The sequence below is a fragment of the Streptomyces sp. NPDC006332 genome (genome assembly GCF_040612855.1).
Classification (GTDB): domain Bacteria; phylum Actinomycetota; class Actinomycetes; order Streptomycetales; family Streptomycetaceae; genus Streptomyces.
This window is the reverse complement of the sequence record NZ_JBEXRA010000066.1, coordinates 1-45,662: the sequence shown is the minus strand read 5'-3', so window position 1 is coordinate 45,662 and position 45,662 is coordinate 1. Positions and strand designations below refer to the sequence as shown.

General features: G+C 69.6%; 37 protein-coding genes. 17 read left to right on the top strand and 20 right to left on the bottom strand.

Annotated elements, in window-relative coordinates:
- Positions 1 to 94: 94 nt before the first annotated feature.
- From ABZ027_RS37670 to ABZ027_RS37660, 3 genes are all read right to left on the bottom strand, one after another.
- Entirely contained in the window at positions 95 to 469 is a 375-nt protein-coding gene (locus ABZ027_RS37670; protein WP_356776565.1) for a hypothetical protein, read from the bottom strand.
- A complete protein-coding gene (ctaD, locus tag ABZ027_RS37665; protein WP_356776563.1) occupies positions 466 to 2,178 on the bottom strand; it encodes a cytochrome c oxidase subunit I in 1,713 nt (570 codons plus the stop codon). Before ctaD ends, ABZ027_RS37670 begins: the two co-directional genes overlap by 4 nt.
- Positions 2,179 to 2,515: 337 nt before the next feature.
- Positions 2,516 to 2,722, bottom strand: a complete 207-nt coding sequence (locus ABZ027_RS37660) for a hypothetical protein (RefSeq protein WP_356776561.1) — start codon at positions 2,720 to 2,722, stop codon at positions 2,516 to 2,518.
- Positions 2,723 to 3,025: 303 nt separating this feature from the next.
- Here ABZ027_RS37660 and ABZ027_RS37655 point away from each other — a divergent pair, with 303 nt between their 5' ends.
- The 5 genes from ABZ027_RS37655 to ABZ027_RS37635 all read left to right on the top strand — a co-directional run bounded on the left by ABZ027_RS37655 (position 3,026) and on the right by ABZ027_RS37635 (position 8,813).
- Positions 3,026 to 4,378 (top strand): ATP-grasp domain-containing protein, encoded by a 1,353-nt coding sequence (locus ABZ027_RS37655; RefSeq protein WP_356776559.1) that lies wholly within the window; start codon positions 3,026 to 3,028, stop codon positions 4,376 to 4,378.
- A 16-nt stretch (positions 4,379 to 4,394) separates the two neighbouring features.
- Positions 4,395 to 6,434, top strand: a complete 2,040-nt coding sequence (locus tag ABZ027_RS37650; RefSeq protein WP_356776557.1) for a CocE/NonD family hydrolase — start codon at positions 4,395 to 4,397, stop codon at positions 6,432 to 6,434.
- Between the two features lie 153 nt (positions 6,435 to 6,587).
- Entirely contained in the window at positions 6,588 to 7,319 is a 732-nt protein-coding gene (locus ABZ027_RS37645) for a hypothetical protein (protein WP_356776555.1), read from the top strand.
- A gap of 189 nt (positions 7,320 to 7,508) precedes the next feature.
- A complete protein-coding gene (locus ABZ027_RS37640) occupies positions 7,509 to 8,093 on the top strand; it encodes a hypothetical protein (protein ID WP_356776553.1) in 585 nt (194 codons plus the stop codon).
- A 54-nt stretch (positions 8,094 to 8,147) separates the two neighbouring features.
- The gene (locus ABZ027_RS37635; protein WP_356776551.1) at positions 8,148 to 8,813 is read left to right on the top strand and encodes a DUF4389 domain-containing protein; all 666 of its coding nucleotides are present in this window, start codon (positions 8,148 to 8,150) and stop codon (positions 8,811 to 8,813) included.
- Positions 8,814 to 8,868: 55 nt separating this feature from the next.
- Here the strand turns inward: ABZ027_RS37635 and ABZ027_RS37630 are convergent, their stop codons facing one another.
- Together ABZ027_RS37630 and ABZ027_RS37625 are read right to left on the bottom strand one after the other, a co-directional pair.
- The gene (locus ABZ027_RS37630) at positions 8,869 to 10,332 is read right to left on the bottom strand and encodes a HAMP domain-containing sensor histidine kinase (protein WP_356776567.1); all 1,464 of its coding nucleotides are present in this window, start codon (positions 10,330 to 10,332) and stop codon (positions 8,869 to 8,871) included.
- A 59-nt stretch (positions 10,333 to 10,391) separates the two neighbouring features.
- Entirely contained in the window at positions 10,392 to 11,150 is a 759-nt protein-coding gene (locus ABZ027_RS37625; protein WP_356776548.1) for a response regulator transcription factor, read from the bottom strand.
- 230 nt (positions 11,151 to 11,380) lie between these two features.
- Here ABZ027_RS37625 and ABZ027_RS37620 point away from each other — a divergent pair, with 230 nt between their 5' ends.
- Entirely contained in the window at positions 11,381 to 12,733 is a 1,353-nt protein-coding gene (locus tag ABZ027_RS37620; RefSeq protein WP_356776546.1) for a ferric reductase-like transmembrane domain-containing protein, read from the top strand.
- A 7-nt stretch (positions 12,734 to 12,740) separates the two neighbouring features.
- On the top strand, positions 12,741 to 13,223 hold the full coding sequence (locus ABZ027_RS37615; RefSeq protein ID WP_356776544.1) for an FMN-binding protein: 483 nt from the start codon (positions 12,741 to 12,743) through the stop codon (positions 13,221 to 13,223).
- A gap of 299 nt (positions 13,224 to 13,522) precedes the next feature.
- Here ABZ027_RS37615 and ABZ027_RS37610 read toward each other — a convergent pair whose 3' ends face one another.
- The 5 genes from ABZ027_RS37610 to ABZ027_RS37590 form a co-directional block, all read right to left on the bottom strand.
- A complete protein-coding gene (locus ABZ027_RS37610; protein ID WP_356776542.1) occupies positions 13,523 to 14,581 on the bottom strand; it encodes a substrate-binding domain-containing protein in 1,059 nt (352 codons plus the stop codon).
- Positions 14,582 to 14,598: 17 nt separating this feature from the next.
- Positions 14,599 to 15,618, bottom strand: a complete 1,020-nt coding sequence (locus tag ABZ027_RS37605) for an ABC transporter permease (protein ID WP_356776540.1) — start codon at positions 15,616 to 15,618, stop codon at positions 14,599 to 14,601.
- Positions 15,615 to 17,132 carry a sugar ABC transporter ATP-binding protein gene (locus ABZ027_RS37600; protein WP_356776539.1) on the bottom strand — a complete coding sequence of 506 codons (1,518 nt, stop codon included), beginning with the start codon at positions 17,130 to 17,132 and terminating at the stop codon, positions 15,615 to 15,617. Before ABZ027_RS37600 ends, ABZ027_RS37605 begins: the two co-directional genes overlap by 4 nt.
- Before the next feature lie 134 nt (positions 17,133 to 17,266).
- Entirely contained in the window at positions 17,267 to 18,448 is a 1,182-nt protein-coding gene (locus ABZ027_RS37595; protein ID WP_356776537.1) for an ROK family transcriptional regulator, read from the bottom strand.
- Between the two features lie 202 nt (positions 18,449 to 18,650).
- A complete protein-coding gene (locus ABZ027_RS37590) occupies positions 18,651 to 19,328 on the bottom strand; it encodes a fumarylacetoacetate hydrolase family protein (RefSeq protein ID WP_356776535.1) in 678 nt (225 codons plus the stop codon).
- Between the two features lie 565 nt (positions 19,329 to 19,893).
- On the opposite strand from ABZ027_RS37590, the gene ABZ027_RS37585 reads away from it, so the two are divergent.
- Positions 19,894 to 20,853, top strand: coding sequence for a hypothetical protein (locus ABZ027_RS37585; protein WP_356776533.1), 960 nt, complete (start codon positions 19,894 to 19,896; stop codon positions 20,851 to 20,853).
- Here the strand turns inward: ABZ027_RS37585 and ABZ027_RS37580 are convergent.
- The 4 genes from ABZ027_RS37580 to ABZ027_RS37565 form a co-directional block, all read right to left on the bottom strand.
- Positions 20,841 to 21,518: a GntR family transcriptional regulator gene (locus tag ABZ027_RS37580; RefSeq protein ID WP_356776531.1), complete on the bottom strand. Its 678-nt coding sequence runs from the start codon at positions 21,516 to 21,518 to the stop codon at positions 20,841 to 20,843. The two genes, ABZ027_RS37585 and ABZ027_RS37580, sit on opposite strands and share 13 nt — an antisense overlap.
- Before the next feature lie 153 nt (positions 21,519 to 21,671).
- Positions 21,672 to 22,619 carry a beta-ketoacyl-ACP synthase III gene (locus ABZ027_RS37575; RefSeq protein WP_356776529.1) on the bottom strand — a complete coding sequence of 316 codons (948 nt, stop codon included), beginning with the start codon at positions 22,617 to 22,619 and terminating at the stop codon, positions 21,672 to 21,674.
- Positions 22,620 to 22,766: 147 nt separating this feature from the next.
- The gene (locus tag ABZ027_RS37570) at positions 22,767 to 22,901 is read right to left on the bottom strand and encodes a hypothetical protein (protein ID WP_356776527.1); all 135 of its coding nucleotides are present in this window, start codon (positions 22,899 to 22,901) and stop codon (positions 22,767 to 22,769) included.
- Positions 22,870 to 24,204 (bottom strand): OFA family MFS transporter, encoded by a 1,335-nt coding sequence (locus ABZ027_RS37565; RefSeq protein ID WP_356776525.1) that lies wholly within the window; start codon positions 24,202 to 24,204, stop codon positions 22,870 to 22,872. Before ABZ027_RS37565 ends, ABZ027_RS37570 begins: the two co-directional genes overlap by 32 nt.
- A gap of 232 nt (positions 24,205 to 24,436) precedes the next feature.
- On the opposite strand from ABZ027_RS37565, the gene ABZ027_RS37560 reads away from it, so the two are divergent.
- Genes ABZ027_RS37560 through fdhD form a run of 5 tightly spaced genes read left to right on the top strand, consistent with a single transcriptional unit; the run spans position 24,437 to position 30,942 of the window.
- Positions 24,437 to 25,408 carry a 2-dehydropantoate 2-reductase gene (locus ABZ027_RS37560; RefSeq protein WP_356776523.1) on the top strand — a complete coding sequence of 324 codons (972 nt, stop codon included), beginning with the start codon at positions 24,437 to 24,439 and terminating at the stop codon, positions 25,406 to 25,408.
- Positions 25,409 to 25,430: 22 nt separating this feature from the next.
- A complete protein-coding gene (locus tag ABZ027_RS37555; RefSeq protein WP_356776521.1) occupies positions 25,431 to 27,356 on the top strand; it encodes a molybdopterin-dependent oxidoreductase in 1,926 nt (641 codons plus the stop codon).
- Between the two features lie 4 nt (positions 27,357 to 27,360).
- Positions 27,361 to 29,193: an NADH-ubiquinone oxidoreductase-F iron-sulfur binding region domain-containing protein gene (locus tag ABZ027_RS37550; protein WP_356776519.1), complete on the top strand. Its 1,833-nt coding sequence runs from the start codon at positions 27,361 to 27,363 to the stop codon at positions 29,191 to 29,193.
- Complete coding sequence (locus ABZ027_RS37545) at positions 29,190 to 30,050, top strand: 2Fe-2S iron-sulfur cluster-binding protein (RefSeq protein ID WP_356776517.1); 861 nt, start codon at positions 29,190 to 29,192, stop codon at positions 30,048 to 30,050. The genes ABZ027_RS37550 and ABZ027_RS37545 overlap by 4 nt, the downstream gene beginning before the upstream one ends.
- 7 nt (positions 30,051 to 30,057) lie before the next feature.
- On the top strand, positions 30,058 to 30,942 hold the full coding sequence (gene fdhD / locus ABZ027_RS37540; RefSeq protein ID WP_356776514.1) for a formate dehydrogenase accessory sulfurtransferase FdhD: 885 nt from the start codon (positions 30,058 to 30,060) through the stop codon (positions 30,940 to 30,942).
- Between the two features lie 145 nt (positions 30,943 to 31,087).
- On the opposite strand, the gene ABZ027_RS37535 is transcribed toward fdhD, so the two are convergent.
- Positions 31,088 to 32,095, bottom strand: a complete 1,008-nt coding sequence (locus tag ABZ027_RS37535; RefSeq protein ID WP_356776512.1) for a bile acid:sodium symporter family protein — start codon at positions 32,093 to 32,095, stop codon at positions 31,088 to 31,090.
- A 161-nt stretch (positions 32,096 to 32,256) separates the two neighbouring features.
- Between ABZ027_RS37535 and ABZ027_RS37530 the strand changes: the two genes are divergently transcribed.
- The 3 genes from ABZ027_RS37530 to ABZ027_RS37520 all read left to right on the top strand — a co-directional run bounded on the left by ABZ027_RS37530 (position 32,257) and on the right by ABZ027_RS37520 (position 35,985).
- Entirely contained in the window at positions 32,257 to 33,126 is an 870-nt protein-coding gene (locus ABZ027_RS37530) for a LysR substrate-binding domain-containing protein (protein ID WP_356776510.1), read from the top strand.
- Between the two features lie 339 nt (positions 33,127 to 33,465).
- Positions 33,466 to 35,292, top strand: a complete 1,827-nt coding sequence (locus tag ABZ027_RS37525; RefSeq protein WP_356776508.1) for an AMP-dependent synthetase/ligase — start codon at positions 33,466 to 33,468, stop codon at positions 35,290 to 35,292.
- Positions 35,293 to 35,379: 87 nt separating this feature from the next.
- Positions 35,380 to 35,985, top strand: a complete 606-nt coding sequence (locus ABZ027_RS37520; RefSeq protein ID WP_356776506.1) for a dihydrofolate reductase family protein — start codon at positions 35,380 to 35,382, stop codon at positions 35,983 to 35,985.
- A 104-nt stretch (positions 35,986 to 36,089) separates the two neighbouring features.
- Here ABZ027_RS37520 and ABZ027_RS37515 read toward each other — a convergent pair whose 3' ends face one another.
- From ABZ027_RS37515 to ABZ027_RS37495, 5 genes are read right to left on the bottom strand one after another with little or no spacing between them, the layout of a single operon-like run.
- On the bottom strand, positions 36,090 to 38,123 hold the full coding sequence (locus tag ABZ027_RS37515; protein WP_356776504.1) for a PQQ-dependent sugar dehydrogenase: 2,034 nt from the start codon (positions 38,121 to 38,123) through the stop codon (positions 36,090 to 36,092).
- 13 nt (positions 38,124 to 38,136) lie between these two features.
- The gene (locus ABZ027_RS37510; protein ID WP_356776502.1) at positions 38,137 to 40,404 is read right to left on the bottom strand and encodes an alpha-galactosidase; all 2,268 of its coding nucleotides are present in this window, start codon (positions 40,402 to 40,404) and stop codon (positions 38,137 to 38,139) included.
- Positions 40,401 to 42,305 carry a discoidin domain-containing protein gene (locus tag ABZ027_RS37505; RefSeq protein ID WP_356776500.1) on the bottom strand — a complete coding sequence of 635 codons (1,905 nt, stop codon included), beginning with the start codon at positions 42,303 to 42,305 and terminating at the stop codon, positions 40,401 to 40,403. The genes ABZ027_RS37510 and ABZ027_RS37505 overlap by 4 nt, the downstream gene beginning before the upstream one ends.
- A gap of 14 nt (positions 42,306 to 42,319) precedes the next feature.
- Positions 42,320 to 43,108, bottom strand: a complete 789-nt coding sequence (locus ABZ027_RS37500) for a Tat pathway signal sequence domain protein (protein WP_356776498.1) — start codon at positions 43,106 to 43,108, stop codon at positions 42,320 to 42,322.
- A 4-nt stretch (positions 43,109 to 43,112) separates the two neighbouring features.
- A complete protein-coding gene (locus tag ABZ027_RS37495; protein ID WP_356776496.1) occupies positions 43,113 to 44,306 on the bottom strand; it encodes a glycoside hydrolase family 88 protein in 1,194 nt (397 codons plus the stop codon).
- Between the two features lie 458 nt (positions 44,307 to 44,764).
- Here ABZ027_RS37495 and ABZ027_RS37490 point away from each other — a divergent pair, with 458 nt between their 5' ends.
- On the top strand, positions 44,765 to 45,601 hold the full coding sequence (locus ABZ027_RS37490) for an aldo/keto reductase (protein ID WP_356776494.1): 837 nt from the start codon (positions 44,765 to 44,767) through the stop codon (positions 45,599 to 45,601).
- Positions 45,602 to 45,662 lie beyond the last annotated feature (61 nt).

Genomic DNA, 45,662 nt, shown 5'->3' with positions numbered 1-45,662 from the left:
CGAGAGTGGGGGAGGAGCTACTAGGGGCTTTCGGCAACGCGGCGAGCGTGCGTGCCAGACGCCGCGAGCCGGGCTGCACTTTTGTTCGGAGCTCTTAGCGGGCGAGCAGACACGCCGCGGTGCACACCGCGCCGGTGCAGGCGAGGAGGGCTGAAGCGCAGGCCGCGTGACGTCTGAGCAGAGCGCGCCGAAGCTCGACGTAGCGGCACTCGTATTCCTGCCGGAGCTCGGCGGCGCGCTCGGTCGTGCTCAGCAACATCTGGCGGGTGAGCTCGATGCGCTGGTGGACGAAATGGCGTGTGACGTCCTCGGCCTGGGCGGTGGACAGCCACGGCAGCCGGGCGCAGAGACGCTCGGCTTCCCGGCGCGCCTGGTCGTGGTGGGTGCGTGCGAGGAGATAGCCCTCGACCGTGTCGGCCAGCAGGTTGCCGCGCCCGGCGTCCGGTGCCTCGTGTCTGCCGCGCTTCACCGGGGTTCCCCCTTGTGGCTGTCGGCGTCCACCGCGTCGCGCCTGCCGAGATTCTCCCGCTGTTCGAGCTCCGCCAGGTCCGGGTGGTGCAGGTCGAAGGCAGGGGATTCGGAGCGGATGCGCGGCAGGGTGACGAAGTTGTGGCGGGGCGGCGGGCAGGAGGTGGCCCACTCCAGGGAGCGGCCGTAGCCCCACGGGTCGTCGACCTCGACCCGCTCGCCGTACTTGGCGGTCTTCCACACGTTGTAGAGGAACGGGAAGGTGGACAGTCCGAGGAGGAAGGCGCCGATGGAGGAGACGGTGTTGAGGGCGGTGAAGCCGTCGGCGGCCAGGTAGTCGGCGTACCGGCGGGGCATGCCTTGCGCGCCGAGCCAGTGCTGGACCAGGAAGGTGGTGTGGAAGCCCACGAAGAGGGTCCAGAAGTGGATCTTCTCCAGTCGGTGGTCGAGCATGGTCCCGGTCATCTTCGGCCACCAGAAGCTGAAGCCGCCGAACATGGCGAAAACGATCGTGCCGAACAGAACGTAGTGGAAGTGGGCGACCACGAAGTAACTGTCGGTGACGTGGAAGTCCAGCGGCGGGGAGGCGAGCAGAACCCCGGTCAGCCCGCCGAAGAGGAATGTGACCAGGAAGCCGGCCGCCCACAGCATCGGCGGCTCGAAGGAGATCGAGCCCTTCCACATCGTGCCGATCCAGTTGAAGAACTTCACGCCCGTGGGGACGGCGATCAGGAAGCTCATGAAGGAGAAGAACGGCAGCAGCACCGCCTGCGTGGCGAACATGTGGTGTGCCCACACCGTCGCGGACAGGCCGGTGATGGCGATGGTGGCGCCGACGAGACCCATGTAGCCGAAGATCGGTTTCCGGGAGAAGACGGGGAGGATCTCGGTGATCACGCCGAAGAAGGGCAGGGCGAGGATGTAGACCTCGGGGTGGCCGAAGAACCAGAACAGGTGCTGCCACAGGATCGCCCCGCCGTTCTCCGGGTCGAAGATCTGCGCCCCGAACTTCCGGTCCGCCTCCAGCGCGAGCAGGGCGCCCGCCAGAACCGGGAAGGCGAGCAGGACGAGCACCGAGGTGAGCAGCACGTTCCAGGTGAAGATCGGCATCCTGAACATGGTCATGCCGGGCGCGCGCATGCAGATGATGGTGGTGATGAAGTTGACCCCGCCGAGAATGGTGCCGAAGCCGGCCAGCGCCAACCCCATGATCCACAGGTCGCCGCCGACAAAGGCGGTGTGCTCACCACCGCTCAGGGGTGTGTAGGCGGTCCAGCCGAAGTCGGCGGCGCCCTGCGGGGTGAGGAAGCTGGAGAGGACGATCAGACCGCCGAAGGCGAACAGCCAGTACGAGAACATGTTCAGCCGCGGAAAGGCGACGTCCGGGGAGCCGATCTGCAGCGGCATGATCGCGTTGGCGAACCCGGCGAACGTCGGCGTCGCGAACAGCAGCAGCATGATGGTGCCGTGCATCGTGAACGCCTGGTTGTACTGCTCGCTGGAGAGGATCTGAAGTCCCGGCCGGGCCAGTTCGGCCCTGATGGCCATCGCCAGCGCTCCACCGATCAGGAAGAACCCGAACGACGTGATCAGGTAGAGGTGGCCGATCTTCTTGTGATCGGTCGTGGTCAGCCAGGCGACGATCACCTGACCCCGGCTGCGGCGCTCGGCCGCCGGAACCGGAGAAACCGGTTCGGTATGGGTCGCCATCAGTCTCCTCAACGGGCGGCAGCGCATGACGGTGAAGAGGGCGGCTGCACACATGGCCGCCTTCTCCGCCGGTCATGGTGTCGGGCGGTGCGTGACCGGCCCGCCGGAAACTAGTCCTGCCGCTGCGCAGGCGCGATCGGAAACCGATGTTCTTAGGCTCAGTGGACGCATGGTCCATCCGGTCGAGTGGTGTCCGCTGGATGCATGGCCGGCGCCCAGCGTGGACCAGCCGGCCGGCGGACATTGGCTTCGGCCATGCCGACCGGCCACCAGCGGGGCGGTTTCCAGCGTCGCCGACCGGCGGCCGGGGCGTCAGCGGGCGGCTCTGCGCCCGGAGTCAGGGACCGGACCAGCCGCTCTCCCACTGATCCGTCTTCTCCTTGGCCTCATCCTCCCCGGTGTCCGCGTGCCCGGCGTCCTCGCCCTCTGCCTGAGAGGGGGTCGTCCGCTGCACGTCGCGACGCTCGGTCTCCTCCGCCCCGTTGTCCGGTGTGGCCTCCTGCTGCCGTTCACCCTCCGCCCGGGACGGGGTCTGCTCACTCATGGTCGGCCTTCCTTTCGGTGTTCCGGTTCCGCGGTTGGTCGTGCGTCGCGGGCTCCGGAACTCTTCTCCTGCTCATCGGGCCTCCCTTCGTAGGGCCGACCGAGTACCCCCCGCCTGGTGCCCTCACTCCGGGCCGAGATCGACCGCCCCGCAGCAGCTGATCGCTCCGCGGCCCGCGCCTGGAGGTCGGCGGGCACCCGCGGGCAGAAGGTTGGCCGTGCACCTCGCGGGTACTCCGACGATCTTCCGAAGTAAGTGAAGTGAGTACTGAAGTGAGTGAAGTAAGCAGTGGAGAGTGGGAAGATGCCGGAGCCGGACAAGAACGTGAATGAGAAGAACATCTTTGTCATCGGCCTCGACGAGGCCAATGTGCCCACGCTCCGTGCGGCGCCGGCTGCGAAGTCAGTGCTCTTTCACCCCTTGATGTCGCCCGAGGAACTGCAGGGCGGCGAGGTGTCGGTGCCGGAGCTCCTCGACAAGGCCCAGCGGACTCTGGATGCCTTCGACGGAACCATCGACGCGATCGTCGGCTACTGGGACTTCCCGGTCAGCACCCTCGTGCCCATCCTCAGCGAGCGCTACAAGACCCGCAGCACGAGCCTGGAGGCGGTGGTCAAGTGCGAGCACAAGTACTGGAGTCGGCTCGAACAGCAGAAGGCCACTGACCGGATCCCGCGGTTCGGCAAGGTCGATCTGGAAGCGGCCGACCCACGCCCTCCCGAGGGCGTGCGGTTCCCCATGTGGGTCAAACCGGCGCTCTCCTACTCATCCGAACTGGCCTTCGGCGTCAAGGACTTGGACGAGTTCCGGGCCGCGGTCGCCGAGATCCGCGAGGGCATCGCCCGGGTCGGCCGACCCTTCGAGTACATCCTCGACCGCATCGAGCTGCCGCCCGAGATGGACGGCGTCGGAGGTCAGGTCTGCCTCGCGGAAGAAGCGATGTCAGGCATCCAGGTGGCCGTCGAAGGCTACGTCCATCAGGGCGAAGTGACCGTCTACGGCGTGCTGGACTCCATCAACTATCCCGACACGTCGTCCTTCCTGCGCCACCAGTACCCCTCGACGCTGCCGCCGCCGGTGATCGGGCAGCTCCACGACGTCACCGAGCGGGTGATGCGCCAGATCGGTTTCGACTCGGCCACCTTCAGCGTGGAGTACTTCTACGACCCGCAGACCCAGGAGATCAACCTCCTGGAGATCAACCCGCGGCACTCCCAGTCCCACGCCGAACTGTTCCAGTACGTCGACGGCGTACCCAACCACCACTGCATGGTCAGTCTCGCCCTCGGTGACGACCCGCGCATGCCGCACCGCGAGGGCCCCTACGCGATGTCCGCGAAGTGGTACTACCGCTGGTTCACGGACGGCGTGGTGGGTCATGTGCCGTCGCCCGAGGACCTCGCCCGCATCGAGCGTGAGACCGACGGTGTGCGCGTCGACGTCACACTCGAGGAGGGGCAACGGCTGTCGGAACTGTCCCAACAGGACAGCTACAGCTTCGAGTTGGCCCATGTCTTCACCGGAGGCAACGACGAGGAGGACCTGCGGGAGAAGTACGACCACTGCGTGGCCGCACTGGGACTCACCTTCGACGAGAGCCCACAGGCCGAAAGCCCGCGGTCGGACAACCCGCGGGTCGAGAGCCCGAAAGAGTAAGGAGCACGCCGGCCTCATGCGTTACGTGACCAACCTGCCGTACGCCACCAAGGAAGAGGAGCACGTCAGCGTCCCCATGCCCGACGGCACCCGGCTGTCGGCGCGCGTCTGGCGTCCCACGTCCTCGGACAACGAGCCCGTGCCCGCGGTGCTGGAGTACATCCCCTACCGCAAACGCGACCTCACCTCCGTACGGGACTCCATGCACCACCCGTACATCGCCGGGCACGGTTACGCCTGCGTCCGTGTCGACGTGCGCGGTACCGGTGACTCCGAGGGGGTGCTGAAGGACGAGTACCTGGAACAGGAACAGGCCGACGCGGAAGCGGTTTTGGCCTGGCTGGCCGAGCAGCCCTGGTGCGACGGCAACACCGGCATGATGGGCATCTCCTGGGGGGCCTTCGCCGCTCTGCAGGTCGCCGCCCGGCAGCCACAGAGCCTGCGCGCCATCGTCATCGCGTCCTTCACCGACGACCGGCACGCCGACGACATGCACTACATGGGCGGGGCCATGCTCTCCGACAACCTCGCCGAGGCGGGCACCATGTTCGCCTACGGCACCTGCCCCCCCGACCCGGCCGTGGTCGGTGACCGCTGGCGTGACATGTGGCAGGAGCGCCTGGAGAACACCAGCCCCTGGGTCCTCGAGTGGCTGCGCCACCAACGCCGCGACGACTACTGGCGGCACGCGTCGGTCTCCGAGAACTACCAGGACGTACGGTGTCCCGTCCTGGCCTCCAGCGGCTGGGCGGACGGTTACTCCAACGCCGTCACCCGCCTGCTCGGCAACCTGGACGTGCCCCGCAAGGGACTGATCGGCCCCTGGTCGCACAAGTTCCCCCACCTCGGCGAACCGGGACCCGCCATCGGGTACCTCCAGGAAGTGGTGCGGTGGTGGGACCACTGGCTCAAGGGCGTCGACAACGGCGTCATGGACGGCCCCATGCTGCACACCTGGATGCAGGACAGCGTGCCCCCGTCCACGTCGTACGAGGAGCGGCCTGGCCGTTGGGTCGCGGAACCCACGTGGCCCTCTCCGCACGTCCACCGGGTCACGCACCCACTGACCCGACACCGCATCGGCTCCCCCGGCGAGGACACGGCGGCCGGTGACGGGGACGGCACCGCGATGACGGTGCGCTCGCCGCTGTCCGTCGGCCAGTTCGCGGGCAAGTGGGCCTCGTACAACGCGCCCCCGGACCTGCCCTACGACCAGCGCGAGGAGGACGGCGGCTCCCTCGTCTTCGAGACCGAGCCGCTGACCGAACGGCTGGAGATCCTGGGGTCGCCGACCGTGGAACTCGACGTCTCGGCCGACGAGCCGGTCGCGATGGTGGCCGCGCGCCTGTCCGATGTGAGCCCCGACGGCGACGCCACCCGGGTCACGTACGGTCTGCTCAATCTCACCCGGCGCGAGAGCACCGAGGACCCCGAGCCGCTGGAGCCGGGGCGGCGCTACCGCGCGACCGTCCACCTCAACGGAGTGGCGCAGGCGTTCCCGCCCGGACACCGCATCCGCCTCTCCCTGTCCACGTCGTACTGGCCGCTGGCCTGGCCACCCCCGAGGCCGGCGTTGCTCAGCGTCCACGAGGGCTCCAGCACCCTCACGCTCCCGGTCCGCCCGACGGACGCACCCGACGAGGCGCCCTCGAACCCGTTCGAGGAGCCCGAGGGCACTCCGCCCCTGGCCGTGACCCGGCTGACGCCCCCTGAGCAGCGGTGGGACGTGAAGCGGGACCTGATCGGCTACAACGCCGAACTGGAGATCGTGAAGGACCAGGGCCTGATCCGTTTCGACGAGATCGACCTCGACGCGGGCCGCCGCGCCTACGAGCGCTACGCGACCGTCGCGGACGACTTCACGTCGGTCAGCGGCGAGTCCACCTGGACCATGCGCTTCCGGCGTGCGGACTGGGACGTCCGGGTGGTGACGCACACCCGGCTCAGCTGCGACGAGCAGGACTTCTTCGTGGACGCCACGCTGGACGGCTACGAGGGCGACCGCCGCGTGTTCTCCCGCACCTGGAACGAGACGGTGCCACGCGATCTGCTCTAGGGCGTGTTGCGGCCGGCCAGGTGGGTAGAGTCCGCACGTGCGTTGATCTTCCGGGCGGCGGCCGAGCGCCGTCGCAGACGGTACGGGTGGCCCCGGATCAGGTGGGGCCACCCGGTCGGTATACCCGTCCTCACCACCGCCGGAGATCACGTCATGAGTGCTCAGCAGCCCATCACCTACGACGCGTTCGTCGAACTCGCCGCCGCTGACCCCGCTGTCCTCGGCCTCGTCCTCAAGGGTTCCCGCGCCCACGAGGACATGACCACCCCGTACTCCGACCACGACCTGTACGTCGTTCTCGCCGACGGCGCGACGACGTCCCTCACCCGGTTCACGGGCCATCGCGCCCCAGATCTCGACCTCGTCGTGCTGTCCCTCGAGGAGTTCCGCGGCGCCGGCGGTTTCGAGCGGTACGCCCTCGCCCGTGCCCGGATCGTGCTCGACCGGCTCGAGGGAGGCATCACCCGGATCCTGGCAGGCATGGCCCGGCTCGACGCCGACGAGGCCTTCCGGCAGGCCGGCGGGTGGCTCGACGCCTACGCCAACTCCCTTTACCGCTCGGTCAAGAACGACCGCGACGGACATGCCCTCGCGGCCCGGCTGGACGCCGCCGACAGCATCCGGTTCCTGCTGGAGTTGCTCTTCGCTCTCGACCGTCGGCCCCGCCCTTACAACAAGTATCTGCGTTGGGAGCTTGACCGTTTCCCGCTGCCCGGCTGGGACACCGGCCTGCTGCTCGATGCCGTGGACCGCATCTCGTCGACGGGCGACGTGTCGGCACAGCATCGTCTGTTCGGCCAGGTCGAGGCGGTGGCACGCCGGGCCGGTCACGGCGCGGTGCTGGACGCATGGGGTGCGGACGTGGACCTGATGCGACCGCGGTAGGTGTCCGGCGGTTGCGCCGCCGTACTCGGTCCGGTGGTACCGGTCAGCGCTTGCGCGCCAGGGAGAACCGGCCAAGGCTGGATGTGAGGGGTGTACCGGACGGCCCCGTCAGGCCGCCCGTTCGGCCCCAGCCACCACTCGTTCCCGGGTGTCACCTTCCTCTCAGGGACGACGAGGAGGTGCAGTCCCATGCGTGAGGCCACGCGAACGACGCAGAGGTGGTGGCGGTGGCGGAGCAATCCGCTGCGTCGGCGCGCGGACATCGTCGAAGCCTGGATCGTCCTGGTGGTCTGGGCGGTCATCGTGGTGGGCGGCACCCTCGTCGGCCTGGTGGCGGGCCACGCGGCGCAGGAGTCCTTCGCCCAACTGCGGCGCGAGCGCCACCCGGTCGCGGCCGTCCTCGTGAAGAGCAGGGCCGAACCGGTACCGACGGGGGAGGCCGGAGCATCCGAGCGTGTCCGGGCGAAGGTCCGCTGGACGGCGTCGGACGGCTCTCCCCGTATCGGCTGGACGCTGGTGGATTCCGGGCACAAGCCCGGATCAGGGGTCGTGATATGGACGGACAGCCGGGGTCAGCTCACCGCGAAGCCGCCGACCGCGGGTGCGGCGGCCGCCGAGGCGGCACTGCTCGGCACGGGGGCCGCGCTCACCTTCGGAGGTCTGACGTTCGCTGCCGCACGCTTCGCGCGGTGGCGGCTCGACCAGGGGCGTTACGAGGAATGGAGCCGTGAGTGGGCCCAGGTGGGACCGCAGTGGGGGCGTAAGGCCACATGATGCGGGCCCGGTCGGCGGTCGCGCAGGACGACATTGGCGAAGGAGCTGGTGACCATGACGACTCCGGTGGGATTCCCGGACCGGCCGGTGCGGGTGTACGCGCGTATCGACTCGCCACTGTCCCGATGGCTGTGGCTCGTGAAGTGGATTCTCGCGATTCCGCACTATGTGGTGCTGTTCTTCCTCTGGATCGCCTTCACCGTGGTGACCGTGATCGCGTTCTTCGCCATCCTGTTCACCGAGCGCTATCCCCGCGCCCTGTTCGACTTCAACCTGGGTGTTCTGCGCTGGAGTTGGCGGGTCGCCTTTTACTCGTACGACGCCCTGGGAACCGACCGTTACCCGCCGTTCAGCCTGGGCGAGGAACCGGAGTACCCGGCACGGCTGGACATCGCCTACCCGCAGCGCCTGTCCCGCGGGCTGGTGCTGGTGAAGTGGTGGCTGCTGGCCATCCCGCAGTACATGGTCATCGGCTTCTTCCTCGGCGGCGCCCACCTCGGCTGGTGGTCCGGCGGGCTGATCACCCTGCTGACGGTCATCGCGGCGGTGATCCTGGCCTTCACCGAGAAGTATCCGAAGGATCTGTTCGCCCTGATCATCGGCCTCGACCGGTGGGTCCTGCGAGTCTGCGCCTACGTCACTCTGATGACCGACGCGTACCCACCGTTCCGGCTCGACCAGGGCGGCTCGGAGCCGACCGCCCTTCAGGAGCAGCCCTGAATCACCGCGCGACCGTGTTCCGCTCTCCGGAAGGACGACCCGACACGTCTCGCCGTCATCCGGGGCCGGTGGGGAGCCGTACCGTGAAGGTGGTCGATCCCGGGCGGCTCGCGAGGGTGACGTTTCCGGCGTGGGCCTCCGCCACCGCCGCCACGATCGACAGTCCGAGTCCGGTGCCGGCGCCTGCGCCCGCGTCCTCGCTGCGGCGGCGGTCCGCGCGGGTGAAGCGTTCGAAGACCCTGGGCCGCACGTCCGGCGCGACGCCCGGCCCGTCGTCGTGGATCTTCAGCACGGCCGTGTCGTCCTCGGACTCCAGCGAGATGGTCACCGTGCTGCCGAGGGGTGTGTGCAGGCGCGCGTTGGCCAGCAGGTTGGCCAGCACCTGATGGAGCCGGTGGGCGTCGCCCGGCACCGTCACCGGCTCCTCGGACAGTTCCAGCGTCCAGCGGTGTCCGGGGCCCGCGGCCTGCGCGTCGGTCACCGCGTCCAGGACCAGTCGGGTCAGGTCGACGGGTAGGCGCTCCAGGGGGCGGCCCGCGTCGAGGCGGGCGAGGAGCAGCAGGTCGTCGACCATCTCGCCCATGCGGGCCGCCTCGGCCTCGATCCGCTCCAGCGCCCGCACCACCTTCGCCGGCACCGGGCCGGGGTGCAGCAGCGCCAGTTCCGCGTGACCGCGCACCGATGCCACGGGCGTGCGCAGCTCGTGGCTGGCGTCGGCGGCGAAGCTGCGCAGCCGTTCCTCGCTCGCGTGCCGTTTGGTCAGCGCGTCCTCGACGTGGCCGAGCATCGCGTTGAAGGCGCCGGCGACGCGTCCGACCTCGCTGCGCGGGTCGCTCTCGGGCGCGCGCGGCGCGGGCGCCACCTCGCCGCTGGAGAGCGGTAGTTCACTTACCCGGGTGGCGGTCGCGGCCACTCTGCTGAGCGGTCGCAGCGACCAGCGCACCCACAGCGCTCCCGCGACGCCGGCCACGGCGAGCGCCGCGCCGAAGACGACCGCGGCGACGAGTTCCAGCCGGTGGACGGTGGCCTCCACGGGCTCCATGGGCAGCCCGGTGACCAGGACGTCACCGTCCCGGCCCTGGGCCGCCATCACCCGGTACTCGCCCAGGGAGGAGAGATGGGTCGTGCGCACCTCGCCGTCGGCCGGCAACCCCGCGAGTCTTCTTGTGTCCTCGGCGCCGAGAGAGACCGGCACGGTGCCCGTGCCGCTGCCGGACGCGACCACCGCGGAGTTGGTGACCGTGTCGCCGACCAGTCGCGCGCCGAAGGTGCCGACGGTCTGACGGCGGGTGTCCCCGTCGCCGTCCTCGTCGCCGTCATGGTCCGACGGCCGGTCCCCGCCGAGCTCCAGGCTGGCCGGGAACCGTGCGCCCGTCTCGCGCAGCTGCTGGTCGAGACGGCCGGTGAGGAAGCCGTTCAGCTCCACCACCGCCGCCACCCCGACGGCCGCGCAGCTGACCGCGAGCAGCACCACGAGCCCGGCGGTGAGCCGTGCCCGCAGCGTATGCGGCCAGCGCAGGCGCTTCGGCCACCGGCTCGCCCCGCGCCGGACGGGGTCGCGCGGCCGTGGCCCCGCCCTCACCGGGCCACCGGCTTGAGCACGTAACCGGCGCCGCGCACTGTGTGGATCATGGGCGGTCGGCCCGCGTCCACCTTCTTGCGCAGGTAGGAGATGTACAGCTCGACGACATGGGCCTGCCCGCCGAAGTCGTAGGACCAGACGCGGTCGAGGATCTGTGCCTTGCTGAGCACGCGTCGCGGGTTGCGCATGAGCAGGCGCAGCAGTTCGAACTCCGTCGGGGACAGCTCGATGAGTTCGCCGGCGCGGGTGACCTCACGGGCCTCCTCGTCCATGACGAGGTCGCCGACGGTCAGCCGCGGCCCGTCCTCCCCGTCTCCGGGCTGCCGGGCCATGCCGGCCCGGCGCAGCAGCCCGCGCAGGCGGGCCACGACCTCCTCCAGGCTGAACGGTTTCGTCACATAGTCGTCGCCGCCCGCCGTGATGCCCGCGATGCGGTCCTCGACGGCGTCCCGTGCGGTCAGGAAGAGCACGCACACGTCGGGGCGCACCGCGTGCAGCGAGCGCAGCACGGCGAAGCCGTCGGTGTCCGGGAGCATGACGTCGAGGACGACGGCGTCGGGCAGCAGCGCGCGTGCCTCGGCGAGGGCGGCGACGCCGTCCCCCGCCGTGCGTACCTCCCAGCCCTCGTAGCGCAGGGCACCGGAGAGGACCTCCGCGAGGTCGGGGTCGTCGTCGACGACGAGGACCCGGAGCGGGGCGCCGTCGGTCCGGGTCAGAGCGGGGCGGCCGGAGCCGCGGTGTCGGGGAGTGTTCATCTCACGTACCAGGATGCGGTCTCGCCGCGTCCCGGGCCGCTCCCCCGACCTCTGAGTTCGCTGTGAGTCCGGCACGCCGTCCGTCGGCTTCGATCGGCCCGGCGGCCCTTGTGACCTGCGATGCGGTCCGCGCCGCGGGTCTCGCGCTGAGAGCGGGCTCAGAGGTTGCGTCGGCACAGTGTCGTCCCGGACGGCCACAGGGACGTACGGACAGCCGAAGGGACATGCGGATGACGACGGCGTACGCGCGACGAAGGGTCGCCCCGGCGCCTCCCGCGCCACGGCACTCCCCCGTGGGCGCGGTACTCGGCGCCCTGTGGGGCGGGGCCGCGGCCGTGATCGCCCTGTGGTGGTACGACACGGGGTCGGTCGTGGGCACCGCGGGTTGGCTGACGGGGGCCGGGCGGATCGCGGGACTGCTGTGCGGGTACGCCTGCGCCGTCCTCGTCGGACTGATGGCCCGCGTCCCGCTGCTGGAGCGGCGGATCGGGTCGGACCGGGTGGCGCGCTGGCACGCGAGGGCCGGCCGCTACACGATCTGCCTGCTGGTGGCGCACGTCGTGCTCATCCTGCTCGGGTACGCCGTCCAGGACGGCTCCTCGGTCCTGGACGAGACGCTCACCGTGGTCCTGGACTACCCGGAGATGCTCAAGGGCACCGTCGGCGCCGTCATCCTGTTCGCGGTCGGGCTGGTCTCGGCGCGCGCGGTGCGACGCCGGGTCGGTCACGAGTTCTGGTACTACGTGCACCTGCTCACGTATGCCGCGGTCTTCCTCTCCTTCGGCCACCAGCTCGCCCTGGGGTCCGACTTCACCGGCGACCGGGCCGCTCAAGCCGCCTGGTACGCGCTGTACCTGGGAGTCGCGGCCCTGGTGGTGTGGTTCAGGATCCTCACCCCGGTGCGGCTGAACCTGCGTCACCGGCTGCGGGTCGACTCCGTGCACCGGGAGGCGCCGGGCGTGTACTCCGTCGTCTTTCGTGGCCGACGGCTGCACGAGCTGGACGCACGGCCGGGGCATTTCCTGCGCTGGCGCTTCCTCACCGAGGGCATGCGCTGGACCTCCACGCCGTACTCCCTGTCGGCGCCGCCGCGCCCGGAGCTGCTGCGCATCACCGTCAAGGCGCTCGGCGACCACAGTGCCGCCGTCGGCCTGCTGCGGCCGGGCACCCGGGTGTGGGCGGAGGGCCCCTACGGGGCGCTGACCGCGGACCGGCAGACCTCGCACAAGTCCCTGCTGGTCGCGGGCGGGGTCGGCGTCACCCCGCTGCGCGCCCTGTTCGAGACGCTGCCCGGCGACGTCACCCTGCTGTACCGCGCCCGCACGGCCGAGGACCTCGCCCTGGGCGGCGAGCTGGAGGCCGTCTCCCGGTGGCGCGGGGCGAAGGTGCTCTACGCGCTCAACGGGCCGCACGGCCGGCGCCCGGACCTCACGGCCTACTCCCTGCGGGCGGCCGTGCCGGACCTGGACGCCCACGACGTGTACCTGTGCGGCCCGCACGGGTTCGCGCAGGACCTGTACGAGGCGCTGCGCACCGCCGGGGTTCCGGAGCGCCGTATCCACCACGAGTCCTTCGAGCTGTGAGGCCGTCTTGCACACGTTGAGGAAGAACCGTCCGCTGCGGCGCGTCGTGCTGGCGAGCGCCGCGACCGTCTCCGGGATGGTGCTGCTGCTGTCGCTGAAGCCGCACACGACACCGTCCGTCGCCGGTCTGGCGGCGTCTCCCGCGCCGTCCAGTAGTTCGAGCTCCCCCGGGGAGACGACCGGGTCGGGTGGGTCGAGCGGCTCGGCCACGGGTACCCGGACCGTCACCGGGGAAGCGGTCCAGACCCGCTACGGCCCCGTCCAGGTCCGCGTGACCCTGACGAACGGGAAACTCACCGACGTCACCGCGGTCGCCTACCCGCAGGAGAACCCGAGGGATCAGCAGATCAACGCGTACGCGGTCCCGCAGCTGACCAGAGAGGCGCTCACCGCCCAGAGCGCCGACATCGACACGGTCTCCGGAGCGACGTACACCAGCGAGGGCTACCAGGCGTCACTCCAGTCGGCCCTGGACTCCGCGAGCCGGTGAGGCTGCCAGGGCAGGCGCTACGGCGCTGGGGGCGCTGCCCTGGGGCCTAGGGGGTGTCCGCAAAGTCGCGTCGTCCGCCCGAAGGGCGGGCCCTGCGACGTCATGGGGGTCCCCCCGCTCGAGCGAAGCCGAGAGTGGGGGAGCGTGCTCTGGGGGTCCCCCCGGCCGAAGGCTGGGGGAGTGCCGGGCGGACGCCCGCGTACTGGTTGTACTCGGGTGTTCGTCCGGTGCGGCGAGAGTGCGTGCCGGGCGTCGTGGGGCAGGCGGGACTTTGCGGACAACCCCTGGGGCGGGACGCCTCACTTGAAGCCGGTGGACATGTACTGGTCGACGTTGTCCTTGTCGACGACCGCCGAGTAGAGCGTGATCGACGAGGGGATCTCGTACTCGGCGAGGCCGCTCACGCCCTTGGCCTGGCCGAGGGCGCGGGCGAGGTCGATCGCGGAGGCGGCCATGGTCGGCGGGTAGAGGACGGTCGCCTTCAGCACGCCGTTGTCCTGCTTGATGGCCTGGAAAGCGGACAGGGCGCCCGCCCCGCCGACCATCAGGAAGTCGTCGCGTCCGGCCTGGTCGATGGCGCGCAGCGCGCCCACTCCCTGGTCGTCGTCGTGGTTCCACAGAGCGTCGAAGCTCGACTGCGCCTGCAGGAGCTGGGACATCTTGGCCTGGCCGGACTCTACGGTGAAGTCGGCGGCCTGGCGGGCCACCTTCTTGATGTTGGGGTAGTTCTTCAACGCGTCGTCGAAGCCCTTGGTGCGCTGCTTGGTCAGCTCCAGGTTGTCCAGGCCGGCCAGTTCGATGACCCGCGCGTTCGACTTCCCCTTGAGCTTTGCGCCGATGTAGTGGCCGGCGCTGAGGCCCATGCCGTAGTTGTCGCCGCCTATCCAGCAGCGGTACGCCTGCGGGGTGTTGAAGACCCGGTCCAGGTTGACGACCGGGATGCCCGCGCGCATCGCCTTGAGGCCGACCTGGGTGAGGGCCTTGCCGTCGGCGGGCAGGACCACCAGGACGTCGACCTTCTTGTTGATCAGGGTCTCGATCTGCCCGATCTGCTGGGCGGTGTCGTTGGAGCCCTCGGTGATCGACAGGGTGACGTCGGAGTACTTCTCGGCCCGCTTCTTGGCGTTGTCGTTGATGGCGTTGAGCCAGCCGTGGTCGGCCTGCGGGCCGGCGAAGCCGATGGTGACGGCCTTGCCGGGCTTGTCGTCGGCGGCCGGCCGGTCGTTCGCGGCGGGCTCGTCGTCCTTCGACTCGTTGCTGGTGCAACCGGTGAGGAGGGCACCGGCGGAGACCGCGGCGGTCCCGAAGAGCAGTCCTCTGCGACTGGTGAAGCGGCTCGTGAATGTCGGCTCTGACATGGCGGTGAACCCTTTCCTCAGGTCGTGCTCGCGGTACGGCGCTGGACCAGCACGGCGGCGACGATGATCGCTCCCTTGGCGATCTGCTGGACGTCGCTCTGCAGGTTGTTCAGGGCGAAGATGTTGGTGATCGTGGTGAAGATCAGGACGCCGAGAACCGAGCCGGTGATGGTGCCGCGTCCCCCGGTGAGCAGCGTGCCGCCGATGATCGCGGCCGCGATGGCGTCAAGTTCGTACAGGTTGCCGTTGGTGTTCTGGCCGGAGCCGGACAGGATGATCAGCAGGAAGGCGGCGATGCCGCAGCACAGCCCGGACAGCAGGTAGAGGTACAGCCGCTGGCGGCGGACATCGATGCCGGCCAGCCGGGCCGCCTCCGCGTTGCCGCCGACGGCGACGGTGCGGCGCCCGAAGGTGGTCCGGTTCAGCACGAGCCAGCCGATGATCGTCACGACCGCGAACACCATCACCAGCGGTGGTACGCCGAGCACGTAGGAGTCGCGCTCGCCGAGGTCGAGGATGTTCTCGACGGTGACGATCTGGGTGCGGCCGTCGGTGATCTGGAGGGCCAGGCCGCGTGCCGAGGCCAGCATGGCGAGGGTGGCGATGAACGGGACCATCCCGCCGTACGCGATCAGCAGGCCGTTGACCAGTCCGCATCCGACGCCGACGAGCACCGCGGTGAAGAGGATGCCCGCGAAGCCGTACTCCTGGGTGGCGACCGTGGTCGCCCACACCGAGGAGAGGGCGACGATCGCGCCGACCGACAGGTCGATGCCACCGGAGGTGATGACGAAGGTCATCCCGACGGTGACGACACCGATCACCGACGCCTGGGTGAGGACGAGTTGGAGGTTGCGGGTGTCGAGGAACGCGTCGGGCTTGGTGATGCCGCCGATGACGATCAGGGCCGCGAGCACACCGAGAAGGGAGAGGGTGCGCAGGTCGGCGCGGAACACGAGGGACCGCCAGGCCGGGGCTTCGTTCGTCGACGGCACCTTGTCGGTGCTGTCCCTGGGCGGGGAGACGGGCTGCGTCATGACGCGGGGCTTCCTTCCATGACGAGGTCGAGTACGCGGGGTTCGTCGAGGTCGCGGGCGGGCGCCGTATGGACGACGCGGCCCTCGCGCAGCACCAGGACACGGTCGGCGAGGCCGAGCACCTCGGGGACCTCGCTGGAGACCATCAGCACGGCGAGGCCTTCGTCAGCCAGTCGACGGACGACGGCGTACAGCTCGGCGCGGGCGCCGACGTCGACCCCGCGGGTCGGTTCGTCGAGCAGCAGCACCCGGCAGCCGCGCAGCAGCCAGCGGGCCAGGACGGCTTTTTGCTGGTTGCCGCCGGACAGCGTGCGCACCGGTACGGAGGGGTTGTCGGGCCGCAGCGACAGTTCACGGGTCGCGGCCCGGGCGGCCCGGTTCTCGGCGCCCCGGTCGATCCAACCGCCGCGCGCGAAGCGGGACATGGAGGAGACGGAGACGTTGCGGGTGACGGACTCCAGCATCAGCAGGGCCTGCGCCTTGCGTTCCTCCGGAGCGAGTCCGAGTCCGGCGCGGACGGCGGCGCGCACACTGCCGGGCCGCAGCGCGCGACCGTCGACGAGGACCCGGCCGGCGGTGGGCCGGCGGGCGCCGTAGATCGTCTCCAGGATCTCCGAGCGGCCCGAGCCGACGAGTCCGGCGAGACCGACGATCTCCCCGGGCCGCACCTGCAGGTCGAGGGGTTCGAACTCGCCCTCCCGGGCCAGCCCTTCGACCTCCAGGACCGCGGGGGCCTGCGAGGCGGACCCGGGCCGGTCGGGGAAGACGTACTCGACGTTGCGGCCGGTCATCAGCGCGACGACCTCGCGGGTCGGCGTCGACTTGGCGGGCAGTCCGCCGGCGACGGCACGCCCGTCCTTGAGCACGGTCACCCGGTCACCGATCCGCCGGATCTCCTCCAGCCGGTGGGAGATGTAGACGACGGCGACACCGTCGGCGGTGAGGTCGCCGACGATCCGGAACAGGTTGTCCACCTCGTCCGGGTCGAGCGCGGCGGACGGTTCGTCCATCACGATGAGCCGTACGTCGTGCGAGAGCGCCCGGGCCATGGAGACGATCTGCTGCTGCGCCGCCGACAACCGCCCCACCAGCCGGGTGGGATCGATCTCCGGGTGCCCGAGCCGCTTGAGCAGCGCCGCCGTCGACGATCGCGCCACCTTTCCCCGTACGACGAACCCGGCGGTCGTGGGTTCGTGGCCGAGGTGGACGTTCTCGGCCACGGACAGGTGCTCCACCAGGTCCAGTTCCTGGTAGATCGTGGCGATGCCCAGACGCATGGCGGCGATCGGCGAGCGGAGCGTGACGTCCTCGCCGCGCCAGCGGATGGTGCCGGTGTCCGGCTGGTGGGCGCCGGCCAGGACCTTGATGAGCGTGGACTTCCCGGCCCCGTTCTGGCCGAGCAGACAGTGCACCTCGCCGGCCTGGACGTCGAGGTCGACGCCGTCGAGGGCCCGGACTCCGGGGAACGACTTGGTGATGCCGGACATGCTGAGCAGCGATGGTGGTGAGGCCATGGGTGGTTCCCCTCGACTGGCGTGCGGGCCGGTTCAGGGCGCCTGCGGAGCAGGCGTTTTCAGGCAGGGCGAAGCATGGCTCGGTGATGGTGTGCCGTATGGGAGACGCTGGTGCGGCCGTACGTGGTCGGCGGCTATGCGGGTGAGAACAGGTGGTCGCTGATGAGGCGGGCCGCGCCGATCACTCCGGCGGTGGGGCCCAACTCCCCCAGCACGATGGGCAGATTGCCGGTGGCGAGTGGCAGTGACTGGCGGTAGACCTGGGTGCGGATCGCGGCGAGCAGGGTGTGGCCGAGGCCGGTCACCCCGCCGCCGATCACCACCAGGCCGGGGTTGAAGAAGCTGACCAGACCGGCGATGACCTGACCGACATGGTCGCCGCCCTGACGGATCAGGTCGAGCGAAGTGGCGTCACCCGCGGCGGCCGCGGCGGCGACGTCGACGGCGGTGAGGCCGCCGTTCGCCTCCAGTCGGGTCGCGAGTTCCGCCGAAAGTCCCTGCTGGGCCGCGTCCGTGGCGTCCCGGGCCAGGGCGGCCCCACTGAAGTAGGCCTCCAGGCATCCCCGGTTGCCGCAGGCGCAGGGGCGTCCGTCGGGCACGACCTGGATGTGCCCGATGTCGCCCGCGCTGCCCGTCGTGCCGCGGTGGACGTCACCGCCGGCGACGATGCCGCAGCCGATGCCGGTACCGATCTTGACGCAGAGGAAGTCGCCCACGGAGCGTGAGACGCCCGCGTGCATCTCCCCCATCGCCATCAGGTTCACGTCGTTGTCGACCATGACCGGGCAGCCGAGTTCCTGGCTGAGCGCCTCCCGCACGGGGAAGCCGTCCCAGCCCGGCATGATCGGCGGAGCCACCGGTACGCCCTCGGGGAAGCGGACCGGTCCCGGTACGCCGATTCCGGCGCCGTCGAAATGCTCCGCGAGCCCCGAGGCCCGCAGCTTGGCGGCCATGGACAGGACTTGCTCGAAGACCGCGACCGGGCCCTCGCGGACGTCCATGGGCTGGTTGAGATGACCGAGAATCTCCAGCTCGGCGTTGGTGACGGCGACGTCGATCGAGGTCGCGCCGATGTCCACGCCGAGGAATCGCAGGCTTGGAGCCAGCCGGATGTTGTGGGAACGGCGGCCGCCGCGCGAGGCGGCGAGTCCGTCGGCCACGACCAGGCCGGTCTCCAGCAGTCGGTCCACTTCCACGGCGAGCTTGGAACGCGAGAGGTCGACCTGGTCTCCCAGTTGTGCCCGGGAGTTGGGGCCGGCGTCGCGCAACAGCTTCAGCAGCCGGGCCTGATGGGTGTTCGCGGGTCGTGCCGTCATGCGTCTCACGAGCCCCTCCCCGCCTCAGTCGGCCGCCAGCTGTCGTGCTTTCGAGTGGAACGTAGCAGCGACTGCCCAACCTGGGAAGAAGATGTGCGCAAATTACTGCTGGCTTTCTCCACTCACAGGACAAAGCGCCGCGGGAGGGTCAGGTGACCTGGCGCCTCCTGGAGCGGCTCAGCAGGATGCGCCAGAGACGCCTCTACGCGGACACCACGTTGTTGCGCAGTCGGCCGATCCCTTCGACCTCGACCTCTACGACGTCACCCGGCCGCAGGTACCTGCCGGAGACCAAGCCCACGCCGGAAGGGGTACCGGTGAGGATCACGTCGCCGACCTCGAGAGGAGTGGAGGCGGAGACGGCCGCGATGATCTCGGGCACGGAGAACACCATGTTCTGGGTGTTGGCGTCCTGACGAAGTTCGCCGTTGACCCTGGTGGTGACGCCCAAGGAGAGCGACCGAGTGAAGTCCTCGATCGTGACCAGGGCGGGCCCCATGGGTTTGAAGGCGGGAAAGCTCTTGCTGCGCAGAATGCCCGAGGGATCGACGAGGACGCCGCCGGTCATCGCGGCGAGCTGCACGTCGCGGGCGGAGACGTCGTTGGCGCCGGTCAGTCCCGCGACGTGGCTCCACGCCCGTGAAGCGGGAATGTCCTTGCCCGGTTTGCCGATGACGACGGCGAGTTCGGCTTCGTAGTCGACATGGTCGGGTGCCTCGGTCGGCAGGATGATGCTGGAGTGCGGGCCGACCACCATGTCGCCGCCGATGGGCCCGTCGATGGAGCCGAACATCACCGAAGTCGGCAGTGCCAGCCCGGCCTCCTCCGCGTGGTCCCTGTAGTTCAGCCCTACGAGCACCACTTTCCCGGGGGCGCCCACGGGGGGGCAGTAGCCGGGTCTCCTCGTCCTCGAGGGCGAGCCTTCTGCGGACGGGCGCCGTCCGTGCCAGGCCGATGTCGTCCTTGAGCAGGGACCCGGCATCGGGGTGAGGAAGATCGAGTACGAGGAGCTCGTCGCCCTCACCCCGGGCCAGCCCGTACTGCGTACGGTAGAGACGCAAGGTCACGCACTTCCCGCGAGTATGGTCGTCGTCCGGCGCGACAGGCGCCACACCTGCTGCTCGTCGCGTACGAACCGGTCGGTCAGCCGAGATACCGCCCGGGGAGACGTCCCGTCCGTGCCGAGGTGGAACACTGCAGGAGCGTCTCCGTCTTGGCCACGTCGGGGGTCAGAAGCCGGAACAGTGGCTCCCCGGGCAGGTGCAGACGCCTGATGCCGTCGGTCTCCCGCTGGGCCAGGGCGGCGCGCAGCGCGTCGCCGGAGATGACGGTGTCGCCGAGGACGAGTTCCCCGTCGTCGGTGAACAGTTCCAGCGCCTGGCCTGGCCACCGGCGGCGGCATCGGCTGGCTCGCGCGAAGCTACGGGCTCACCATCGACCATGTCGTGGGCGCCGACGTCATCACGACGGACGGCCGCCGCCTGCGGGCGGCCCCGGACGGCGACACCGACCTCTACTGGGCTCTGCGCGGCGCCGGCGCGGGCATCGGCGCCGTCACCTCCTTCGACATCGAGGCGGTCGAGCTCGGTGACGTGGCGATCGCGCAACTCGCGTTCGCTGTCGACGCGGACGGCCGCGCGCTCGCCGACTGGGCATCGGCACTGGCGGCCTCACCCCGTGAAATCACCGCCATCGCCACCCTGATGGGACACGGGGGTGACCTGGTGCTCAGCGTCACGGCCGTGGTAGCCACCGACGACGAGTCCGCCGTCCGCGACGCGCTCGCCCCGATGCTCGCCGTGCGGCCACTGCAAGCAACTGCCCAACTGGCGCCGTACACGGCGCTGGTCTCCTCCGCCCAGCAGCACCGCAACGTCGGCCAGCAGCAGGTGACCTCCACGACCGCCATGCTGCGGGACGTCGACGACGCCACCGCGCATGCGCTGGCGCAGGTGGCCCGGGATCCGCACCACCCCATCCTGCAGTTCAGGTCTCTGGGCGGTGCCGTGGGCGACATCGAGCCCGGCACCACAGCGTTCGCGCACCGCGCCCACCAGTTCCTCGTGGTCGGCGCCGTTCCCGGACGCGACCAGGCAAAGTTGGCCAAGGCATGGGATCCCTTGCTCCCGCATTCCGACGGGCGTACATGGGCTTCGAGACGCGGACCGACAGCGAGATCTTCGATCGCGTCTACCCAGGCACCACCGGCCCCCGGGTGCGCGACCTCTGGCGCACCTACGACAGCGACGGCATCCTCCGCCCCCTGCGAATCGACAACAACACCGACGGAGCCCACTCGCGCAGGTCCTCTCAGGCGGCGGGTTCGCCCCTGGGACGGAATCGTCCGTGTCGGTGATCTCGGAGAACGCCGGGAGGCCGACTCCTGTAGGGCCTACGCCCCTTGACGCGCGTGGTACGAGCGGCGGGTGTGCTCCGTGTGCTCCCGCATCAGCTCGGTGGCGCGCTGCCCGTCACGTTCGGCGATCGCGGCGATCAGGTTACGGTGTTCGATCCAGGACTCCCTGCCGCGCTGCCTCGCGACCGGCGTGTAGTACCAGCGCACCCGCCGGTCGACCTGCGCGGCGAGCTCGGCGAGGACCGCGTTGCCGGCGAGTTCCATGATCGTGGCGTGGAAGCGGGCGTTCATGGCGACCGCGCCGTCCACGTCATCGGCGGCGACCGCCCGCTCGCCCTGGGCGCACAGGTCCTCCAGGGCGGCGACGCCGGCACTGCCCGCGTTCGCGGCCGCGAGTCGGGCCGCCTCCGCCTCCAACAGCGTGCGCACGGTGAGAAGTTGGTCGGCTTCGTTCTCGGTGGGTTCGTGCACGAAGGCGCCCTGGGCGGGCCGCAGATCGACCCAGCCCTCGGTGTTCAGCCGCTGCAGCGCCTCCCGCACCGGCTGTCGGGAGACCCCGAGGTGTCCGGCGAGTTCGCTCTCGACGAGATGCTGGCCGGGCTGCAGCGCACGGGTGGTGATGAGTTCGAGCAGCGCCTCGTAGACACGGTCGCGCAGCGGGCCGGGTCGTTCGAGCTTGGGCACTGCACCCTGCGGCAGTCCTGTCGACAGCATCGCGGTCCCCCTCCTCGGCGGGCCGTGCACCACAGCTGTGAAGCCGGTGTCATCGGACACCCAGTATCGATTGTCTTTCGTCTACAGTCTACGGCTCACGGAAGCCAGGGAAACGGGGGGTCGTTCTCGTCACACCTCGACGTTCCGCGGCACTCAGGGGCAGTGGACGACCTGCCCGGCGTACGACAGGTTCCCGCCGAAGCCGAAGAGCAGCACCGGGTCCCCCGCGGCGACCGCGCCCTGCTCGACCAGCTTGGAGAACGCGAGCGGGATGCTCGCGGCCGACGTGTTCCCGGATTCGGTGACATCGCGGGCGACCACGGCGTTCACGGCGCCGATCTTCTCCGCGAGGGGTTCGATGATGCGCAGGTTTGCCTGGTGGAGGACGACCGCGGCGAGGTCGGCGGGGGCGAGTCCGGCCCGCTCGCAGGCCTGGCGGGCGATGGACGGCAGCCGGGTGGTGGCCCACCGGTAGACGCTCTGCCCCTCCTGCGCGAACCGTGCGGGCTGCCCCTCGATCCGCACCGCGTTCCCCATCTCGGGTACCGAGCCCCACAGCACGGGCCCGATCCCGGGCTCCGTCCCCGGTGCGGCCGCCTCCACGACGGCGGCACCCGCTCCGTCGCCGACGAGCACACAGGTGGTGCGGTCGGTCCAGTCGGCCACGTCGGACATCTTGTCGGCGCCGATGACCAGTGCGCGGGTCGCCGCTCCCGCGCGGACGGTGTGGTCGGCGGTGGCCAGCGCGTGGGTGAACCCGGCACAGACGACGTTGATGTCCATCGCGGCGGGCGAGGGGATGCCGAGCCGGGCGGCGACCCGGGCGGCCATGTTCGGGGAGCGGTCGATGGCCGTGGAGGTGGCGACGAGGACCAGGTCGATGTCACCGGGGGTGAGGCCCGCCGTCGCCAGTGCCTTGGCGGCGGCGTGGGCGGCCAGCTCGTCGACGGGTTCGTCGGGGCCGGCGATGCGGCGTGTGCGGATGCCGACCCGGCTTGTGATCCACTCGTCACTGGTGTCGACCATGCCCGCCAGGTCCTCGTTGGTGAGCACCCTGGCGGGCTGGTAGTGACCGACGGCGGTGATGCGTGAGCCGTTCATGGGTGGATCCCCTCGTTGCCTCAGGTAGCGGGATCCACCAGTCTGATCAATGACCCACGGGTACGACGGCAAGTGATGCCACAGGAATCGGGCGCCCGAGTTGTCACTTCCGTCATCCCCCCGGACGCCCGACCACCGTCCGAACGGTTACCCGGTGAACAGCTGGGTCGCCTTCTGTACGAGCTCGTAGACGCCGTAGGCGAGCGGCGCGCCCACCCACAGCCAGGCGAGGGCGATCAGCCCTCGCCGGTCAGGCGGACTCTGACTGCTGTCGCTGGACATCGACGGCCTCCTGCCTCGGCGCGGGAATGTGGTGACGGGCGTTGACGGGCCGTACGAGTTCGTTGGCGACGAAGCCGACGACGAGCAGACCGATCATGATGACGAAGGACAGACCGTACAGCGCCGAGCCGTGTTTGCCGGCGTCCTCCTGCCGGTCGGCGATCCAGTTCACGATCAGCGGTCCGAGGACTCCGGCGGTGGACCAGGCGGTGAGCAGCCGGCCGTGGATCGCGCCGACCTGGTAGGTCCCGAAGAGGTCCTTCAGATAGGCGGGGACGGTGGCGAACCCACCGCCGTAGAAGGACAGAATGACCAGCGCGCACAGGATGAACAGCGGTTTCGACGAGTCGCCGAACAGCGCGATCAGCGCGTACATCACGGCGCCCACGCCCAGGTAGACGCGGTAGATGTTCTTGCGGCCGATCAGGTCGGAGGTGGACGACCAGCCGATCCGGCCGGCCATGTTGGCCGCCGACAGCAGGGCGACGAAGCCGGCCGCGGCCGACACCGACACCGGGGTCGAGGTGCCCTCGAAGAAGTCCGTGATCATCGGCGCGGCCTTCTCCAGAATGCCGATGCCTGCGGTGACGTTCATGCAGAGCACGACCCACAGGCACCAGAACTGCGGGGTGCGCACGGCGCTGCGAGCCGAGACCTGCGGGCCCGCGAGGGCACTGGGCGCCCCCTCGACGGGCTTCTCGGTGCGCGGTACCCGCACCAGCAGCACGCCCAGGGTCATGAAGACGGCGTACGTGAGGCCGTGGACGAGGAACGCGAGCGCGATGCCCGAGCTGTCACTGCCGAAGGACTCCAGCATCTGGGCCGACCAGGGCGAGGCGATGAGCGCGCCGCCGCCGAAGCCCATGATGGCGATGCCGGTGGCCATGCCGGGCCGGTCGGGGAACCACTTGATCAGCGTGGAGACCGGCGAGATGTAGCCGATGCCCAGGCCGATGCCGCCGACGAACCCGTAGCCGAGGACGATCAGCCAGTACTGCTCGGTGGCGGCGCCGAGGGCGGACAGCAGGAATCCTGACGAGAAACAGATCAGCGCCACGGTCATCGCCCAGCGTGGTCCGTTGCGCTCAACGAGCGTGCCGCCGAACGCGGCCGACAGGCCCAGCATGACGATGCCGAGTTGGAAGGGCAGTGCGCTCTGCGTGCCGCTGAGGCCGAGGGCGGATTCGAGGGGCGGTTTGAACACGCTCCAGGCGTAGGCCTGACCGATGGAGAGGTGGACCGAGAGGGCGGCGGGTGGAACCAACCACCGGCTCCACCCGGGGGGTGCGACTGGGGGACTCATGATCCCCAACGGTAGGAAGGAAGCACGGGAATTGAGAAGTCGGCGCGTCGACGACTTGCGATGAACGGTATCCAGAACGCGCCGAACGGTCGGACCGACCGGTTTTCTCGTCCGTCCCGTCCTGCCGGTCCTGCGCGAACCCTTGCTGCCCCAACTTCCATACTGTAGACAATATTTCGTCGACATGGTTCGACAGTTCCTCGGTACCCTCGACCGAACGGAGCTCCCTCGTATGAGAGTCGCAGTACTCGGCGCCGGAGCCATCGGCGCCTATGTCGGTGCCGCGCTCCACCGCGCGGGCGCCGACGTGCACCTCGTCGCCCGTGGACCGCATCTGGCGGCCATGAGGCAGCACGGAGTACAAGTACTCAGCCCGCGCGGCGACTTCACCGCCCGCGCCCACGCCACCGACGACCCGGCCGAGATCGGCCCGGTCGACTTCGTCTTCCTCGGCCTGAAGGCCAACTCGTACGCGGCGTGCGGTCCGCTGATCGAGCCTCTCCTGGACGACTCCACCGCGGTGATCGCCGCGCAGAACGGCATCCCCTGGTGGTACTTCCACCGGCACGGCGGGCCCTACGACGGCCACCGCGTCGAGAGCGTGGACCCCGGCGGCGCGGTCAGTGCGGTGCTCGCGCCCGAACGGGCCATCGGCTGCGTGGTCTACGCGGCGACCGAGCTCGAAGGGCCTGGTGTCGTACGGCACTTGGAAGGGACCCGGTTCTCGCTCGGCGAGCCCGACCGCAGCGTCTCGGCACGCTGTCTGGCCTTCAGCGAGGCCATGCGGGCCGGCGGTCTGAGGTGCCCGGTCGAGCCCGAACTGCGCAACGACATCTGGCTCAAGCTGCTCGGCAACATCTCCTTCAACCCGATCAGCGCGCTGGCCCGCGCCACCATGCGGCAGATGTGCCTGCACGGCGGAACCCGACAGGCCATCGAGATCATGATGACCGAGACGCTCTCGGTCGCCGAGGCCCTCGGCTGCGAGGTCGGCGTCTCCATCGAACGCCGTCTCGCGGGCGCCGAACGGGTCGGCGACCACCGCACCTCCACGCTCCAGGACCTGGAGCGAGGCAAGCCGCTGGAACTCGACGTGCTGCTCGCCGCCGTCGTCGAACTGGCGGAGATCACCGGCGTCCAGGTGCCCACCCTGCGCACCGTGCACGCCATCTCGGACCTGCTCGCCCTGAGGAGCGCCGCATGAGGAGCCGCATGAGGAGCGTCGTATGAGGAAACGCGACCGGACCCCGAAGACCTACACCCGGCTCACCCACCCCCTGGTCCGCGACTCCCGCGACGAGCCGTTCCGGCAGGCGAGTTGGGAGGAGGCCCTGGACCGGGCCGCCCGGGGCATCGAGGCGGCGCGCGGCACGTTCGGGATGTTCTCCTGCGCCCGCGCCACCAACGAGATGAACTACGTGGCGCAGAAGTTCGCCCGCGTCGTGATGGGCACCAACAACGTCGACTCCTGCAACCGGACCTGTCACGCCCCGAGCGTCGCCGGCCTGTCCGCCGCCTTCGGATCGGGCGGCGGGACGTCCTCGTACGAGGAGATCGAGCACACCGACGTCATCGTGATGTGGGGATCCAACGCCCGCTTCGCGCATCCGATCTTCTTCCAGCACGTACTGAAGGGCGTCCACAACGGCGCCCGCATGTACGCGGTCGACCCGCGCCGGACGTCCACCGCCGAGTGGGCGGAGAGCTGGCTGGGGCTGAACGTCGGCACGGACATTCCGATGGCGCACGCGATCGGACGCGAGATCATCCAGGCGGGGCTGGCCAACGAGGCGTTCATCGAGCGCGCGACCTCCGGCTTCGAGGAGTACAGGGCGCTGGTCGAGCCGTGGACACTGTCGCTCGCCGAGAAGGTGACCGGCGTACCCGCGCGTGCCATCCGGGAGTTGGCACACGCCTACGCCCGCGCCGAGCGCGCCCAGCTGTGCTGGACCCTCGGCATCACCGAGCACCACAACGGCACCGACAACGTCCGCGCGCTGATCAACCTCTGCCTGCTCACCGGACACGTCGGCCGGTACGGGTCGGGGCTGCAGCCGCTGCGCGGGCAGAACAACGTGCAGGGCGGCGGCGACATGGGCGCCATCCCCAACCGGCTGCCCGGCTTCCAGGACATCCTCGACCCCGGCACCCGGCTGAAGTTCGAGGCCGCGTGGGACACCGTCATCCAGCCCCACTACGGCATGAACCTCACCGAGATGTTCGAGGCGATGGAGGAGGGCACGCTCAAGGCGGTCTACTGCGTCGGCGAGAACCCGGCGCAGTCGGAGGCCGACAGCGAGCAGGCCGTGCGGCGTATGAAACAGCTGGACTTCCTCGTCGTGCAGGACATCTTCCTCACCAGGACGGCCGAGTTGGCGGACGTCGTGCTGCCCGCCACCGCGGGTTGGGCCGAGACCGACGGCACCACCACCAACAGCGAGCGGCGCGTGCAGCGGGTCCGCCGGGCCCTCACCCCGCCCGGTGAGGCGCGCGAGGACATCGACATCATCTGCGCGCTGGCCGCGCGGCTCGGCCACGAGTGGAAGTACGCCGACTCCGAGGCCGTCTGGAACGAGCTGCGCTCGGTCTCCCCGGACCACTACGGGATGACGTACGACCGGCTGGAGAAGCACCAGGGCATCCAGTGGCCCTGCCCCGACACCGACAGGATCGAACCGACGTATCTGCACGGCCGGTTGTGGAAGCCCGACCCGGACGAACGCGGCAGGCCGGCCCCCTTCGGGCTGGTTCAGCACGACCCGCCGGTCGACCTCACCGACGAGGAGTACCCGATCCGGCTGACCACCGGCCGACGGCTCGACTCCTACAACACCGGTGTCCAGAGCGGGAGTTTCGCGTCCCCGCTCCGGCGCGGCGAGTTCGTCGAGCTGTGCCCGGAGGACGCCGAACGCTACGGCGTCGTGGTCGGTGAGCAGGTACGGGTCAGCTCGCGGCGCGGCGCGGTCGTCGCGCCGGTGTGGATCGACACCGCCCTGCGGCCCGGGCTGGCCTTCATGACCATGCACTTCCCCGACGAGGTGGACACCAACCAGCTGACGATCGAGGCCAATTGCCCGATCGCGGGGACGGCGGAGTTCAAGGCGTCGGCGATCCGCATCGAGAAGCTTCCGGTCGTGACCTACGTGAGGTGAGGCAGTGGACCTGCACTTCGGTGACAGCAAACCGACGGATGAGGAGAGGGCGGCGGTCGACGCGCTGCTGGGCCCGCCCGACTCCTCCTGGGAGGGGGCCGACCGGGATGAGATGAGGGCCGCCGACCTGAGGTGTGCCCGTGGCGGCCACGCGGCCCGGGACCGCCGCGACCAGCTGTTGCCGGGGCTGCACGCGATCAACGACCGGGTCGGCTGGATCAGCGAGGGCGCCCTGGACTATCTGTGCCGGCGGCTGACGGTGCCGCCGGCCGAGGCCTACGGGGTGGCCACCTTCTACGCGATGTTCTCCGTCCGGCCCCGGCCCGCGACCGTGCTGCACGTGTGCACGGACCTGGCGTGCGCGGCGGCCGGGGCGTCCGAGCTGTGCGCCGGCATCGAGTCCCGGCTGAGCCCCGGCAGCGGTGTCGCCGTGCAGCGCGGCCCGTGCCTGGGCCTGTGCGAACGGGCTCCGGCGGCACTCGCGATCAAGGCCGGCGATCCGGTGCGTACGGCGGTCTCGGCACCGGCGACCGTACCGGAGGCCGTACTCGCCGCGAGCGCACCCGACTCGGCCCCCGAGGAGCCGGCGGCGGCGACAGCGGTGCCGCAGGCGGGCGACCCGTCGCTGACCCTGCTGCGTCGCGTCGGCGTCGTCGATCCCGCGAGTCTCGACGACTACCGCGCCCACGGCGGCTACACCGCGCTGCGCCGGGCCTTCGAGCTGGGTCCCGCCGGGGTGATCCGCGAGGTGACCGACTCCGGCCTGGTCGGTCGGGGTGGCGCCGCCTTCCCCACCGGCCGCAAATGGCAGGCGACGGCGTCCCAGCCCGACCGTCCGCACCATGTGGTGTGCAACGCCGACGAGTCGGAGCCGGGGACCTTCAAGGACCGGGTGCTGATGGAGGGCGACCCGTACGCGTTGGTGGAGGCGATGACGATCGCGGGCTACGCGACCGGCGCGCACCGGGGTTACCTCTACCTGCGCGGTGAGTATCCGCGGGCGACCCGCCGGATGCGGCACGCGCTCGACCAGGCGCGCGCCCGCGGTCTGCTCGGCGACGACGTCCTCGGCCAGGGCTACGCCTTCGACATCGAGATCCGGCGTGGCGCGGGCGCGTACATCTGCGGTGAGGAGACCGCCCTGTTCAACTCGATCGAGGGCCGCCGCGGCGAGCCGCGCTCGAAGCCGCCCTTCCCGGTCGAGAAGGGCCTGTTCGGCAAGCCCACGGTCGAGAACAACGTCGAGACGCTGGTCAACGTGCTGCCGATCCTCACGATGGGCGCCCCGGCGTACGCGGCGATCGGCACGGAGCGTTCCACCGGGCCGAAGCTGTTCTGCGTGTCCGGCAGTGTGGAGCGGCCCGGGATCTACGAGCTGCCGTTCGGCGCCACGCTGGGCGAGCTGCTCGCCCTCGCCGGGGTGCGTGAGGGACTGCGGGCGGTGCTGCTCGGCGGGGCGGCCGGCGGTTTCGTACGGCCGGACGAACTGGACATCCCGCTCACCTTCGAAGGCACCCGGGAGGCGGGCACCACGCTCGGTTCGGGGGTGGTGATGGCCTTCGACGACACCGTCCCGCTGCCCCGACTGCTACTGCGCATCGCCGAGTTCTTCCGCGACGAGTCGTGCGGGCAGTGTGTGCCGTGCCGGGTCGGCACGGTGCGGCAGGAGGAGGCGCTGAACCGGATCGTGGACCGCACGGGCGCCGCCGCGGCCGATGACATCGCCCTCCTCAGGGAGGTGGGCCGCGCGATGCGCGACGCCTCCATCTGCGGTCTGGGGCAGACCGCGTGGAACGCCGTGGAATCCGCCATCGACCGTCTGGGGGCGTACGAATGACCGTGACACCGCTGGGGATTCCCCGCCGTCTGCTGGAGTTCACCATCGACGGGGAGGAGGCCCGGGTGCCCGAGGGCTCGACGATCCTCGACGCCTGCCGGGCGGCCGGAAAGGACATCCCGACCCTCTGCCAGGGCGACACCCTCGCTCCGAAGAACGCCTGCCGTGTCTGCGTGGTCGAGGTGGCGGGCTCACGCACACTGGTCCCGGCCTGCTCCCGCACGGCAGAGGCCGGCATGGAGGTGCGGACCGACACCGAACGGGCCCGCCACAGCCGCAAGATCGTCCTGGAACTGCTCGCCTCCTCGGTCGACTTGTCGACGACTCCGGAGGTGGCCGACTGGATCAAGGAGTACGAGGCGAAGCCGGACCGTTTCGGGCCGGACGCGGCGCGGCTCGACGAGCAGCCGAGGATCGACAACGAGCTGTACGTGCGCGACTACGACAAGTGCATCCTGTGCTACAAGTGCGTGGACGCCTGCGGCGACCAGTGGCAGAACACCTTCGCCATCTCCGTCACGGGACGCGGTTTCGACGCCCGGATCGCAGTCGAGCACGACGCCGCGCTCACCGACTCCGCGTGCGTCTACTGCGGCAACTGCATCGAGGTGTGCCCCACGGGGGCCCTGTCCTTCAAGTCGGAGTTCGACATGCGGGCGGCGGGTACCTGGGACGAGTCGGCACAGACCGAGACGACCACGGTGTGCGCGTACTGCGGAGTGGGCTGCAACCTGACGCTGCACGTGCAGGAGAATGAGATCGTGAAGGTCACCTCACCGCACGACAACCCGGTGACCCACGGCAATCTCTGCATCAAGGGCCGTTTCGGCTACCAGCACGTACAGAACCGGGGCTGATCAGGACATGGGACGAGTCACGGAACGACGCAAGGTGATCCGGATCCGGGACGGGGTGGTCTCCAGCCGCGCGGACACGCTCGTCGCGGAGGAACCGCTGGAGATCCGTCTCAACGGCAAGCCGCTGGCGATCACGATGCGCACGCCGGGCGACGACTTCGCGCTCGCCGCCGGGTTCCTGGTGAGCGAGGGGGTGCTGGCCGCCGCGTCCGACCTGCTGAACATCGTCTACTGCGCGGGCGCGACGGGTGGGGGTCCCTCCCGCTCGAGCGGAGCCGAGAGTGGGGGAGGTTCGAACTCGTACAACGTGGTGGACGTGCGGACCGCGCCGGACGTGGTGATACCCGACATCACCCTCGAACGGAACGTCTACACCACCTCGTCCTGCGGTCTGTGCGGCAAGGCGAGCCTCGACGCCGTCCGTACGACGGCCCGTTGGCCCATCTCCGACACTCCCCCGGTCCGGGTCGACCCGGAACTGCTCGCGCTCCTCCCCGACCGGCTGCGCGCGGCCCAACGGGTCTTCGACCGGACCGGGGGGCTGCATGCGGCGGCTCTGTTCACCGAGGAGGGGGAACTGGTCGACGTCCGGGAGGACGTGGGCCGGCACAACGCGGTCGACAAGCTGGTCGGCCGCGCCCTGCAGAACGGCGACCTGCCGCTGTCCCGCACTGTCTTGCTCGTGTCGGGCCGGGCGTCCTTCGAGTTGGCGCAGAAGGCCGTGATGGCGGGCATCCCGGTGCTCGCGGCGGTTTCCGCGCCCTCCTCCCTGGCGGTGGACCTCGCCGCCGAGACGGGGCTGACCCTGGTCGGATTCCTGCGGGGCGGCTCCATGAACGTGTACGCGGGCGAGGACCGCGTCGTCCTGCGGGCCGCGGCCGCCCAGGGCTGACCGGTCTTCGCCGCGACACGGCGGCGGGGCCCCGAACGGCGGGGAGCGCCCCCTGCGCCGCAGGGGCCCCGCCTCAGTCCGGCGCGGCGACCGGTGGCCGGCCACGCCGGGATCCGGCCGGAACCCACCGGCACCGCGGCGCGGCTCAGGTGGAACGTGTCCCGACCGCGGTTCGCGACCCCGACGCCGGCGCCGACTCGGTGGCCTCCTCGGGCACATCGCGCGCGCGGCGCTTGGCGATGACCGCGCACACCATCAGCTGCATCTGGTGGAAGAGCATCAACGGCAGCACGGCCAGCGAGGCCTGCGCGCCGAACAGGACGCTCGCCATCGGCAGGCCGGAGGCGAGGGACTTCTTCGAGCCGGCGAACTGGATCGTGATCCGGTCCTCCCGGCTGAAGCGCAGCGCCTTGCCGCCGTACCAGGTCAGGGCGAGCATCACGGCGAGGATGACGGCCTCGACGACCAGCAGTCCGCCCAGCCGGACGGGGCTCACCTGGTGCCAGATGCCCTGGACCATGCCCTCGCTGAAGGCGGTGTAGACGACGAGGAGGATCGAGCCGCGATCGACCAGGCCGAGGACCTTCTTGTGCCGCGTGACGAACCCTCCGATCCAGCGGCGCAGCAGCTGTCCCGCGAGGAACGGCACCAGCAGCTGCAGCACGATCTCCAGCAGCGAGTCGGCCGAGAAGCCGCCGGTGCCGCCGCCGAGCAGCGCGGCGGCCAGCAGCGGGGTGACGACGATGCCGACCAGGGAGGAGAAGGAGCCCGCGCAGATCGCGGCGGGTACGTTGCCGCGGGCCATCGAGGTGAAGGCGATCGACGACTGGACGGTCGACGGGACCAGGGTGAGGAAGAGCAGGCCCTGGTAGAGCGGATGGGTCAGGAACACCGGCACGAGTCCGCGGGCGGCCATTCCCAGCAGCGGGAAGACGACGAACGTGCACGCCAGCACCGTGACGTGCAGCCGCCAGTGCTTGAGCCCGTCCATGGCCTCACGGGTCGACAGCCGCGCGCCGTAGAGGAAGAAGAGGAAGGCGATAGCGGCCGTGGAGGCGCCGGAGGCCACGTCGGCACCCGTCCCGCGCGCGGGGAACAGGGCCGCGAGGCCCACCGTCCCCAGCAACAGCAGGATGTAGGGGTCGATCGGCATCCAATTCGGCCATCGCAGGCGTTTCACGGTGCTCCACTTGCTGGTTGTCCTGTGCGTGTACGGGGCCCGGAGGGGCCCCTTCCATCGTCCTCCTCCGACCCTTGATCGGGAATCCGGCATACCACTCTGACTGTCATCATGTTCCGCGATAGCCTGAGCGGGTGTACGACCCCTCCCAGCTGCGTACGTTCCTCGCGGTGGCCCAGACGCTCAGCTTCACGCAGGCCGCCAGGCGCCTCGGCCTGCGCCAGTCCACCGTCAGTCAGCACGTACGCCGCCTGGAGGACGCCACCGGGCGACAGCTGTTCAGCCGCGACACGCACTCGGTGGAGCTGACCGAGGACGGCGAGGCGATGCTCGGCTTCGCGCGCCGGATCCTCGCCGTGCACGAGCAGGCGACGGCGTTCTTCACGGGGACCCGGGTGCGTGGTCGGCTGCGTTTCGGCGCGTCGGAGGACTTCGTGCTGACCCGGCTGCCGGAGATCCTGGAGGGCTTCCGCTACGACCATCCCGAGGTGGACCTGGAGCTCACGGTCGAGCTGTCGGGCACGCTGCACGAGCAACTGGCGGCCGGGAAATTGGACCTGGTGCTGGCGAAGCGGCGTCCCGAGGACCCGCACGGCCGCCTGGTGTGGCGCGACGAACTGGTGTGGATCGGCGCGGAGCGACTGCGGCTGGACGCGGACCGTCCGGTGCCGCTGATCGTGTACCCGCCGCCCGGCATCACCCGGGCGCTCGCCCTGGAGGCCCTGGAACGGCAGGGCCGGGCCTGGCGCATCGCCTGCACCAGCGGCAGCCTCAACGGCCTGATCGCGGCGGCCCGCGCGGGCCTCGGCGTGATGGCCCACTCCCGGGGACTGATCCCGCCGGGCCTGGTCCGGGCACCGGAGCGAGCAGAGCTGCCGGAACTCGGCCACGTCGACTTCGTCCTGGTCCACGGGCACCGACGCCCCTCGGCCCAGGGCGCGGCAGACGCCCTGGCGGCGGCGATCCTGGCGGGCGGGGAGCGCTTGCAGCGGCGGGGTGTCTAGGCAGCGTGGCGACCGGGCCCGGTGACGGATCACGGCGTCCCGGCGCTGAAGAAAAGAGGGTCACGTGCATGACGCGGGGACCGGCCGCGCACTGTTCGGGCGGGCCTGCCGACAGGTCTGCGGAGCGTAATCGCGTCGTACAGATTCGGTGGAGATTGCGGGACCGAAACTTACCCAACCGTCAGCTTTCTGTCCGACCCCTACCCATGTGAGCGCATTTCGCGTCACTGCTTGCTGCGCATCTGAGCACTGTTCGTGTTCAACCCCCCTCCCGCCCCGTCCACGGGTGGGGTAGCTTTCACCGCGCTGCGGGGAGCGACAAGGAGCCGGGAGCGGGGATTGCGCGAGTTCACCAACCCTCCGTTGGCGTTGGCACCGCCGGTGGGCGGTCTGGCCGATGTCGTCTTCCACCATGCCCAGGAAGACCCCCTGCATATCGCGCTCGGCCGCAAGGGCGAGGACGGCCGGTGGCGGGACGTGACCGCCGCCGAGTTCCGCGACGAGGTCCTGGCCCTCGCCAAGGGCCTGCTCGCCCAGGGCATCCGCTTCGGCGACCGGGTGGCGATCATTTCCCGCACCCGCTACGAGTGGACGCTCTTCGACTTCGCGCTGTGGGCGATCGGCGCCCAGGTGGTGCCGGTCTACCCCACCTCCTCGGCGGAGCAGTGCTTCTGGATGCTGTACGACGCCGAGTGCACGGCGGCGGTCGTCGAGAACGAGGACCACTCGATGACGATCGCCACGGTCATCGACCGGCTGCCGCAACTGCGTCAGCTGTGGCAACTGGACTCGGGCGCCCTGCAGCAGCTGTACGACTCGGGCGCGCACATCGACGACGAGGTGGTGCACCGGCACCGGCAGGCGGTCACCCCGGACTCGGTCGCCACGATCATCTACACGTCGGGCACCACCGGCCGCCCCAAGGGCTGTGTCATCTCGCACGGCAATTTCATGTACGAGGCCGACACGATGATCACGCGCTGGGAGCCGGTGTTCCACTCGAAGAAGGGCGACGAGGCGGCGACCCTGCTGTTCCTGCCGCTCGCGCACGTCTTCGGCCGGATGGTGGAGGTCGCCACGATCCGCGGCAAGGTGAAGTTCGGGCACCAGCCTCAGATGAGCGCGGCCGCCCTGATGCCCGACCTGGCCGCGTTCAAGCCGACGTTCTTCCTCGGGGTGCCGTACATCTTCGAGAAGGTCTTCAACGCCTCCCGCCGCAAGGCGGAGAAGGAGGGCAAGGCCGGGCCGTTCGGGAAGGCCGTCGAGGTCGCCGTGAAGTACGCGGAGGCGATGGAGGCGAAGGCCTGGGGCACCGGGCCCGGTCCGTCGGCGGGCCTGCGGATGCAGCACCAGCTCTTCGACAAACTCGTCTACGCCAAGATGCGGGCGGCGATGGGCGGCCGCATCCGGCACGCGATGACCGGCGGCTCGGGCATGGACCGGCGCCTCGGCCTGTTCTTCGCGGGCGCGGGCGTCCACATCTACGAGGGCTACGGACTCACCGAGACCACCGCGGCCGCCACCGCCAACCCGCCCGAGCGCACCCGCTACGGCACCGTGGGACAACCCATCCCCGGCATGACCGTGCACATCGCGGACGACGGCGAGGTCTGGCTGCGCGGCGACAACGTCTTCCAGGGCTACCTCAACAACCCCAAGGCCACCGACGAGGCCCTGCACGACGGCTGGCTGGCCACCGGTGACCTGGGATCGCTCGACGAGGACGGCTACCTCACGATCACCGGCCGCAAGAAGGAGATCCTGGTGACCTCCGGCGGCAAGAGCGTGTCGCCCGGCGCCCTGGAGGAGCGCGTCCGCGACCATCCGCTGGTCGCCCAGTGCATCGTCGTCGGCAACGACCGACCGTACGTCGCCGCCCTGATCACCCTGGACCAGGAGGCCGTCGAGCACTGGCTGACGATGCGCGCCAAACCGCAGATGCCGGCGGCCCAACTGGTGCGCGACACCGACCTGGAGACCGAGGTCAGGCGGGCGGTGGTCGCCGCCAACACCCTGGTCTCACAGGCCGAGTCGATCCGCACGTTCCGCATCCTGGCCCAGCCGTTCACCGAGGAGCACGGTCTGCTGACCCCCTCCCTCAAGCTGAAACGCAAGGCCATCGAGAACGCGTACGTCAACGAGGTCGAGGCGCTGTACCGGGCCTAGGGGGTATGTCGTCGGGTGCCGACGCTCCGCATCGACGATGAGTTTTCGGAGGCTGTGCGGTCTACCAGTCGACGAAGGGAGCGCACCATGCGCAAGATCATCGTTTGCACCTTCCTGACACTGGACGGCGTCATGCAGGCCCCGGGCGGCCCGGACGAGGACACCCAGAGCGGCTTCGAGCACGGCGGCTGGCAGAAGCCGGTGTCCGACGACGAGGTCGGCACGGCCATCGCCGGTTGGTACGAGACCTCCGACGCGATGCTGCTCGGCCGCAAGACGTACGAGATCTTCGCGTCGTACTGGCCGACCGCCGATCCCGACAACCCGTTCACCGACCGGATGAACAGCATGCACAAGTACGTGGCGTCCCGAACCCTGACGTCCGTCGAGTGGCAGAACTCCACCCTGCTGGAGGGCGACGTCGCCGATGCCGTACGCAAGCTGAAAGCGTCCGACGGCAGCGACATCAACGTCGTCGGCAGCGGCGACCTCGCCCAGACCCTCATGCGGCACGACCTCGTCGACGAGTACCGGCTGACCATCCACCCGGTGATCATCGGCACCGGCAAGCGGCTGTTCGCCGACGGAGCGATCCCCACCGCGCTGGAACCGGTCAGCGTCTCGACGACGAAGGGCGGCACCGTCGTCGGCGTCTTCCGGCCGAACGGCAAGCCCAGCTACGACAGCTACTAGCCCGTCGGTCCGGGCGTGCCAGGTCGATCCGCGCTGCGGGTCAGTAGACGGCACACCCGGACCAACGATCAGATGATCCGAACGAGAACGGCGGACGCCGGTCGCTAGCTGATGGTGACCCGGAAGATCTTGTCCGAGCCGTCCGCCTCACCTCCGTTGTTGTCGCTGTTGGTGGTCGACAGCCACAGCTGGTCGGCGCCCGGCACCTTGGTGACCGTGCGCAGGCGGCCGTAGGTGCCGACGTAGTACGCCGTCGGGGAGCCGACGCTCTCGTTGTCGCCGTTGATCGGGATCCGCCACAGACGTTCGCCGCGCAGGGACGCCATGTAGACGACGTTGCGGACGATGGCGATGCCGCTGGGTGAGGCCTCGGAGACGTTCCAGGTGGCCTTGGGGTTGGTCATCCCGGAGACGCTGCAGTTGCCCTCGCAGGTCGGCCAGCCGTAGTTGGCGCCCGGCTTGATCAGGTTCAGTTCGTCCTTGGAGCTGTTGCCGAACTCCGCTTCCCACAACCGGCCGTTGCGGTCGAAGGCGAGGCCCTGCGGGTTGCGGTGCCCGTAGCTGTAGACGTAGTTCCCGAACGGGTTGCCGGGGGCCGCCTTCCCATCCGTCGTCATGCGCAGGATCTTGCCGTTCAGGGAGTTCTTGTCCTGGGCCAGGTCGGGTGTCTGGGCCTCGCCGGTGGAGACGTAGAGGTAGCCGTCGGGGCCGAAGGCGAGGCGGCCGCCGTTGTGGTAGCGGTTCTTCTTGATGCCCTGCAGCAGCACCGTGTAGTCGCTGAGCTTCGTGCCGTCGTACGTCATACGCACCACGCGGTTGCCCTCGGACGCAGTGTGCATGAAGTAGACGCGGTGGTTGGTCTCCCACTTGGGATCGATCGCGACGCCGAGGAGCCCGCCCTCGCCGTTGGTGGTGACCGCGTTGGGGACGGTCCCCACCTGGGTCTTCGCGCCGGCCTTCGTGACCTTCCAGACGCGGAAGTCGTCCCGCTCGGTGACCAGGGCCGACTGTCCGTCGGGCAGCCAGGAGGTGCCCCACGGGATCGTCCAGCCCGTGGACAGGGTGGCGACGGACGACGGGACACCACCGTCGGTGGCGCACGCCTTGGTCGTGAAATTCACCGTGTTGCTCTGCGTGGAGACGTTGCCCGCCGCGTCGCGTGCGACGACGTTCAGGGCGTACGGGCTGTCGCAGGCGAGCCCGGTGAGGGTGGTCGACGTGCCGCTGGTGACCGTCTTGTAGACCGTGGTGCCGCTGCGCACGTCGTACCCGGTGACCGCCCGGTCGTCCGTGGCGGCGCCCCAGGTCAGGTCGACGGCGTTGGAGGTGACGCCCGCCGCGGACAGCGTGCCGGGTTTGCTCGGCGGAGTGGTGTCGGAGCTCGGCTTGGTCGTGCAGTCGACGACCGGGCTCGCGGAAGAGGTGTTGCCGGCCGCGTCCCGGGCGATGACGGTGAGGTTGTACGTCGTGTCGGGCGCCAGGCCCGTCAACGCCTTGGAGACCGAACTCCCGGACGCCTCACTGACCTTGTTGCCGTGCTCGTAGATGTCGTACGCCGTCACGCCCACGTTGTCCGTGGCGGCGCCCCAGGCGAGGGTCAGGCCGTTCTCGCCGATGGCCGAACAGCTGGGCTGGCCGGGGCGGGTGGGTGCCTGGGTGTCGGCCGCCGCCGCGAGGCTGACGCGGTCCAGGTTGGGGCCGCCGGAGTCGGTGGTGGCGGTCGCGCGGATCTTGTTGGACCCGGCCTTCAGCGGCACGTTCACGCTCTTCGTCGCCCAGGTGCCCCAGTCGGCGGTGGCCGGGAAGGACACCCCCGAGGCGACCACGGTGCCGCCCACGGAGATGTCCATCGGCCGGTCGGTGGACGTCCCGTTGGCGTACCGGAGGGCGAGCGACGAGGTCCCGGCGGCGGTCGCGCTCACTGTGAACTCCACGTAGGAGCCGGTGACGTTGGTGTAGTCGACGAAGCCGGTGCCGGTGTAGCCGGTGTGGTTGGTGGCGACGGCGCCCTGGGAGACGGTGGCGTCCTCGGCCTGGTAGTCGGTGGCCGCCCGGGCACTGCCCCCGGTGAGGCCGACGAGCGGTAGGGCGAGGGCCAGGGGGAGGCCCCACGCCACGGTTCTGGTGGGTCGCTTCATGGATTGATTCCCCTCAGCCCGTGTACCGGGTGAAGACCTTGAGATAGTCGTACGGCTGCTGCGACACGCCGCTGCACGCGTCGCCGTCCGCGCCCGAGCCGCAGGCACGGTCACGGTTGACGGACCAGTAGGTGAGGCGCCCGATGTGGTGCTGCTGGGCGTAGGCGAGCATGGTCTCGAAGTCGGCGACCCGGACCCGCTCACCGGAGTCGTCGGTCTTGCCGTTCATCGAGGACAGCCCGATGTGGGCGTAGGTGGTGGCGTCGCTGTAGCCGTACGCCGACTTGACCCGTGCCTTGAGCCCCTCCATGGCCTGCGTGGTCAGGGTGCCCATGTTGGTGGTGCCGCCGCCGAAGTCGAACGGCATGATGCACCAGACGTCGTTCGCCAGACCGGAGTTCGCGGCCCGCTTGATCATGTCGACGCCGGTGGAGTCGGGGCCGCTGGTGGTGGTGCCGAAGGTGATGACGGTCTTCAGGCCGGGGTTGTTCGCCTTCACGGTCTTCAGCGCGTCGACCACGCGCTGCCGCACGGTGGCGTTGGACCACTCGGTGTTCTCGATGTCGATGTCGATGACCTTCAGCTTGTACGCGTCGATCACCTTCTGGTACGCGCCCGCGAGCGCCGAGGCGCTGGAGCACTTCTCGCCGAGCTTGTTCCCGCTCCAGCCGCCGATGGAGACCATGACGTCGCCGCCGGCGGATCTGATCGCGTTGATCTTCGACTGATCGTTGCCGCCGGTCAGCGGGCGCGAGCCGTCCCACTTCGGGTTGCAGCCGCCGTCGGAGAGGATGAACGCCATCGTGAACCACTTGACGCCGGTCGCCGACATCACCGAGGTGGGGTTCGGCGGGCTGCCCCAGCCGAGGTACTCGTAGGGGGCGACGGCCATGCCCGGTGAAGCGGCCGCGCCCTTCAGGGAGCTGACCGGCTTCACGCGGATCAGCCGGGTCTCGCCGGGCCGAAGGGTCGCGCTGTAGGAGTCGGCGATCACGCCCTTGTGGGAGCCGGACCACAGGTCGGTGACGTCACCGGAGCCGGTGAAGCCGACCTTCGACCAGTCCACGGCGACCGTCGTGTTGCCGGACGTACCGGTGTTGAACAGGGCCACCACGTACTGGCCGTCGCTCTCCTTCTTGCTCCAGACCTGCTTGACCCCGCTGTTCACGATCCGTTTGGCGGCGACGCCGTCCTGGTTGACTCCGATGAGCCGGTCGTTGGTCAGCATCGCCTTGTCGACCGGGTCGAGGTCGGTCAGGTCGGTGCCGAGCAGCAGCGGCGAGGCGGCCATCGCCCAGAGGGTGAAGTGGGACCGGCGCTGGTCGGCGGTGAGGCCCACCCGGTCACCGTTGCCTATCTCCAGGGAGTCGAGGTCGTTCCAGCCGCCCGGACCGGCGTGCGGCTGCCAGGAGGCCGCGGTGTTGAAACGGGAGGAGACGTGGGACCAGTCGGTGAGCGGATAGCCGCTGCCGTTGTCGCCCGGACCGCAGTAGCACTCCACGTCGCCCTGGGTGCGCCAACTGTTCGCGTGCTTGCGCCAGGTGGCGGCGTCCGCGATCGCGAGGTTGTTGGACAGCGCGAAGTTGATGGGCCGTCCGGTGGCGCGCAGCGCCTTGTCCCAGGCCTGGACGTCGGGGACGTCGTGGCTGCCCACTCCGTCGATCTTGAGGTAGTCGACTCCCCAGGAGGCGAACTGCCGGGCCCAGGAGTTCACGAACTCCTGCGCGCCCGGCTTCTGGTAGTCGATGTAGTACATGTTCTTGCAGTTGTAGTTCTTCTCCGTCTTCGACGTGTCCGCGATGTCCTTGGCGTGGTATGAGGTCCCCTCGATCGGCGTGTTCTTGGTGACGGCGTTCTTGGCGATGCCGGGCGTCACGTAGAAGCCGAACTTCAGGCCCTTGGAGTGGATGTAGTCGGCCAGCGCCTTGATGCCGCCGGGGAACTTGGCCGAGTCCACGGACCAGCGGCCGTAGGAGTCGACGACGAAGCCGTTGTCGTCGCACTTCTGCCAGAAGTCGTCGAGGTTGACGTAGACGAAGCCGTGGTTCTTGAGGCCGCTGGACACGAGCGCGTCGGCCTGGGCCTTGATCTTCGCCTCGGTCGGCCAGCGGCGTGTGAAGCTCCAGCTGCTCCAGCCCATGGCGGGGCGGACGGACTGGCCGTTGTCGGAGGCGGCCGCCGGGCGGGCGGTGGCCAGCAGTGGGACGACCGAGGCGATCAGCAGCCCGACCAGGGCCACGACCAGCGATCTGACGCGGGTGACGCGGGTGATGCCTGTCATGACTGTCCCCTCTTCGCGGGAGTCGCGTACGAGGTGCCGATCCACGCCTCGTCGATCCGCAGCCGCTGGTAGCGGGTCGTGTCGGTGGCCGCGGCCCAGGTGGAGTCGACCTGGAGGCGTACGTAACGGGCCTTGGCGGCGGTCAGGTCGATGCCCTGCATGCCGCGGCGGCTCGGCAACTCACCGGTCTTCACCGGGCTGCCCCAGTTGGCGCCGTCGGCGCTCAGGTACACCTTGTAGTCCTTGATCCGCGCCGACTGCTCGGTGTCCGAGCGGGCGTAGGCGACGGAGTCCTCGCGCTGGTTGAGCCCGAGGTACTGGACCTTCTTCGAGCTGCCGAGGTCGAAGGTGAGGTTGACCGGGAGGGTCTTGTTGTTGTCCCAGTAGGTGCGGTAGTCGCCGTCACCGGCGGCCGAGGCCGGGTGAGAGCTCGCCGAGGCGCTCGCGCTCACCTTGACGCCGGAGAGGATCCCCTGGCGGCCGGCCGTGGTGACCTTGAACACCGTGTCGTACGGGTCCCAGTTCCCGAGCCCGGTGAGGGTGAGGACGCCGCCCGACTGCGACCACGAAACCGCCGCTCCGGTACGGAGGTTGGTGACCGAGGCGACGCGGTAGCCGTTGTCGCGGACGCGCAGGGTGCTGGTGCTGGGCGGGGTCAGAACGTGGATGTACTGGCGGTCGGCGTCGGTCTTGCTGATCGTGGTCACACCGTGGGCGCCGTCGTTCCAGAAGCCCGGCTTGAGCCCGCCGTACATGTAGCCGCCACCCTCGGTGCCGTGCAGGGACTCCCAGATGGGGCCGAGGTAGGAGTTCGCGAAGTTGTTGAAGTCGGCCTGGTTGGCCGGGAACTTGCCGTTGACCTGGGCGGTCTCCGCCATCAGCGCCTTCACGGACGAGCCGGTGTTGGTGACGAGGCGGCCGAGGGTGAGCATCTTGTCGACCGCCGGGTCGGTACCGCCGTACCACCAGGAGCCCGTGGAGGGCAGCTTGAAGTCGGCCTCGGTGAGGCGGGGCTGGGCCGTGTAGACCGCCTGCGGATAGTCGTAGGCAGGCGTCATCCCCGTCTTCTGCTCATTGCTGATCATGTCCATGATCGGCGTGTCTTCGTTGTTGTTGCTGATCGTGTAGTTCGGGCGCTTCTGGTAGACCTGCGCGTAGAGGTTGTTGCTCTCCCAGTACGCGTTGTCGTTGTCGATCCAGAAGCCGCCGAGGTCGGGGTAACGGTCCATGACCTCGAAGAAGTTGTCGTAGCTGAACTGCCCGAAGCCGTCCCGGGTGGTCAGGTCGACGTCCTTGCCCTTGTACGAGGAATACGCCGCCGAGTCGAGCCACTCATGGCCGCCCTCGGCGTGCCACTGGGGGTCGTCGGTCATGTAGAGGATGACCTTCAGCCCCTTGGCCTTCGCGGCACTGACCAGCTCGCCGAGGAAGTCCCGCTTGGTGGAGCAGGAGCCGGGGATCTTCGACGGCCAGGCGCGGGCGTAGCCGAGGCGGCTGTGGAAGGAGGCGAGGACGAGGTACTGCGTGTGCAGCTTCTGGGCCTCCTTCACCCAGTAGTCGGCGTTCCAGCCGCCGTTCGTGACGTCACTCTCCCACTCGGTGCAGCTGGTGTGGGCGGGCGCGGTGCGCAGGCCCCAGTGCAGGAAGAGGCCGCCGACGGAGTTGCGCAGGAAGTTCTGCCGGGGGTTTTCCAGGTCGAGCGGCTTCGCCCCGTCGATGGCGGGCGTGCCGTTGGTGGAGCCGTCTGCCGCGGCGCCGGTGTCACGTACCTCGAAGGCGGCGGCGCGGGGAGCGGTCTGCGGGGCCGCGGGGGCGGCGGGGTGGGTGAGCCCAAGGACGACGGCGAAGGCGAAGAGAACGATCGCCGCGGCCCGGTGCCGGGGGCCGGTGGGGGTTTTCACGGGGAGGGGGCTCCTCATACGAGCTGGTAGCCGCGGAGGTTGGTGAGCAGGAGGTAGGTGTTCTGCAGGGATCCGGAGGTGTCACCGAGGGAGCGGTAGATGCCCCACTTCGGGCGCACGCGGTCGGCGAGGAAGGTGTCGACGCCGGTCTTCGACGCGTCGATGACGGTCGAGCCGCCGCTCTTGAGGATCCAGCGGACCGAGCCCGCCGAGCCGTCGCCGACCTTGATCTGGAAGTCGACGTCGGTCCACTTGTCGTGCAGGGGGTCCAGATCGGTGCGGCCGATGAGGATGTCGTCGATGGCGAGCTTCAGCTCGATGGTCTGCTTGCCGTTGACCCGGCGCAGGGACTGCACGACGATCGGCGAGCTGCCGGTGCCCGGCTGCTTCATCTGCATGATGTGCGTGAAGGTGGTGGTCGCCTTCAACGAGCTCGGGATGTACATGGAGTACGTGACCCGCCAGGTCTGGCCCTGGGTCCACTTGAGGTAGCTGCTGCCGCTGGTGCGCAGCCCGGTGACCTCCTGCCGCTGCCGGTCGGTCGACGTGTCACGGTCGACCGTGTGCATGTTGAAGCGCCAGTTGTTGCCGGTGGCGTAGATGTGCGGCTGTCCGGCGGTGTGCGAGTCGGCGCGGTCGTCCTCGATCGTCTCGAAGGCGCCCAGGCCGTCCTTGCTCGCGGACGGTGCCCACTTCTGCTGCCAGGACGCGGCGTGCGCCGTGGTCGCTGTCGGCAGACCGACGGCGGCTCCCGCCGCGCCGCCGAGGGCGGCACCCAGCAGTCTCCTTCTGGATGTGCTCATGACACTAATCACCTCGCAGCTGTTCGTTCATGATCAGGAAGGCGCCCAGCCCGTGGAAGTCGTTGGTGGCCCGTTTGCGGGCGATGTAGTACGCGTAGTCGCCGACGTTCGTGCCTTCGGAGATGTCGGCGAGTTCGGTGCGGCCGTCCGTGCCGACCGACAGTTTCGCCAGGACGCCCTGGTAGCCGCGGCGGGCGACGGCCTCGTAGTGGCGGTCGAGGTAACCCTTTTGCGCGCCGCGGTCGAGGGCGTAGGTGAACATGCTGGAGCAGGACGTCTCGGTCCAGTTGCCGCTGCTGCCGCCCTTGTCGATCACCTGGAACCAGCGCCCGGTCGCCGGGTCCTGGTACTTCTCCAGGCCCACTGCCAACTTCCGGAAGATCTTGAGGAGTTGGGCCCGGCGGGGGTGGTTGGCGGGGATCGCGTCGAGCACGTTGGTGATCGCCATCGAGTACCAGCCGACCGCCCGGCACCAGTGCTCGGGGGCGAGCCCGGTCTGCGGGTCCGCCCAGCTCACGCTCTTCGACTCGTCGTAGGCGTGCTTCAGCAGGCCGCTCGCGACCTGGAGGTGGCCGCCGTAGAGGGCGAGCTGCTTGGCCGCCTCGTCGTTGGCGTACGTCCGGTCGCCGAACTCCTTGCCGTACTCGACGAGGAACGGGTTCACCATGTAGACGCCGTCCGCCCAGAGTTGGTTGGCGCGGCTGGCGGTGTCGGCGTGCCAGAAACCGCCGTCGGAGGTGCGCGGAAAGGTGTTCAGGCGGTCACGGACCTTCTTCGCCGCCTTGCGGTAGCGGTCGTCGCCCGTCTCGTGGTGCAGGATCACCAGCAGCCGGCCGGCCTGCATGCTGTCCAGGCTGTTGAAGGGCTGGTCCATGGAGCCGTCGCTCTTCACGAAGCGGTCGACGTAGTCCTTGACGTAGGTGAGGTAGCGGGCCTCGTGCGTACGCCGGTAGGTGAGGTACTGGCCGTAGAGGTAGAGGCCCACCGGGTAGGACCAGTTGCCGATGGTGCTCGGGGTGTAGCGGGCCATGGTGGAGTCGACGAGGGCCACGGACCAGTCGGGGGCGGCGGCCGGGCGGCTCGCGGGCCGCGCGCCCGCGGCGACGGCCGGGGACGGGACGGCCGCCGGCAGAGCGGACAGGGTGACGGCGGCCAGGGCGACGATCGTCAGCGCCGTGGACATGCGTCGGCGTCTCATGTTCCTCCCTTTCGAATGAGGCCTTGCGGTGGGGCCTTTGCGGCAGAGGGCATGGCCTGCCGGACCCTTTCATCCGATGTCTGGTGAACGGGAGCCTCCGTCTATGCGGTCGGCGTCGTGGTCTTGCTCATGGAGGTGACCTGCTTTCCGGATGGTGGGGGGCATGGAAAGTCCAGGACAGCGCGGCGTTCACATGGGTGTACTGAGTTCAGCGACTCGTTCGACAGCGCCATACAGAGTTGCGGCATGAGGCCACGTGGTCAATGGTCCGGACCGAAGACGTCGGATGCGTTTCCGGCCAATCTCCAGCCGGTCCCCCACTGATGACACCGACTCACCGGTCGGCCACGAGAGATCCGGACCGATGCGGACGGATTTGGCGGTCAGGAATTCTTCGCGGCCCGTGATCGTTGAGTATGGAAGTGCCATCTGTCGACAACCGTAAGGATCAAGAGCTCGTGAGCAGCAAGGTCCCCCCGATCATCCTGAACAACGGCGTCGAGATGCCCCAGCTGGGTTTCGGCGTCTGGCAGGTGCCGGACGACGAGGCGCAGCAGGCGGTCACCACCGCGCTGGAGGCCGGGTACCGCAGCATCGACACAGCGGCGATCTACGGCAATGAAGAGGGCACCGGCAAGGCCATCGCCGCCTCCGGGGTCCCGCGCGAGAACCTCTTCGTCACCACCAAGCTCTGGAACAGCGACCAGGGATACGACTCCACCCTGCGCGCCTTCGACACCTCGCTGGAGAAGCTCGGCCTGGACTACGTGGACCTGTACCTGATCCACTGGCCCACCCCGTCCCGGGACCTGTACGTCGACACGTACAAGGCGTTCGAGAAGCTGCACGCCGACGGCCGGATCCGGGCGATCGGTGTCTCCAACTTCGAACCCGACCACCTGGAGCGGCTGATCGCCGAGACGTCCGTCGTCCCGGCCGTCGACCAGATCGAGCTGCACCCGCATCTGCAGCAGGCCAAGGCCCGCGAGTACCACGCCGAGCAGGGCATCACCACCGAGGCCTGGTCACCGCTCGGCCAGGGCAAGGGCCTCCTGGAGGTCCCGGCGATCGTGGCCATCGCGCAGAAGCACGACCGCACCCCGGCCCAGGTCGTGCTGCGCTGGCACCTCCAGCTCGGTAACGTGGTGATTCCCAAGTCCGTGACACCGTCGCGGATCAAGGAGAACATCGAGGTCTTCGACTTCAGCCTGGACACCGAGGACCTCGCGGCGATCAGCGCCCTGAACGAGGACCGGCGCCTGGGCCCCGACCCGGCGACGTTCAACCAGGCCTGAGCCCTCACCCAGCCGCTCTCCGTGCTGCGCCGCGGCTCCGCCCGGCTCGCCCAGGCGGAGA

Bases quoted from the DNA above. Each gene is read 5' to 3' on its own strand.
- ctaD (WP_356776563.1), bottom strand. From the start codon at position 2,178: ATGGCGACCCATACCGAACCGGTTTCTCCGGTTCCGGCGGCCGAGCGC.
- ABZ027_RS37660 (WP_356776561.1), bottom strand. From the start codon at position 2,722: ATGAGTGAGCAGACCCCGTCCCGGGCGGAGGGTGAACGGCAGCAGGAG.
- ABZ027_RS37655 (WP_356776559.1), top strand. From the start codon at position 3,026: ATGCCGGAGCCGGACAAGAACGTGAATGAGAAGAACATCTTTGTCATC.
- ABZ027_RS37650 (WP_356776557.1), top strand. From the start codon at position 4,395: ATGCGTTACGTGACCAACCTGCCGTACGCCACCAAGGAAGAGGAGCAC.
- ABZ027_RS37645 (WP_356776555.1), top strand. From the start codon at position 6,588: ATGAGTGCTCAGCAGCCCATCACCTACGACGCGTTCGTCGAACTCGCC.
- ABZ027_RS37640 (WP_356776553.1), top strand. From the start codon at position 7,509: ATGCGTGAGGCCACGCGAACGACGCAGAGGTGGTGGCGGTGGCGGAGC.
- ABZ027_RS37635 (WP_356776551.1), top strand. From the start codon at position 8,148: ATGACGACTCCGGTGGGATTCCCGGACCGGCCGGTGCGGGTGTACGCG.
- ABZ027_RS37625 (WP_356776548.1), bottom strand. From the start codon at position 11,150: ATGAACACTCCCCGACACCGCGGCTCCGGCCGCCCCGCTCTGACCCGG.
- ABZ027_RS37620 (WP_356776546.1), top strand. From the start codon at position 11,381: ATGACGACGGCGTACGCGCGACGAAGGGTCGCCCCGGCGCCTCCCGCG.
- ABZ027_RS37610 (WP_356776542.1), bottom strand. From the start codon at position 14,581: ATGTCAGAGCCGACATTCACGAGCCGCTTCACCAGTCGCAGAGGACTG.
- ABZ027_RS37605 (WP_356776540.1), bottom strand. From the start codon at position 15,618: ATGACGCAGCCCGTCTCCCCGCCCAGGGACAGCACCGACAAGGTGCCG.
- ABZ027_RS37600 (WP_356776539.1), bottom strand. From the start codon at position 17,132: ATGGCCTCACCACCATCGCTGCTCAGCATGTCCGGCATCACCAAGTCG.
- ABZ027_RS37595 (WP_356776537.1), bottom strand. From the start codon at position 18,448: ATGACGGCACGACCCGCGAACACCCATCAGGCCCGGCTGCTGAAGCTG.
- ABZ027_RS37580 (WP_356776531.1), bottom strand. From the start codon at position 21,518: ATGCTGTCGACAGGACTGCCGCAGGGTGCAGTGCCCAAGCTCGAACGA.
- ABZ027_RS37575 (WP_356776529.1), bottom strand. From the start codon at position 22,619: ATGAACGGCTCACGCATCACCGCCGTCGGTCACTACCAGCCCGCCAGG.
- ABZ027_RS37570 (WP_356776527.1), bottom strand. From the start codon at position 22,901: ATGTCCAGCGACAGCAGTCAGAGTCCGCCTGACCGGCGAGGGCTGATC.
- ABZ027_RS37565 (WP_356776525.1), bottom strand. From the start codon at position 24,204: ATGAGTCCCCCAGTCGCACCCCCCGGGTGGAGCCGGTGGTTGGTTCCA.
- ABZ027_RS37560 (WP_356776523.1), top strand. From the start codon at position 24,437: ATGAGAGTCGCAGTACTCGGCGCCGGAGCCATCGGCGCCTATGTCGGT.
- ABZ027_RS37555 (WP_356776521.1), top strand. From the start codon at position 25,431: ATGAGGAAACGCGACCGGACCCCGAAGACCTACACCCGGCTCACCCAC.
- ABZ027_RS37545 (WP_356776517.1), top strand. From the start codon at position 29,190: ATGACCGTGACACCGCTGGGGATTCCCCGCCGTCTGCTGGAGTTCACC.
- fdhD (WP_356776514.1), top strand. From the start codon at position 30,058: ATGGGACGAGTCACGGAACGACGCAAGGTGATCCGGATCCGGGACGGG.
- ABZ027_RS37535 (WP_356776512.1), bottom strand. From the start codon at position 32,095: ATGCCGATCGACCCCTACATCCTGCTGTTGCTGGGGACGGTGGGCCTC.
- ABZ027_RS37520 (WP_356776506.1), top strand. From the start codon at position 35,380: ATGCGCAAGATCATCGTTTGCACCTTCCTGACACTGGACGGCGTCATG.
- ABZ027_RS37515 (WP_356776504.1), bottom strand. From the start codon at position 38,123: ATGAAGCGACCCACCAGAACCGTGGCGTGGGGCCTCCCCCTGGCCCTC.
- ABZ027_RS37510 (WP_356776502.1), bottom strand. From the start codon at position 40,404: ATGACAGGCATCACCCGCGTCACCCGCGTCAGATCGCTGGTCGTGGCC.
- ABZ027_RS37500 (WP_356776498.1), bottom strand. From the start codon at position 43,108: ATGAGCACATCCAGAAGGAGACTGCTGGGTGCCGCCCTCGGCGGCGCG.
- ABZ027_RS37495 (WP_356776496.1), bottom strand. From the start codon at position 44,306: ATGAGACGCCGACGCATGTCCACGGCGCTGACGATCGTCGCCCTGGCC.